64 protein-coding genes and 1 pseudogene (1 of these 65 cut by a window edge) are annotated in these 53,908 nt (G+C 69.0%); 31 read left to right on the top strand and 34 right to left on the bottom strand.

The window, feature by feature from the left end; all coding sequences use genetic code 11:
- On the top strand, positions 1–262 hold the final stretch of the coding sequence (locus AB0B64_RS56110; protein WP_357956847.1) for a TetR/AcrR family transcriptional regulator C-terminal domain-containing protein. The gene continues 464 nt to the left of window position 1, outside the view; 262 of the gene's 726 nt are visible here — the last part of the coding sequence; the start codon falls outside the window, past its left edge; the stop codon is at positions 260–262.
- A gap of 8 nt (positions 263–270) precedes the next feature.
- Here the strand turns inward: AB0B64_RS56110 and AB0B64_RS56105 are convergent, their stop codons facing one another.
- Together AB0B64_RS56105 and AB0B64_RS56100 are read right to left on the bottom strand one after the other, a co-directional pair.
- A complete protein-coding gene (locus AB0B64_RS56105) occupies positions 271–714 on the bottom strand; it encodes a cupin domain-containing protein (RefSeq protein WP_357956845.1) in 444 nt (147 codons plus the stop codon).
- 10 nt (positions 715–724) lie between these two features.
- Positions 725–1,273, bottom strand: a complete 549-nt coding sequence (locus AB0B64_RS56100) for an EF-hand domain-containing protein (protein ID WP_358203546.1) — start codon at positions 1,271–1,273, stop codon at positions 725–727.
- Positions 1,274–1,485: 212 nt separating this feature from the next.
- Between AB0B64_RS56100 and AB0B64_RS56095 the strand changes: the two genes are divergently transcribed.
- Positions 1,486–2,409: a TauD/TfdA family dioxygenase gene (locus AB0B64_RS56095; RefSeq protein WP_358203540.1), complete on the top strand. Its 924-nt coding sequence runs from the start codon at positions 1,486–1,488 to the stop codon at positions 2,407–2,409.
- A gap of 21 nt (positions 2,410–2,430) precedes the next feature.
- Here AB0B64_RS56095 and AB0B64_RS56090 read toward each other — a convergent pair whose 3' ends face one another.
- Together AB0B64_RS56090 and AB0B64_RS56085 are read right to left on the bottom strand one after the other, a co-directional pair.
- Entirely contained in the window at positions 2,431–3,642 is a 1,212-nt protein-coding gene (locus AB0B64_RS56090; RefSeq protein WP_358203535.1) for a cytochrome P450, read from the bottom strand.
- Between the two features lie 70 nt (positions 3,643–3,712).
- Positions 3,713–4,618, bottom strand: a complete 906-nt coding sequence (locus tag AB0B64_RS56085; protein ID WP_357956837.1) for a radical SAM protein — start codon at positions 4,616–4,618, stop codon at positions 3,713–3,715.
- Positions 4,619–4,863: 245 nt separating this feature from the next.
- Here AB0B64_RS56085 and AB0B64_RS56080 point away from each other — a divergent pair, with 245 nt between their 5' ends.
- The 3 genes from AB0B64_RS56080 to AB0B64_RS56070 all read left to right on the top strand — a co-directional run bounded on the left by AB0B64_RS56080 (position 4,864) and on the right by AB0B64_RS56070 (position 6,155).
- Positions 4,864–5,187 carry an SMR family transporter gene (locus tag AB0B64_RS56080; RefSeq protein WP_357956835.1) on the top strand — a complete coding sequence of 108 codons (324 nt, stop codon included), beginning with the start codon at positions 4,864–4,866 and terminating at the stop codon, positions 5,185–5,187.
- 123 nt (positions 5,188–5,310) lie between these two features.
- Entirely contained in the window at positions 5,311–5,865 is a 555-nt protein-coding gene (locus AB0B64_RS56075) for a GNAT family N-acetyltransferase (RefSeq protein WP_358203525.1), read from the top strand.
- Positions 5,853–6,155 (top strand): DUF952 domain-containing protein, encoded by a 303-nt coding sequence (locus tag AB0B64_RS56070; protein ID WP_357956831.1) that lies wholly within the window; start codon positions 5,853–5,855, stop codon positions 6,153–6,155. The genes AB0B64_RS56075 and AB0B64_RS56070 overlap by 13 nt, the downstream gene beginning before the upstream one ends.
- On the opposite strand, the gene AB0B64_RS56065 is transcribed toward AB0B64_RS56070, so the two are convergent.
- The 4 genes from AB0B64_RS56065 to AB0B64_RS56050 form a co-directional block, all read right to left on the bottom strand.
- Positions 6,146–6,301, bottom strand: a complete 156-nt coding sequence (locus AB0B64_RS56065) for a hypothetical protein (RefSeq protein ID WP_357956829.1) — start codon at positions 6,299–6,301, stop codon at positions 6,146–6,148. The genes AB0B64_RS56070 and AB0B64_RS56065 overlap by 10 nt on opposite strands.
- Positions 6,302–6,938: 637 nt before the next feature.
- The gene (locus tag AB0B64_RS56060; protein ID WP_358203511.1) at positions 6,939–7,775 is read right to left on the bottom strand and encodes an ABC transporter permease; all 837 of its coding nucleotides are present in this window, start codon (positions 7,773–7,775) and stop codon (positions 6,939–6,941) included.
- Positions 7,775–8,533: an ABC transporter permease gene (locus AB0B64_RS56055; RefSeq protein WP_358203508.1), complete on the bottom strand. Its 759-nt coding sequence runs from the start codon at positions 8,531–8,533 to the stop codon at positions 7,775–7,777. The genes AB0B64_RS56060 and AB0B64_RS56055 overlap by 1 nt, the downstream gene beginning before the upstream one ends.
- A complete protein-coding gene (locus AB0B64_RS56050; protein ID WP_357956823.1) occupies positions 8,533–9,426 on the bottom strand; it encodes an ATP-binding cassette domain-containing protein in 894 nt (297 codons plus the stop codon). The genes AB0B64_RS56055 and AB0B64_RS56050 overlap by 1 nt, the downstream gene beginning before the upstream one ends.
- A gap of 104 nt (positions 9,427–9,530) precedes the next feature.
- On the opposite strand from AB0B64_RS56050, the gene AB0B64_RS56045 reads away from it, so the two are divergent.
- The 6 genes from AB0B64_RS56045 (at position 9,531) to AB0B64_RS56020 (ending at position 16,897) form a co-directional block, all read left to right on the top strand.
- A complete protein-coding gene (locus tag AB0B64_RS56045) occupies positions 9,531–9,905 on the top strand; it encodes a nuclear transport factor 2 family protein (RefSeq protein ID WP_357956821.1) in 375 nt (124 codons plus the stop codon).
- 861 nt (positions 9,906–10,766) lie between these two features.
- Positions 10,767–11,021: a hypothetical protein gene (locus AB0B64_RS56040; RefSeq protein WP_357956819.1), complete on the top strand. Its 255-nt coding sequence runs from the start codon at positions 10,767–10,769 to the stop codon at positions 11,019–11,021.
- A gap of 475 nt (positions 11,022–11,496) precedes the next feature.
- Positions 11,497–12,057: a hypothetical protein gene (locus AB0B64_RS56035; protein WP_357956817.1), complete on the top strand. Its 561-nt coding sequence runs from the start codon at positions 11,497–11,499 to the stop codon at positions 12,055–12,057.
- A gap of 510 nt (positions 12,058–12,567) precedes the next feature.
- On the top strand, positions 12,568–14,271 hold the full coding sequence (locus AB0B64_RS56030; protein ID WP_358203499.1) for an enoyl-CoA hydratase-related protein: 1,704 nt from the start codon (positions 12,568–12,570) through the stop codon (positions 14,269–14,271).
- Between the two features lie 16 nt (positions 14,272–14,287).
- Positions 14,288–15,817: a UDP-N-acetylglucosamine 1-carboxyvinyltransferase gene (locus AB0B64_RS56025; protein ID WP_357956813.1), complete on the top strand. Its 1,530-nt coding sequence runs from the start codon at positions 14,288–14,290 to the stop codon at positions 15,815–15,817.
- Between the two features lie 69 nt (positions 15,818–15,886).
- The gene (locus AB0B64_RS56020) at positions 15,887–16,897 is read left to right on the top strand and encodes a tyrosine-type recombinase/integrase (RefSeq protein ID WP_357956811.1); all 1,011 of its coding nucleotides are present in this window, start codon (positions 15,887–15,889) and stop codon (positions 16,895–16,897) included.
- Between the two features lie 120 nt (positions 16,898–17,017).
- Here AB0B64_RS56020 and AB0B64_RS56015 read toward each other — a convergent pair whose 3' ends face one another.
- Positions 17,018–17,272 carry a helix-turn-helix transcriptional regulator gene (locus tag AB0B64_RS56015; protein WP_357645069.1) on the bottom strand — a complete coding sequence of 85 codons (255 nt, stop codon included), beginning with the start codon at positions 17,270–17,272 and terminating at the stop codon, positions 17,018–17,020.
- A 64-nt stretch (positions 17,273–17,336) separates the two neighbouring features.
- On the opposite strand from AB0B64_RS56015, the gene map reads away from it, so the two are divergent.
- On the top strand, positions 17,337–18,104 hold the full coding sequence (map, locus tag AB0B64_RS56010) for a type I methionyl aminopeptidase (protein ID WP_358203489.1): 768 nt from the start codon (positions 17,337–17,339) through the stop codon (positions 18,102–18,104).
- Positions 18,105–18,271: 167 nt separating this feature from the next.
- Here map and AB0B64_RS56005 read toward each other — a convergent pair whose 3' ends face one another.
- The 3 genes from AB0B64_RS56005 to AB0B64_RS55995 all read right to left on the bottom strand — a co-directional run bounded on the left by AB0B64_RS56005 (position 18,272) and on the right by AB0B64_RS55995 (position 20,700).
- Positions 18,272–19,144 (bottom strand): 5'/3'-nucleotidase SurE, encoded by an 873-nt coding sequence (locus AB0B64_RS56005; protein WP_358203485.1) that lies wholly within the window; start codon positions 19,142–19,144, stop codon positions 18,272–18,274.
- A gap of 192 nt (positions 19,145–19,336) precedes the next feature.
- Positions 19,337–19,849 (bottom strand): GyrI-like domain-containing protein, encoded by a 513-nt coding sequence (locus AB0B64_RS56000; RefSeq protein ID WP_357956804.1) that lies wholly within the window; start codon positions 19,847–19,849, stop codon positions 19,337–19,339.
- Positions 19,846–20,700 carry a MerR family transcriptional regulator gene (locus tag AB0B64_RS55995; protein ID WP_357956802.1) on the bottom strand — a complete coding sequence of 285 codons (855 nt, stop codon included), beginning with the start codon at positions 20,698–20,700 and terminating at the stop codon, positions 19,846–19,848. The genes AB0B64_RS56000 and AB0B64_RS55995 overlap by 4 nt, the downstream gene beginning before the upstream one ends.
- A gap of 84 nt (positions 20,701–20,784) precedes the next feature.
- On the opposite strand from AB0B64_RS55995, the gene AB0B64_RS55990 reads away from it, so the two are divergent.
- On the top strand, positions 20,785–21,351 hold the full coding sequence (locus AB0B64_RS55990; RefSeq protein WP_358203475.1) for a MerR family transcriptional regulator: 567 nt from the start codon (positions 20,785–20,787) through the stop codon (positions 21,349–21,351).
- A 16-nt stretch (positions 21,352–21,367) separates the two neighbouring features.
- Here AB0B64_RS55990 and AB0B64_RS55985 read toward each other — a convergent pair whose 3' ends face one another.
- Positions 21,368–21,676, bottom strand: a complete 309-nt coding sequence (locus AB0B64_RS55985) for a DUF6204 family protein (protein WP_357956798.1) — start codon at positions 21,674–21,676, stop codon at positions 21,368–21,370.
- Between the two features lie 3 nt (positions 21,677–21,679).
- Positions 21,680–22,318 (bottom strand): TetR/AcrR family transcriptional regulator, encoded by a 639-nt coding sequence (locus tag AB0B64_RS55980; protein WP_357956796.1) that lies wholly within the window; start codon positions 22,316–22,318, stop codon positions 21,680–21,682.
- A 74-nt stretch (positions 22,319–22,392) separates the two neighbouring features.
- On the opposite strand from AB0B64_RS55980, the gene AB0B64_RS55975 reads away from it, so the two are divergent.
- The gene (locus AB0B64_RS55975; protein WP_357956794.1) at positions 22,393–23,172 is read left to right on the top strand and encodes an ATP-binding cassette domain-containing protein; all 780 of its coding nucleotides are present in this window, start codon (positions 22,393–22,395) and stop codon (positions 23,170–23,172) included.
- A 26-nt stretch (positions 23,173–23,198) separates the two neighbouring features.
- Complete coding sequence (locus tag AB0B64_RS55970) at positions 23,199–23,951, top strand: ABC transporter permease (protein ID WP_357956792.1); 753 nt, start codon at positions 23,199–23,201, stop codon at positions 23,949–23,951.
- A 7-nt stretch (positions 23,952–23,958) separates the two neighbouring features.
- Here the strand turns inward: AB0B64_RS55970 and AB0B64_RS55965 are convergent, their stop codons facing one another.
- The gene (locus tag AB0B64_RS55965) at positions 23,959–24,993 is read right to left on the bottom strand and encodes a DUF4037 domain-containing protein (RefSeq protein WP_358203468.1); all 1,035 of its coding nucleotides are present in this window, start codon (positions 24,991–24,993) and stop codon (positions 23,959–23,961) included.
- Positions 24,994–25,167: 174 nt separating this feature from the next.
- On the opposite strand from AB0B64_RS55965, the gene AB0B64_RS55960 reads away from it, so the two are divergent.
- Entirely contained in the window at positions 25,168–26,241 is a 1,074-nt protein-coding gene (locus AB0B64_RS55960) for a M4 family metallopeptidase (protein ID WP_358203465.1), read from the top strand.
- A gap of 115 nt (positions 26,242–26,356) precedes the next feature.
- On the top strand, positions 26,357–26,623 hold the full coding sequence (locus AB0B64_RS55955) for a protealysin inhibitor emfourin (RefSeq protein WP_358203457.1): 267 nt from the start codon (positions 26,357–26,359) through the stop codon (positions 26,621–26,623).
- Positions 26,624–26,883: 260 nt separating this feature from the next.
- Here the strand turns inward: AB0B64_RS55955 and purB are convergent, their stop codons facing one another.
- Both purB and AB0B64_RS55945 read right to left on the bottom strand, forming a co-directional pair.
- On the bottom strand, positions 26,884–28,314 hold the full coding sequence (gene purB, locus AB0B64_RS55950; RefSeq protein WP_357956784.1) for an adenylosuccinate lyase: 1,431 nt from the start codon (positions 28,312–28,314) through the stop codon (positions 26,884–26,886).
- Positions 28,315–28,384: 70 nt separating this feature from the next.
- On the bottom strand, positions 28,385–31,621 hold the full coding sequence (locus AB0B64_RS55945; protein WP_358203448.1) for an efflux RND transporter permease subunit: 3,237 nt from the start codon (positions 31,619–31,621) through the stop codon (positions 28,385–28,387).
- Positions 31,622–31,718: 97 nt separating this feature from the next.
- Here AB0B64_RS55945 and AB0B64_RS55940 point away from each other — a divergent pair, with 97 nt between their 5' ends.
- Positions 31,719–32,168 carry a MarR family transcriptional regulator gene (locus AB0B64_RS55940; RefSeq protein WP_357956780.1) on the top strand — a complete coding sequence of 150 codons (450 nt, stop codon included), beginning with the start codon at positions 31,719–31,721 and terminating at the stop codon, positions 32,166–32,168.
- A 78-nt stretch (positions 32,169–32,246) separates the two neighbouring features.
- Here the strand turns inward: AB0B64_RS55940 and AB0B64_RS55935 are convergent, their stop codons facing one another.
- On the bottom strand, positions 32,247–34,538 hold the full coding sequence (locus AB0B64_RS55935) for an ATP-binding domain-containing protein (protein WP_358203441.1): 2,292 nt from the start codon (positions 34,536–34,538) through the stop codon (positions 32,247–32,249).
- Positions 34,539–34,646: 108 nt separating this feature from the next.
- Here AB0B64_RS55935 and AB0B64_RS55930 point away from each other — a divergent pair, with 108 nt between their 5' ends.
- Positions 34,647–35,066, top strand: a complete 420-nt coding sequence (locus AB0B64_RS55930) for an NUDIX hydrolase (protein WP_357957081.1) — start codon at positions 34,647–34,649, stop codon at positions 35,064–35,066.
- A 20-nt stretch (positions 35,067–35,086) separates the two neighbouring features.
- On the opposite strand, the gene AB0B64_RS55925 is transcribed toward AB0B64_RS55930, so the two are convergent.
- Positions 35,087–35,473 (bottom strand): NUDIX hydrolase, encoded by a 387-nt coding sequence (locus AB0B64_RS55925; protein WP_358203433.1) that lies wholly within the window; start codon positions 35,471–35,473, stop codon positions 35,087–35,089.
- Positions 35,470–35,610, bottom strand: a complete 141-nt coding sequence (locus AB0B64_RS55920) for a hypothetical protein (protein ID WP_358203426.1) — start codon at positions 35,608–35,610, stop codon at positions 35,470–35,472. The genes AB0B64_RS55925 and AB0B64_RS55920 overlap by 4 nt, the downstream gene beginning before the upstream one ends.
- Positions 35,611–36,395: 785 nt before the next feature.
- Here AB0B64_RS55920 and AB0B64_RS55915 point away from each other — a divergent pair.
- From AB0B64_RS55915 to AB0B64_RS55905, 3 genes are all read left to right on the top strand, one after another.
- Positions 36,396–36,947, top strand: a complete 552-nt coding sequence (locus tag AB0B64_RS55915) for a hypothetical protein (RefSeq protein ID WP_358203420.1) — start codon at positions 36,396–36,398, stop codon at positions 36,945–36,947.
- 152 nt (positions 36,948–37,099) lie between these two features.
- On the top strand, positions 37,100–37,975 hold the full coding sequence (locus AB0B64_RS55910; protein ID WP_358203413.1) for a hypothetical protein: 876 nt from the start codon (positions 37,100–37,102) through the stop codon (positions 37,973–37,975).
- 90 nt (positions 37,976–38,065) lie between these two features.
- On the top strand, positions 38,066–39,082 hold the full coding sequence (locus tag AB0B64_RS55905; RefSeq protein ID WP_358203410.1) for a hypothetical protein: 1,017 nt from the start codon (positions 38,066–38,068) through the stop codon (positions 39,080–39,082).
- Positions 39,083–39,238: 156 nt separating this feature from the next.
- On the opposite strand, the gene AB0B64_RS55900 is transcribed toward AB0B64_RS55905, so the two are convergent.
- Positions 39,239–39,598: a hypothetical protein gene (locus AB0B64_RS55900; protein ID WP_357956768.1), complete on the bottom strand. Its 360-nt coding sequence runs from the start codon at positions 39,596–39,598 to the stop codon at positions 39,239–39,241.
- A gap of 125 nt (positions 39,599–39,723) precedes the next feature.
- A complete protein-coding gene (locus AB0B64_RS55895; protein WP_357956766.1) occupies positions 39,724–40,035 on the bottom strand; it encodes a UBP-type zinc finger domain-containing protein in 312 nt (103 codons plus the stop codon).
- Positions 40,036–40,406: 371 nt separating this feature from the next.
- On the opposite strand from AB0B64_RS55895, the gene AB0B64_RS55890 reads away from it, so the two are divergent.
- A complete protein-coding gene (locus AB0B64_RS55890) occupies positions 40,407–40,598 on the top strand; it encodes a hypothetical protein (protein ID WP_357956764.1) in 192 nt (63 codons plus the stop codon).
- A 273-nt stretch (positions 40,599–40,871) separates the two neighbouring features.
- Here AB0B64_RS55890 and AB0B64_RS55885 read toward each other — a convergent pair whose 3' ends face one another.
- The 9 genes from AB0B64_RS55885 to AB0B64_RS55845 form a co-directional block, all read right to left on the bottom strand.
- The gene (locus AB0B64_RS55885) at positions 40,872–41,723 is read right to left on the bottom strand and encodes a VC0807 family protein (RefSeq protein WP_358203396.1); all 852 of its coding nucleotides are present in this window, start codon (positions 41,721–41,723) and stop codon (positions 40,872–40,874) included.
- Positions 41,724–41,986: 263 nt separating this feature from the next.
- On the bottom strand, positions 41,987–42,820 hold the full coding sequence (locus tag AB0B64_RS55880; protein WP_358203388.1) for a DUF1206 domain-containing protein: 834 nt from the start codon (positions 42,818–42,820) through the stop codon (positions 41,987–41,989).
- A 19-nt stretch (positions 42,821–42,839) separates the two neighbouring features.
- On the bottom strand, positions 42,840–43,610 hold the full coding sequence (locus AB0B64_RS55875) for a SigB/SigF/SigG family RNA polymerase sigma factor (protein ID WP_358203381.1): 771 nt from the start codon (positions 43,608–43,610) through the stop codon (positions 42,840–42,842).
- Between the two features lie 124 nt (positions 43,611–43,734).
- Positions 43,735–44,217, bottom strand: coding sequence for a hypothetical protein (locus AB0B64_RS55870; protein ID WP_357956756.1), 483 nt, complete (start codon positions 44,215–44,217; stop codon positions 43,735–43,737).
- 217 nt (positions 44,218–44,434) lie between these two features.
- Positions 44,435–44,737 (bottom strand): hypothetical protein, encoded by a 303-nt coding sequence (locus AB0B64_RS55865; RefSeq protein ID WP_357956754.1) that lies wholly within the window; start codon positions 44,735–44,737, stop codon positions 44,435–44,437.
- Between the two features lie 55 nt (positions 44,738–44,792).
- Complete coding sequence (locus AB0B64_RS55860; protein ID WP_357956751.1) at positions 44,793–45,077, bottom strand: GlsB/YeaQ/YmgE family stress response membrane protein; 285 nt, start codon at positions 45,075–45,077, stop codon at positions 44,793–44,795.
- 234 nt (positions 45,078–45,311) lie between these two features.
- Complete coding sequence (locus tag AB0B64_RS55855) at positions 45,312–46,283, bottom strand: LysR substrate-binding domain-containing protein (protein WP_357956749.1); 972 nt, start codon at positions 46,281–46,283, stop codon at positions 45,312–45,314.
- An 87-nt stretch (positions 46,284–46,370) separates the two neighbouring features.
- Positions 46,371–46,583, bottom strand: a complete 213-nt coding sequence (locus AB0B64_RS55850; protein ID WP_357956746.1) for a hypothetical protein — start codon at positions 46,581–46,583, stop codon at positions 46,371–46,373.
- A 131-nt stretch (positions 46,584–46,714) separates the two neighbouring features.
- Positions 46,715–46,888: a CsbD family protein gene (locus tag AB0B64_RS55845; protein WP_357956744.1), complete on the bottom strand. Its 174-nt coding sequence runs from the start codon at positions 46,886–46,888 to the stop codon at positions 46,715–46,717.
- A gap of 462 nt (positions 46,889–47,350) precedes the next feature.
- On the opposite strand from AB0B64_RS55845, the gene AB0B64_RS55840 reads away from it, so the two are divergent.
- From AB0B64_RS55840 to AB0B64_RS55830, 3 genes are all read left to right on the top strand, one after another.
- Complete coding sequence (locus tag AB0B64_RS55840) at positions 47,351–47,587, top strand: hypothetical protein (protein WP_358203362.1); 237 nt, start codon at positions 47,351–47,353, stop codon at positions 47,585–47,587.
- A gap of 160 nt (positions 47,588–47,747) precedes the next feature.
- Positions 47,748–48,131: an STAS domain-containing protein gene (locus tag AB0B64_RS55835; protein WP_357956740.1), complete on the top strand. Its 384-nt coding sequence runs from the start codon at positions 47,748–47,750 to the stop codon at positions 48,129–48,131.
- A gap of 74 nt (positions 48,132–48,205) precedes the next feature.
- Positions 48,206–49,324: a serine/threonine-protein kinase gene (locus AB0B64_RS55830; RefSeq protein WP_358203352.1), complete on the top strand. Its 1,119-nt coding sequence runs from the start codon at positions 48,206–48,208 to the stop codon at positions 49,322–49,324.
- Between the two features lie 79 nt (positions 49,325–49,403).
- Here the strand turns inward: AB0B64_RS55830 and AB0B64_RS55825 are convergent, their stop codons facing one another.
- Genes AB0B64_RS55825 through AB0B64_RS55815 form a run of 3 tightly spaced genes read right to left on the bottom strand, consistent with a single transcriptional unit; the run spans position 49,404 to position 50,795 of the window.
- Positions 49,404–49,508 (bottom strand): three-helix bundle dimerization domain-containing protein, encoded by a 105-nt coding sequence (locus tag AB0B64_RS55825; protein WP_357956736.1) that lies wholly within the window; start codon positions 49,506–49,508, stop codon positions 49,404–49,406.
- A 10-nt stretch (positions 49,509–49,518) separates the two neighbouring features.
- Complete coding sequence (locus AB0B64_RS55820; RefSeq protein WP_358203344.1) at positions 49,519–50,142, bottom strand: DUF6328 family protein; 624 nt, start codon at positions 50,140–50,142, stop codon at positions 49,519–49,521.
- Between the two features lie 41 nt (positions 50,143–50,183).
- Positions 50,184–50,795, bottom strand: a complete 612-nt coding sequence (locus AB0B64_RS55815; RefSeq protein WP_358203335.1) for a hypothetical protein — start codon at positions 50,793–50,795, stop codon at positions 50,184–50,186.
- A gap of 149 nt (positions 50,796–50,944) precedes the next feature.
- Between AB0B64_RS55815 and AB0B64_RS55810 the strand changes: the two genes are divergently transcribed.
- The 5 genes and pseudogenes from AB0B64_RS55810 (at position 50,945) to AB0B64_RS55790 (ending at position 53,674) form a co-directional block, all read left to right on the top strand.
- Positions 50,945–51,328: a MarR family transcriptional regulator gene (locus AB0B64_RS55810; protein WP_358203636.1), complete on the top strand. Its 384-nt coding sequence runs from the start codon at positions 50,945–50,947 to the stop codon at positions 51,326–51,328.
- A gap of 318 nt (positions 51,329–51,646) precedes the next feature.
- Positions 51,647–51,887, top strand: a pseudogene (locus AB0B64_RS55805) (permease); the annotation flags it as partial.
- Positions 51,888–52,684: 797 nt separating this feature from the next.
- Positions 52,685–53,278, top strand: a complete 594-nt coding sequence (locus AB0B64_RS55800; RefSeq protein WP_357956729.1) for a CAP domain-containing protein — start codon at positions 52,685–52,687, stop codon at positions 53,276–53,278.
- On the top strand, positions 53,266–53,469 hold the full coding sequence (locus tag AB0B64_RS55795; RefSeq protein WP_357956727.1) for a hypothetical protein: 204 nt from the start codon (positions 53,266–53,268) through the stop codon (positions 53,467–53,469). Before AB0B64_RS55800 ends, AB0B64_RS55795 begins: the two co-directional genes overlap by 13 nt.
- Before the next feature lie 10 nt (positions 53,470–53,479).
- Complete coding sequence (locus tag AB0B64_RS55790; protein ID WP_357956725.1) at positions 53,480–53,674, top strand: hypothetical protein; 195 nt, start codon at positions 53,480–53,482, stop codon at positions 53,672–53,674.
- Positions 53,675–53,908: the final 234 nt, after the last annotated feature.

Here is a 53,908-nt window from a genome sequence, read left to right as displayed (position 1 = left end):
CCGCGCCGTGGACGCCTACGTCCAGGGCGCCTTGAACGACGAGAGCGCCGTACGCAACCTCATGCACGAACAAGGCTGGTCCGACGGCGACGAACTGCGTTCCGAACTGGCACCGCAGATGATCTGGCACATGCGGACCGGCCGCTATCCCACTTTCCAGCGCTACCTTCAAACCGCCACCCGCAAGGACGACGCGCAGTGGCAGTTCGAAACCGGCCTCACCTACGTCCTCGACGGCATCGCGACCACCCTGGCCATCTGAGTCGCAGCTCAGCCGGCCCCGAGACCGTCAACAGGAGGCCGTCGGCTCTCCAGGTCGGGCAGAAGAATCGTGCTCTCCTGCTCGCGCGGATCCGTGCGCGCCAGGACGACCTCGGCGGGCTCGCTGTCACTGAGATTCACCGGCATGTGCGGCGTACTGGCGGGGATGTAGATGAACTCCCCTTGACGCGCTTGCAGGTAGTGCTCCAGATTCTCGCCGTACCAGGCACCTACGGCGCCCCTGATGACGTAGATGGCCGTCTCGTGATGGTCGTGCTTATGAGCCCGGCCGCTGCCCGAGGGAGGAATGGTCTGCAGGTGCATGCAGATATTGCGCGCACCCACGGTCTCGGCGGCGATACCGGCGAAGAACTGCAGATGCTGCTTGCCCTCATACATCAAAGCGGACCGGATGACACGGCAGTGACCGTCCGGCTGCGGGGGATGCTCCACCTCTGGCTCCTCAGAATCGGCCGAAGATCAGGTTGCCGGGCGCGCCCGGGTCGGTACTGGCGTAGAAGTCCCGCTGCGCGGCGTGGATCTCGCTGATGTCCAGATGCCCGCTGCCGTCGGTGTCGAGCCGGTCGAAGACCTCACGCCGCTCGGCCTCGGTCAGGGAGCAGATGCCGGGGATGGCGGCGAACTCCTCAAAGGAGATCCGGCCATCGCCGTCGATGTCGCAGACGGTCAGGACGGACTCGGCGATCCGGCCCGCGGTCGCCGCGTAGCCGCTGGTGCGGAACTCCTGGCCGGCCAGGTAGGCGGTGAACTCCGCGCGCGACAGGTGCCCGTCGTTGTCGTCGTCGGCACTGTGGATCAGGGCGTTCCACATGCTCGCGTAGGCGGCCACCACGTCCCGGCCCTTGGCGGAGTCGGCCGGCACGCCGAACGCCGCCAAGAACCTCGTGGCCGCGATCTGAAAGTCGTCCCTGGTGAGCACACCGTCACCATCGGCGTCGTACAAGGTGAATCTCTTGTCGAATTTCCGGGCGAGAACATCGGGCACGGACATGGCGCTCCTTCGGGAGGCGGTGAACCGGCACCCGCACTGTAACACTACTTAAAGTTATGAACAATCACTCTTTGCAATCGACCGGAGGAGGACCTTCAGAGCGCTTGCGCTGTGGGTGAAGCGGTTGCGCCGTGGGCGATGAGGGGGTGCCACGCAAGAGCAAGGACGACAGGGTGAGTCCAAGAACCACGACGAGCGGAGAGGTGGCCACCATGGCGATCGCACAAATGCTGGGGCCCGGCCAATGGCTGGCGGCGGAGATCCGCGACAGCGACCCATGGAGGGTCGCGCTCAGCGAGGAGCATCGGCACGAGGTGCTCGGCGCCGTACGAGCGGCGCAGGCGGCCGGGCCGGCGCCGCAGGAGATCACCCCGGACGGCTTCCCGCTGCCGACGCTCGGGCCGCTCCTGCGGCGAGTGCGCGAGGAGATCGTGAACGGTCACGGGTTCGCCCTGCTCCAAGGGGTGCCCGTCGGCCAGATGAGCGAGCGGCAGCGCGAGATCGCCGGACTCGGCCTCGGCTGCCACATCGGCGCAATCGTCCCACAAGGACCCGGCCCGGTGCCGCTGGTGCACGTACGAGACACCGGCGCCGACCCCTCCCAGCCACGCACCCGCAGCTACCAGCACAACGGGCGGCTCGGCTTCCACAGCGACCCCACCGACGTCGTCGCCCTGCTGTGCGTGCGGCCGGCCAAGTCGGGCGGCCTCAGCGTCATCGTCAGCTCCGTGGCGGTGCACAACGAGGTCGTCCGGACCCGCCCCGACCTGGCCGAGGTGCTCTACCAGCCGTGGTGGCACGACCGGCGCACCGGTGACGGCCCCGACAGCTTCTACACCAAACCGCTGTGCACATTGGGCCAGGACGGCAGGGTGTCGTTCTCCTACGGGCCCGACTACCTGCGCTCGGCCCAGCGCGGCGCCTGCGTGCCGCCGTTCACCCCGGCGCAGCGCGAGGCGATGGACCTGCTCGACCGGCTGACCAACGACCCCCGCTTCGTGCTCACCATGGACCTGCGGGAGGGCGACATGCAGTTCCTCAACAACCACCTCCTCCTGCACGGCCGCACCGCCTACGAAGACCACCCCGAGCCGCAGCGCCGCCACCTCATCCGCCTGTGGTTCACCACCGGCTGAGACGCCCAAGCAGGCCGCTGGTCACCAGGTGACCCACACGTCCTGCAGCCCCCCGGACAACAACCCCGTACGCAGCCGCAGATCACCGGGAGCATCCCGCAGACCCAGCCCCGGCAGCCGCCGGGCCAGCGTGCCGAGCACGACCTGAAGCTCCATCCGGGCCAGCGGCTGACCCAGGCAGAAGTGCGGCCCCGCGCCGAACGCCAGATGCTGGCCCGCGTTGTCGCGGCGCGCGTCGAAGTTGTCGGGATCGGCGAACTTACGCGGATCCCGGTTGGCCGCGGGCCGGCACGGGATCAGCGTCGTGCCCGCGCTGACCCGCACCCCGCCGAAGTCGGCCTCCTCGGTCGCCACCCGCGGCATGCCCACCACGCTGAGCGTGCTGTCCAGCCGCAGAACCTCCTCGACCGTGCCCGGGATCAGCTCCGGGTCCTCGACCACCGCCGCGTAACGCCCCGGCTCCGACAGCAGCATCGCCACCATGATGGCGATCATGTTCGACGTCGTCTCGTGCCCGGCCAGCAGCAGCGCCTGCACGGTCGCGATCAGCTCCTCGTGGCTGAGCCGCCCGTCCTGGCTGTCGGAGATCTGCGTCAGCTCGCTGAGCATGTCATCGCCCGGCGCCGCACGCTTGTCATCCACCAGATCCGACACATACGCGCCGAACTCCTCGTACGCCTTCTCCACCTCTGACTGCTCATAGCGGGTCAGCGTCAGCATCACCTGAGACCAGTACGCGAACTTGTCCTGATCCTCACTCGGCGCCCCCACCAGCGCGCAGATGACCTGCACCGGCAGCGGCAGGCCCAGCTCGCGCGACAGGTTCGCCGGGGAGCCACCGGCCAGCATGCCGTCCACCAGCTCATCGGCCATCCGCTGCACCCGCGGGCGCCACGCCTCGATCTTGCGGATGGTGAACGACGGGGTCAGCAGCCGCCGCCATCGCCGATGCCCGGTCCCGGCGATCATGCTCCCGCTCGCCATACCGCGGGCGAAGATCCCTCCGTCGGCGGTGGTGGACACCCGCGCGGCCTCGGCGCCGCCGCGGCTGAACCGCGGGTCGGTCAGCAGCGTGCGCACATCGTCATAGCGGGTCACCAGCTCGGCGGTGTCGCCGCTGGGCAGCTGTACGTGCGCCACGGGGCACCCGCTCTGCAACTGGGCCCACTCCCGCGGCGGCTGCAGGGCCTCGGTCCGGTCGAAGGGGTAACGGGGGACGGGTTCGGCGGTCATGGCGGCGCCCTTCTGCTCACTGATGGGACACCCAAGATTCTAAGGCGACAGCCTTAAATCTTGACAGTAGTCAGACCAGCGCGAGTTGCGGGAACCGCGGCTCACGCTCCGGCGGCTCCGGCGGCCCCGACCGCATGCCGTAAACCCGGCACAACTGCCCGATCTGCCCCGTGATCCGCTCCTCGTAATCGGCCGCCGGCAACCCCGCCCCGTCGTACAACTCCTCATAACGCGCCACCAGATGCGGATGCGCCTCACCCAGCCACTCCAGATACCACTGCCGCGTCCCCGGCGGCAGCCGCAACACCACCGGCTCCACCACCCCGGCCCCCGTGGCCGCGATCCGGCGCACCGTCGCCGACAACTGATCGGCCCCATCACTCAGCAACGGCAGCACCGGAGCCATCAGCACCCGGCACGACACCCCCGCCTCCACCAGCGCCGACACCAACTCCAGCCGCGCCTGCGCACCCACCGCGCCCGGCTCCACCCCACGCCTGATCCGCTCGTCGACGAACGCGATCGAGACCGCCACCTGCGCCCCCGCCCGCGCCAGCACCGCGGCATCCCGCAACACCAGCGGACTCTTGGTGTAGACGGTGAACGGCACCGCCGCCTCACCCAGCGCCTCCACGATGCCCGGCATCAGCCGGTAGGTCGCCTCCGCCTGCTGGTAACAGTCACCACTGACCCCGACCGCCAGCGCCTCACCACCCCAGCGCGCCAACTCCGCCCGCAACCGCGTCACCGCGTTGGGCTTGACCACGATCCGCGTGTCGAAATCCCGCCCCGCGTCCAAGCCAAGCCGCCGATGACCCCCACGAGCACCACAGCCACGACAAGCATGAGCACACCCACGATAAGGAGAGACGGCCCACCGCTCAGCGATCCCCGCACTCTGCGGCACCCGCTCGATCATCGTACGGGCCTGCGTCTCGTAGAAGCCGTCACGCAGCACCGCCCGCCGCTCGATCAACGGACGATCATCTGCGGCCTCAACAAGCGAAAGCGCGTCCCAACCCACGGCCCCAGTGGAACACGCATTCGACTCCCTTTTCAAGCGCTTCCGCCTCACCGGCCCCCAGCGACCGGAGGTTCGACACAAGCCGCCCCGGTCAGCACACTCATCCTCATGGCCCCGGCGGTGACCGGCAGTGGCTCCAGCGCTACCCACGATCACACCGAGGCCGTCTCACTGCCAATCACGAGGAGGGATCCACCATGGCCTGGTTGCTGCTCGCGATCGCCATCGCCGCCGAGGTCATCGCGACCACCGCGCTCAAACTCAGCAACGGCCTGTCCCACCTCGGCTGGGCCGCCATCGTCGCCATCGGCTACCTCATCTCCTTCGTCCTGCTCGCCCGCGCCCTCAAGATGCAGCTCGAAGTCGGCACCGCCTACGCCGTCTGGTCCGGCGCCGGCACCGCCGCCATCGCCCTCATCGGCGCCGCCTTCCTGGGGGAGACCCTCACCCCGCTCAAGATCGGCGGCATCCTGCTCATCATCGGCGGCGTCATCGTCCTCAACCTCGCCGGCGCCCACTGACCCCTGGTATGTCGAACGCCCGCCACCGCCCGCCAGGTTGTCTGCCTGCCTGCCCGCCTGCCCGCCTGTCTGCTCGGCGAAAACGCCTCGCGCCCCCGAAGACGGGTTATCTACACTGCCCCCGTGCTCAAACCCCACTACCCGATCCTCACCGACCGCCTCCTGCTGCGCCCCTTCACCCCCGACGACCTCCACGCGCTGCACGCCTACGAGTCCCGGCCCGACGTCGCCCGCTACCTCTACTGGGAACCCCGCGACCTCGACACCGTACGCACCTTCCTCGACAGGAAGATCACCCGCGTCGCCCTCCTCGACGAAGGAGACGCCCTCGACATCGCCATCACCCTGCGCGACACCGGCCAGCTCATCGGCAACGGCGTCCTGATCTGGACCAGCAAACAACACCGCCAAGGCGAGATCGGCTACATCCTGCACCCCGACCACCACCGCCGCGGCTACGCCCCCGAAGCCGGCCGCGAACTACTCCGCCTCGGCTTCGACGAACTCGGCCTGCACCGCATCGTCGGCCGCCTCGACGCCCGCAACACCGCCTCCGGCCGCGTCCTGGAAAAACTCGGCATGCGCCGCGAAGCCCACCTCATCGACAACGAGCACGTCAAAGGCGAATGCTCCTCCGAGGTCATCTATGCCATGCTCGACTCCGAATGGACACCATAGACATCCTCCACCTCGCCCTGGCCGCCGACTGGGCCGACGCCCAGCCGGCGGGGGAGTACCGCATCTCCACCCTCGGCCGCACCCTCGACCAAGAAGGCTTCATCCACTGCAGCCGTGACCTCGACCAGCTCCACGGCGTACACACCGCCTTCTACGGCCACGTCACCCAGCCGCTGCTCATCCTCCAAATCGACCCCGCCGGACTCGACATCCGCCTCGAAAACGGCTTCCCCCACCTGTACGGCCCACTCCCGCTCAGCTCGGTAACCGCCGTACACCCCTACGCCTGACCATCCAGCGCGCACAGCTCGACAACGATGGACCCGAACGCTTCACGGGAGGCGAGGCGGGCACAGCCGCGCTCGACGTCGTCCAAGCGCAGGGCACGGGCCACGACGGGAACGCAGAAACTCTCCAGTTCGGCGTTGTGCTCCATACCTCCAGCATTTCGCCAGGTCATCGAGCTTCCACCCGCAAGCGTGAACCAGCTGGACACAGGTACAGCGACGCGTGCGCCGACGACCCTGACGACCCGCCAGGCCGTTGGAGGCTCGACGGACCGCCACCCGGCGCCCAAGGCTTCAGCGCCCACGTTCGCACCACGCAAGGCTCCGGAGCGCACCCGCCACGCCAACGCACCCCCGTACACGAATACGGCAAAGGCCAGGTTCGCTCCGCCGACGGCACCACGATCGGCTACCGGCACCGCGGCCACGGACCCGCACTGCTCCTCACGCACGGCGGAATGCGAGCATCCCAAGAACTCCCCGCCTCGCCCTGGCGCCGCTCCTGGCCATCGGGACACGCCTACAGGGGGAGGGGCCCACCGACGAGGTGCCCGTCGAGACGCTCATCCCGACGCTCCACTTCGACATACAGGCACGTCGTCGCCCAGGCGCTGCGAGAACTCTTCGGCGCACACTCACGGGCTCGACATCGGGGCGACGGGTCCCGCATCGGGGCTCACGGGGTGTCGAATCAGCGGCGAGCAGCAGCGACTTGTCGATCAACGCGGTCAGCGCGTCGAAGACCTGCTCCCCGGCGCCCGCACCTCGGCACGGCCGGCCGGCCGGTTACGCGCACAACACCCGCTGAATCCGCCCCGCCGCGAACCACAACCCCGCCACCGCCATCACCACCAGATAACCCGCATGCCCCAGCAACCCCCATTCCGGCACCCCCGAGGCCAGACCCCGCACCAACTCCACCGCGTGATACAGCGGCGTCACCCGCACCACCACCTCCAACACCCCCGGATAATCCGCCACAGGGGAGAAGGTGCCGGAAAACAAGAACAACGAAAACTGCGCCGCCGTCATCAGATCGAAATCCTGCCAGCCACGCAGCACCGTCGACACCGCCATCCCCAGCGCGCCGAACGACACCCCCACCAGCATCGTCGCCGGAAACGCCGCCAACGCCCACACCGGCTCGGCCAGCCCCAGCACCACCATCACCACCAGGAACAACGCCGTGTAAACAGAACTGCGCACCATCGCCCAGGTCAACTCACCCAGCGCCACCTCGATCGGCCGCACCGGCGTCGCCAAAACCGCCTCGAACGTCTTCGTATAACGCATCTTGAAGAAGAAGTTGAACGTCGTCTCCGACAACGCCCCGTTCATCGCCGAGACCGCCAGCATCGCCGGCGCCACGAACACCGCATAGGACACCACCCGGCCATCACCCAGCGGAATCCGCCCCACCAGCGCACCCACACCCACACCGATCGACAGCAGATACAGCAGCGGCTCGAAAAACCCCGACACCAGAACCAGCCAGTACGAAGCACCCGAACGCAACGCGCCCACATTGCGGCCCACCACCGCACCCACCCGGCCCGCCGAAACACGCCCCGCCCCAACCCGGCCGGACACCAGCCGCCGGGCCACCGCCAACGTCACCATCATCAGTCCTGAAGTCGCTTACGGAACGCGTAACCCGCCCACCACAGCCCGCCCGCCGCGAACGCCACCAAACACCCGGCATGCGCCCACAGCGGCCACGGGGGAGCGGCCCCCGACGTCGCCGCCCGCGCCAGCTCCACCCCATGCCACAACGGCGACACGTAAGCCACCGGCCGCACCAGCGCCGGCAACTGCTCCACCGGGAAGAACACCCCCGCGAACAACGTCGAAGGCAACATCACGAACCGAAACAGCAACGCGAAATAACTGTCATGATCGATCGTCGCCGAGAACGCCGTCACCGGCGCCGCCACGGCCACCGCCAGCAACGCCGCCACCAGCGGCGTCAGCACCACCCACGGCGAGGACAACGCCCCGAACGCCCCCACCACCAGCACGAACACCACCACCGCGATCTCGACCCTGAACACGATGTACAGCAGCCAGCCGCCGACCATGTCCCACACCGACACCCGCGTCGCGAACATCGCATGCGCCCCGCGATTCCACCGAAACTCCCCGAACACCGCATACGTGCACTCGCCGACCGCCATCTGGAACGCCGTCGACGCCAGCACCCCCGGCACGATCCACTCCACGTACGGCACGCCGCCCACCTCACCGACGTAACCGCCCACCCCCAGCCCGATACTGGCCAGGAACAGCACCGGCAACACGAACGACGAGAACAACGACGCCCGCCACAACCGCTTGTACAGCGTCAGATGCCGCTCCAGCACCGCCACCGTCGGATGCGCCATCACTCCACCAACGTCCGGCCCGTCAGATGCAGGAACACATCCTCCAGCGACGAACGGCGCACCAGCACACTGGAGGGCACCAGCCCACGCCGATGCACCTCCGACACCGCCGCGTCACCGTCCCCGGCGTACACCAAGATCCGATCCGGCAGCACATCCACCCGATCACCGATCCCGGCCAGCGGCGCCACGAAACCCGCCAGCTCCTGCCCGCCGAAGCGCACCTCCACCACCTCAGGCGAGGAATGGGCCTCGATCAGCGAACGCGGCGACCCCTCCGCCACGATCCGGCCGCCGTCCATCACCACCAGCCGATCGCACAACTGCTCGGCCTCATCCATGTAGTGCGTGGTCAGCACCAGCGTCACACCCCGCTGCTTCAACCGGAACAACCGCTCCCACAGCAGATGACGCGCCTGCGGATCCAGCCCCGTCGTCGGCTCGTCCAGCAGCACCAGATCCGGCTCGTTCACCATCGCCCGCGCGATCGTCAGCCGCCGCTTCATCCCGCCCGACAGCGGCTCCACCCGGCTCGAGGCCCGATCACTCAGCTGCGCGAACTCCAGCAGCTCCTCGGCCCGGGCCCGCGCCTGCGCCCGCGACAACCCGAAATAACGGGCGTACGTCGTCAAATTCTCGCGAACCGTCAGATCAGGATCCAAGTTATCCAGCTGTGGGCAGACACCCAGCCGCCCCCGAATCCGTGGCCCCTCCCGCACCGGATCCAGCCCGAAGATCCGCAACTCACCCGCCGACGGCATCGACACGCAACTGATCATCCGCATCGTCGACGACTTACCCGCCCCATTGGGACCCAGGAAACCGAACGCCTCACCAGGCGCCACATCGATATCGATCCCGTCGACCGCGACGAAATCCCCGAACCGCTTCACCAGCCCACGCGCGCGGACCAGCGACTGCTCACCAGACACGAGCTCAGACCATAACCAACGCCACCGACAGAATCGAGCGGTTAAACGCCGCCACACTGAGACCCATGAACACCCGAGCAGCCGCCCAGCGCTTCGCCGACACCTGGCAACACGGCTGGACCCACCACGACACCGACCGCATCGCCACCCTCTACCACCACGACGCGATCCACACCTCCATGCCCTTCCGGCCACCACACCGGGGGAGAGGCGCCATAGCGGACTACATCCGCTGGTCCTTCAGCACCGAAACCGCGCCGCACGTCACCTTCGCCACCCCCATCGTGGACGGCGACCAAGCGGTCATCGAATTCCGCGTCCATGCCATCGACGAAGGCACACCCATCACCCTCGCGGGCTGCGTCATCGCCCGCTTCGACTCTGACGGCCTCGCCGTACAGACCCGCGACTACTGGCACACCACACAAGGCCACGTATGACCACGCACAGAGCGGCCAGCCCACAAATGCGACAAAACCACTACAACCCAGGCCCGGAGACCCACCCGGCACCCACACAGAACCAGGCACCGGCTACAAAAACGATCAGCCCGCCACCCGCGCCCGCGCCGGACCGGCGACAGGAGCCAAGGAAGGCGCGTGAGCCACCGGGGGAGCGGCCGGCACAACCGGGGCCGAAGGACGCGTCATCTGCTGCGTCCGCTCCATCTCGGCCCGCCGCTCGGCGCAACCACCTCCGCAGTAACCGTTGGTCACAATAAGACGACCACGCAGTGTCGTATAGGACTCCCGGCCCGTAGCGGGCAGAACTCCCTGACACACTGGACATAACACCGACTGGTTCCCCACGTGCTGCTCCTCTCGCGGCGCGATAGCAGATCTCCCACCCTAAGGCGATCCGGCCAGCCAGGACAGTGAATCAACCGAAGGTCAACCCATCGGTCAGAGCATTCCGGCCTCACGCAGCGTAATGATCAAGAACCGCGCCGGCCCACCGGAGGCGGCCGTCACCTCCCGTAACACCCCCTGACCAGGCCCCGACGATCACCGCTCGGCGGGGCGGCGGGCAGGGTGACCAACGTCACTAAGCGCACATGGGGCTCCACCCCGAGTCAGAGCCTCTCCCGAAGCGGTCTACTTGACATAATGTTCATTATCAAGCAAACGGCGACGTTCCGCACACGGCATCTTTTCGCCACCTACGCTGAGAAATATGAACTTAGGCCCCGTGGAGCTACTCATCTTCGCCGTGATCATCGTCGTGATCGCGATCATCGCCTTCATCGTCATCCGGGCGTCTTCCCGCCGCTGATCTCCAGCGGGCGGCGTTACGATCGAGAGATGCACAGCCTGGCGATCTCCACCACGGGTCTCGTCGCGCTCACCGCCGTCGTCACCGCCCTGGCCATCTACCTGATCATCCTGGCCGTCCGGCTGACCAGGAACCCCCGCAACCGCCCCACCCCCAGCCCCGACCTCGTCGACCAGGCGCGCGAGATGAAGGCTCACGGCCAGCTCCAGGAGGCCGTCTTCCTCGTACGCGGCGAGACCGGCATGAGCCAGCGCGCCGCCGCCCGCTTCGTCAACCGCCTCTAAATCACCCGAAAATATGCGATACCGGACAGAAGCGGGATTCTGTCCGGTATCGCGTACAGTTTCCTTTCGATTGCCGTCCAGGCGAGCAGGCCGGATACCCGGCGTTTCGTCGGCCTTCCCCTGATGATCGCGGCCGGGGCCACCCCTGCCGCGGTGCTCTCCGCCCCGCCCAACCGCCACAAGTCCATAAACCGGGCTGCTGGAGGTCACCGGTCCATATGCGGAACGGCTGCCGCTGCCCTTCCGCCTGGCGGCCGGCGACCTGGCCGATCGTCGGGTTAGCGCGGTGCTCGCGATCACGCTGGCGATGATGGCGAGCGCTTTCGGCATCGCCCTGGCGATGATCGCGGTCGGCCAAACGACGCAGAGCAGGGCCGAATACTCCCCCAGGGCCCGGCCGGGCACCTTATTGGTCCAGCCGAGCCCCTTGTTCGCGGGGCCTTTCTCGGCGGCGGATGCGGACACCGTGCGAGCGGTGATCGAGCGCGATTTGCCCGGAGTGCCGATTGCCCAGAGTGAGCGCCTTTCGGCCGAGTCTCGGTTCTTCGACGTGAGGGCGGAGAACGTCGAGATCCCGGAGGAAATTGTCTATGGGGATCAGGCCATCGGTGACGAGAAGCTGCTGCGGTATCTGACGGGTGATCAGTCGACGCCGTACGACGAGGGCACGCCCGTGGTGATCACGTCAGCCGAGGTGAAGGTCGACTCGGTCGAGCTCTCCTACGAGATCAACGAGAACGACGCGACGACCAGGACCGTCCCGGCGGTCGGCGCCAGGGCCGCCGATCCGCACATGGAGGCGATCTTCGTCCCCTCGAAGATCGTCCGGGACCTCGGTTTCCAGCTCCAACCGGAGGAGTTGATCGTCGACCCCACCCTGCGGCGGTCACGGTGCAGGAGCAGAAGCGTCTCGATGACCGGCTGGACGACGCGGTCGCCAAGGCTTACGTCGAACGAGGCTTCGAGGCTTCGACCGGGTGTGCTGCTCGCACGCGAGCAATCGCACGTCCCGGCACCGTCGGCGTCTCGGCCCTGAAACTGGGTGATCCTTGCCCGGCCCGATCACCGCGAGGGTGGCGGTCCCGTTGTTCCCGTTGGGATCGGGTGACGGGTCACGGTGGCCGGTGAAGTTGGGCCCCTTTTGCGACAGGACAGAAAGCCAGACCGGAGGGGGCGGAATCACGGTGAGGCGCCGCAAGTGTCAAGCGGTCCGGGTCGGGGTTTCGGTCGCGCGGCGGGTGCGGCTGTCGGGACGCGGAGGGGAGTTTGGGGGCCGTTTCGGTGCCTCTCCCCCACATTCGATTCCGACAAATCTGGTCATTTGGGGCCGGTTCGGGCGGATTTTTGCCGAGATGTGTCATCAGCACTTGCAGGTTCGTGTCAGCATCGAGGGCATGTACGGGCCATATGGGACTGCCGTAAACATCTGGGACCGGTGGGGTCACCCGCGCCCAGGTGTGCCCGGCTGAGCCGGCCCCTCTCCCCCGGGCCCGCACACGGCGAGCCCCCGTACCCCTCGAACGACCCGCCTGAAAGAAGTTCTCCGTTGCGTATTCTGCTGCTCTGCTCCTCCTTCAACGGCCTGACCCAGCGTGCCTGGCTGGAACTGCGCCGGGCCGGTCACGACGTCACCGTCGAGCTGGCCGTCTCGGAGCAGGTGATGCTCGAGGCGGCCCAGCTGGCCAAACCCGACCTGATCATCTGCCCGTTCCTGAAGGAGAAGGTCCCGGCGCTGCTGTGGCAGAACCACCGCACGATCATCATTCACCCCGGGCCGCCCGGCGACCGCGGCCCGTCCTCGCTGGACTGGGCGATCGCCGACGCCGAGCCGGAGTGGGGTGTGACGGCGCTGCAGGCGGTGGAGGAGATGGACGCGGGGCCGATCTGGGGGTTCCGGACGTTCGCGATGCCGGCCGAGCCGCCGCGCAAGTCCGCCCTCTACAACGGGCCGGTGGCCGACGCCGCGGTGGAGCTGGTGGTGGAGGTGGCGGCCAAGGCGATGGACGCGGGGTTCGCGCCGGTGCCGCTGGATTATCGTTCGCCGCTGGTGCGGGGGCGGTTGCGGCCGGCGATGCGGCATGGCGACCGGGAGTTCTCCTGGTCGGAGCCGACGGACGCGGTGTTGCGCCGGGTGCGTTCGGCCGATGGGGCGCCGGGTGGGCGGGTGCTGCTGGAGGGGCGGATGATGCGGGTGTTCGATGTGTATCGGGGCCCGGTCGTCGTGGGGACGCCGGGGTCGGTGGTGGCGCGGCGTGAGGGCGCGGTGCTGGTGCACACCGGTGATGGCACGGTGTGGGTGGGGCATCTGCGGGCCGAGGAGCCGGGGGCGATCAAGCTGCCGGCGGCGATGGTGCTGGCTGAGCGGGTGGCGGGGCTGGAGGAGCGGCCGGGTTACAGCGAGGTGACCTATGACCGTAGTGACGCGGTGGGGGTGGTGAGTTTCGACTTCTACAACGGCGCTATGTCGACCGAGCAGTGCCGGCGGCTGGCCTCGGCGTTGCGGTACGCGGCGGCGCAGGACACGCGGGTGGTGGTGCTGCGGGGTGGTGAGGTGTTCTCCAACGGCATCCATCTGAATGTGATCGAGGCGGCGCGTCATCCGGAGCTGGAGGCGTGGATGAACATCAACGCGATCAACCAGGTGTGTCGTGAGGTGATCGCGTGTACGGGGCAGCTGGTGGTGACGTCGGTGGGCGGTAACGCGGGTGCGGGTGGCGTGATGATGGGGCTGGGCGCGGATCGGGTGCTGATTCGTGAGGGTGTGGTGTTGAATCCGCACTATCGGACGATGGGGTTGTTCGGGTCGGAGTTCTGGACGTACGTGCTGCCTCGGCGGGTGGGTGCGTCGGTGGCGGGGCGGCTGACGGGTGAGGCGTTGCCGGTGGGTGCGGCGCAGGCGGTGGAGCTGGGGCTGGCCGATCGGATGATGGCGGGGTCGCGGCTGGAGTTCGAGCGGTCGGTGCTGGAGTACGCCGAGCGGTTGGCGGCCGGGGATGATTATGAGCGGTTGCTGGGGATCAAGCGGGAGGTGCGGGAGGCCGATGAGCGGCGTAAGCCGTTGGAGGCCTATCGGGTGGAGGAGCTGGCGGAGATGAGCCGGGATATGTTCGATGACCGTAATGGGTTCCGGCAGGCGCGTCAGGCGTTCGTGCACAAGCGTAAGGTGGGGAGGACGCCGGAGCATCTGGCGGTGCATCGGGAGTTGTCCGGCGCGTCGGCGGGGTCGGGTGCGGCCGCATCTCATATGTGAGATATGTTGTCGTGTTATGACTGATGATTATCTCGTGCGGATCGGCCGGCTGATTCGTGACGCGCGCCAGCACCGTGGGTGGACGCAGCTGCAGCTGGCGGATGCTCTGGCGACGAGTCAGAGCGCGGTGAACCGGATCGAGCGCGGTAACCAGAACATCAGTCTTGAGATGATCGCGCGGATCGGTGAGGCGCTCGACAGTGAGATCGTGTCGCTGGGCTATGCCGGGCCGATGCATCTGCGGGTCGTGGGCGGGCGGCGGCTGTCGGGCAGCATCGATGTCAAGACCTCCAAGAACGCGTGTGTGGCGCTGCTGTGCGCGTCGCTGCTGACCTCGGGGCGGACGATTCTGCGTAAGGTGGCGCGGATCGAGGAGGTCTACCGGATCCTGGAGGTGCTCGCCTCGATCGGGGTGCGGGCGCGGTGGATCAACGAGGGCAGTGACCTGGAGATCGTGCCTCCGGCCCGGCTGGAGCTGGAGGCGATGGACACCGAGGCGGCGCGGCGTACCAGGAGTGTGATCATGTTCCTGGGGCCGTTGATGCATCGTACGGACCAGTTCCAGATTCCGTACGCGGGCGGCTGCGACCTGGGGACGCGCACGGTGCAGCCGCACATGTCGGCGTTGCGGCACTTCGGACTGGACATCACGGCGACGGGCGGTTTCTACCACGCGCGGGTGGACCGGGGGGTGTCGCCGTCGCGGGCGATCGTGCTGACCGAGCGGGGTGACACCGTGACGGAGAACGCGCTGCTGGCGGCGGCGCGCCACGACGGTGTGACGGTGATCCGCAACGCCTCCTCCAATTACATGGTGCAGGACCTGTGCTTCTTCCTGGAGGAGCTGGGCGTGCGGGTGGAGGGCGTGGGCACGACGACGCTGACGGTCCACGGGGTGGCCTCGATCGAGCGGGATGTCGACTACTCCCCCTCTGAGGACCCGGTGGAGGCGATGAGCCTGCTGGCGGCGGCGGTGGTGACGCAGTCGGAGCTGACGATCTGCCGGGTGCCGGTGGAGTTCCTGGAGATCGAGCTGGCGGTTCTGGAGGAGATGGGCCTCGATCACGATCGGGGTGCCGAGTACGCGGCGGCCAACGGGCGGACGCGGCTGGTGGATCTGACGGTACGGCCGTCCAAGCTGGTCTCCCCCATCGACAAGATCCACCCGATGCCGTTCCCGGGGCTGAACATCGACAATGTGCCGTTCTTCGCGGCGATCGCGGCGACGGCGCAGGGTTCGACGCTGATCCATGACTGGGTCTACGACAACCGGGCGATCTATCTGACGGAGCTGACGCGGCTGGGGGCGTCGGTGAAGTTGCTGGATCCGCATCGGGTGCTGGTGGAGGGGCCGACGCGCTGGCGCAGCGCGGAGATGATGTGCCCGCCGGCACTGCGGCCCGCGGTGGTGGTGCTGCTGGCGATGATGGCGGGTGAGGGCACGTCGGTGCTGCGCAATGTGTACGTCATCAACCGGGGGTATGAGGATCTGGCCGAGCGGCTGAACGCGCTGGGGGCGCGGATCGAGACCTTCCGCGACATCTGATTCTGTCGGTGGGGCCCGCTACCGTCTGCCTGTGTGGATCTTCGGTGGATCTTGGGGTGAGGGGGGACGGTGCGGCCTGCTGAGCTGGATCGGCTGACGGTGGTGGAGGCGGCCGACCGCTATGTGGAGCTGGTGCGGGCCAAGACGTTGACGGGGGCATTGTCGCAGGCGACGGCGGAGCTGTATGCGCGTGATGTGGCGACGCTGGTGGCGCTGGCCGGGGAGTCGACGGTGCTGGACGACCTGTCGGGTGAGGACGTCGATGCGATTTTGCTGGCGTTCGCGCGTAAGCCGGATGGCCGGCGTTCGGCAGGTGGCGGGGGGCAGAGTCCGTCGTCGCAGGCGCGGTTTCGGCGTTCGATCTCGGCGTTGTTCAAGTACGCGTCGCTGGCGGGCTGGATCCAGATCAATCCGATGGCGTTGTCGACGGTGACGGCCAGGGAGCGGGGCGGGCTGCGGCCCGAGCGGCGGGCGTTGACGCGGGAGCAGGCGCAGGGGCTGATCGGGGCGGCGCGGTCGGCGGGCGAGGCGCCGGCGGCGGGGCGGCGTGATCAGCGGACGGAGTTGCGTGATGCGTTGATCGTGTTGCTGTTGTCGACGCTGGGGCCGCGGGTGTCGGAGCTGGTGCGGGCCAATGTCGAGGATTTCTACACCAATGACGGGGTGCGTTATTGGCGGATCTTCGGCAAGGGGGGCCGCACCCGGGATGTGCCGCTCCCCCGCGATGTGGCGCTGGCGTTGGAGGCCTATCTGGCGCGGGAGCGGGCGGAAGTGCCGGACAAGGCGTTGTTGTTGTCGTGGCGGGGGCGGCGGCTGGCGCGTGGCGATGTGCAGGCGGTGATCGATCGGGTGCAGCGGCGGGTGGCGGCCGAGCAGCGGCGGTCGGTGACGCCGCATGGGTTGCGGCATACGACGGCGACGCATCTGCTGGCGGACGCGGTGGACATGGACGCGGTGCGGCGGGTGCTGGGGCACAGTGATCTGTCGACGCTGGGGCGTTACCGCGATGAGTTGCCGGGTGAGCTGGAGGGGGCGATGCGGGCGCATCCGTTGTTGAAGCGGGCCGACCCGGATCGGTGAGCGGGCCCGCCTGCGCTTCGCCCGCTTCCGCCCAGCCCGCTTTGGCCTAGCTCGTCTCGCGTGGCCGGGGTGGGCTCTGGGGCGGCGGTGAGCGGTTGAGCGGGCGCGGTTTTGTCTCGCTCAGGCGGGTGTGGCGGGGGTGAGCCGCAGGGCGAGGTGGTCGAGAGAGACGCCGAGGACGTCGGCCAGGGCGGCGATGGTGAAGAAGGCCGGGGTGGGGATGCGGCCGGTCTCGATCTTGCGGAGGGTTTCGGCGGACATGCCGGCCGCGGCGGCGACTTCGACGATGCTGCGGTCGCCGCGCACGTCGCGGAGTAGCAGGCCGAGCTGCTCGCCGCGCCGTCGCTCTTCGGGGGTCAGCGAGGGTCGGACCATGAACCCAAGTCTACAGCTGGGATACAGATGCCGCCGGGATAAAAATACCGGTATAGTTATCGACATGGTGGAGATCAAGACATTGGCGGAGATCGAGGCGATGCGCGAAGCGGGCCGCGTGGTGGCGCGGGCGCTGCAGGCGATCGTCAAGCATGCCGCGGTGGGGGTGCGGGTCGACGAGCTGGACGAGCTGGCGGCCACCATCATCGCCGAGGCGGGTGCCACGCCCGCGTTCCTGGGCTATCAGCCGCACTTCGCGCCGACGCCCTACCCGGCGGTCATCTGCGCGTCGATCAACGACGTGATCGTGCACGGCATCCCGGACCGTTACCGGCTCAAGGACGGTGACCTGGTCAGCATCGACTGCGGCGCCTACCTCGACGGGTGGGCGGGCGACTCGGCGGTCAGCTTCGTGGTGGGGCTGCCGCGCGCCCGTGACGTGGCGCTCATCGAGGCGACGCAGGAGGCGCTGCGGGCGGGCATCGCCGCGATGCTGCCGGGTAACCGGATGGGCGACATCGGGCACGCCATCTCCTCGGTCGCGGTGGCGAGCGGCTATGGCGTGCCGATCGACTTCGGCGGGCACGGGATCGGGCGGAAGATGCACGAGGACCCGCACGTGGCCAACCAGGGGCGGCCGGGCCGCGGGCTGGTGCTGCGGACGGGTTTGGTGCTGGCGATCGAGCCGATGTTCACCGCGGGCGGCGACGGCCGCTACCTCACGGCCGCCGACGGGTGGGCGTTGCGGACCGTTGACGGCTCGCGCGCCTCCCACAGCGAGCACACGGTGGCCATCACCGACGACGGGCCTGTGATCCTCACCGCGGTTTAGCAGTCGCGGTTCAGGAGCCGCGCAGCCATATCGCGCCGCTCTGTCGTGCTCGCCCCTCGTGCGGCTCCGCTCGTGCTCACCGCTCCGCTCGTGCTCGCCGCAGGGTTGGCGCCGCAGGGTGGGGTCGGGTTGTGGGCCCACGGTGTTCCCGGCGGGGTGCTCCGGGCTCAGGGGGTCAGGGCGTTGAGGCGGAGGCGGATGATGGTGGCGGTGGCCGGTCCCGCTTCCCAGTTACCGTCCAGCGGGGTGATGGTGACGTTGCCCGCGGCCAGCAGGGTGCGGTCGGCGTCGGTCACCGGGTCGGGGGCGGTGGCCGGCAGGGGCAGGATGCGGTAGCAGGTGGCGCACGCGGTGGAGTCGAGGGTGTAGTCGGTGGAGAACGGCAGCGAGGTTCCCAGCTTGGCGACGGTGACCTTGCCGTTGGGGGTGACGGGGTAGTTGACGTTCAGCGCGGTGCGGGCGGGCAGGACGGCGCCGCGTGAGGTCGCCGCCAGCCGGTCGACGAGTTTGACGGCGAAGGCGATCGACTGGTCGGCGCTGGGGAAGGAGCCGCCGCTCCTGGCGACGCTGACCGCTACGGCGGGGATGCCGCCGGTGATGGCGGTGATCGTCGCGGCGACGGTGCCGGAGTAGTTGGCGGTCGCGGCGACGTTCTCGCCCGGGTTGGGGCCCGAGACCACCAGGTCCGGCGGGTTGCCGGCGAACACGACGCGCGTCCCGAACGCGACCGCGTCGCTGGGGCTGCCCCCGACGGCCCAGACGCCGGGCTCCTTCTGGGTGGCCTGCAGCGTGGTGCCGAACTTGGCGTTGATCGCCGTGCCGGTGATGCTGACGTCGCTGTCGGGGGCGACAACCGTCACCTCGTGGCCCGCCTCGATCAGCTTCTGGCGCAGTCCTTGCAGGTAGGTGGAGGTGTAGCCGTCGTCGTTGGTGAGCAGGATGCGCAGGTGGCGCGGCTCGTGCGCCTGGGCCGGGGCGGGGTTCGCCACTCCCAGAAAGGCGAGTAATAGCACAGGGATGAGGGCGATGCGCTTGAACACGGTCTGTCTCCTTGCCGGCTCTTACCTTCGCGCCCGACGCGGCCGCGGTGGCTGAGCGGCCTGATCTCGCTGGGCCGGTGTGTCCGCGGTGACGCTCGGGATGGGGTGACGCTTCGGAATGTAAGAGCCGGCGCGGCGGCGGGGGAAGATCGTGCGACCCCAGATGAACCCCTGATTAACGGGTGAGGCGGTTCATGCCGGGCGGACGGGCTGGCGCAGCAGTGTGCGCGGGTCGGGGTCGTCGAACGCCGTCAGGTACACCTCGTGGTGCGGCCCGTTGGCCACCAGGCCGTGCTCGTCCATGTACTCCTCCATCACCTTCAGGGTCGCGGGTTCCTCGCTGTAGGGGCCGTGGTGCAGCATCTGTACGCACTGTCCCTCGGTGAAGACGGCCACCCGTACGCGGTCGACGGCCGCGCCGCTCGCGCGTACGGACTCGCGGGCCTGTTCCAGGCGTCCGGGCTCGGGGGTGGCGGGCAGGGGCAGCAGCAGGTGCCAGCGCCACTGCTCGCGCGGCACCTGCAGCCCCGGGCGTTCGTCCTCCACCCACCACAGGCCTTCCAGCGGTCCGGCGGGGCCGCCCATCGCGCCGGCGACGGCGTGCAGGGCGCCGATCGCGGACAGGTGCTCGGCTCCGCCTGGCTCGCCCAGGCCGGTGACGTTCAGGCAGGTGACGGGGCCTTGGGTGATCAGTTCGGCGCTCATGGTTCGTCCTCCAAAGGGATCATCAGGTGGGTGATCAGCTGGTCGGGCGGGGTGTGGGCCGGGTCGGACACGTACACCTCGCGGATCGGGCCGCGCATGGGGTGGCGGCGTTCGGCGCACCAGGCCAGGACGGCATGGGCGGTCAGGGAGATCTGGTCGTAGGGGCCGAGGTGGGTGGCGGCGGCGAAGGTACCGCCGGGCAGCACGTCCACCTGTGCTCCCCCGCCGGTGTGCCAGCCGTCTGCCAGAACGAGCGCGGCGGTCACGTCGAAGTCATCGGTCAGGTCGACGGGGAACAGGCCGATCAAGTGCGGGCCGCCGCCCGCCGCTCCCCCACCGGGCAGTGCTGGGGGCGTGTCGGTGTCGGTGTCGGATCGGGTCGCCGGCCCGTACAGCAGGCCGGCTGTCAGGCGTGTCATCGCGGCGGTGGTGGCGCGGGCGATGTCGGCCGGGCCGGTGGCGCGTTCGCGCACGAGCGCGACGCGGTGGGCCGGTTCGGTGACGATGCGGACCTGGGTGGCGGGCAGGCCGTCGGCTATGACGCGTTCCAGGGAGGCCAGTGTGCGCCGCCGCCGGGCCAGTTCGGCCTCCAGTGTGTCGTGTACGGACTCCAGGGCGCCTTCGGTGCCGGCCAGGACCTGGCCGACGACGGGCAGCGGCACGTCGAGGGAGCGCAGCAGCCCGATCGACATCGCCGTGCGGGCCTGGGCGGCGCGGTAGTAGCGGTAGCCGGTGGCGGTGTCCACGCAGGCGGGCCGGAGCAGCCCGATCTCGTCGTAGTGCCGCAGCTGCTTGACGCTCAGGCGGGTGAGCCGGGCGAACTGTCCGATCGGCAGGAGGTCGTCGTCCACGTCCCCCAGCATGGGGCCTCCGGCTGTGGGAGAGTCCAGCCCGGGCTTGTGCCTGACGTAACGTGAGGGTTCATGGTGGGGGTCATGAGCTTTTCCGTGGGGCAGGTGTCCAGGCTGGCCGGTGTCACCGTGCGGACGCTGCATCACTATGACGACATCGGCCTGCTCAGTCCGGGTGAGCGGACGGCGGCCGGTTACCGGCGTTACACCGAGGCGGATCTGGTCAGGCTGCAGCAAGTGCTGCTGTATCGGGAGCTGGGTTTCGCGCTGGAGGAGGTGGCCGTCATTCTGGACGAGCCGCGTGCCGATGAGCTGACGCATCTGCGCCGCCAGCATGAGTTGCTGGTGCGTAGGTCCGAGCGGCTGAGTGAGGTGATCGCCGCGGTGGAGCGGGCGATGCAGGCTCATACGATGAGCGTCGCGCTGAGTCCGGCCGAACGGCTGGAGGTGTCCGGCGGTTTCCGGCCGGAGGATCACGAGGCGGAGGTGGAGCGGCGCTGGGGCGGCGGTGAGCGGTATGAGCAGAGCCGGCGCCGCGTCGCCGCCTGCACCAAAGCCGACTGGGTGCGGCTCAAGGCCGAGGCGGCGGCGGTCGTGGAGGATCTGGCGGCCTGTTTCCGCTTGGCCATCGCCGCCAACGCCCGCCGCTGAAGGCCGGTGTCGGAGCTCAGCCCGAGCTCGCTCTCGGGCGGCCCTTGCGGCGGATCTTGATGTCGCGCATGTCCGTGACCGCGACGCGCAGCACGTGGTAGGGGTGTCCGTGGGCGTCCAGGGCGGCCATCGCGGCCGCGGTGGCCTCGTGCTCGCCGTCGTCGGGGCCCGCGGGGATCTGGCAGCGGAAGGTGAAGGCCGACACGCTCTGGTCGTGGGTGAAGGTCCCGGCCTCGGTGAAGGCGGCGCCTGCCGCGGCCCGTACGGCCTCACGCGTGGCCTCGTCCAGGCCCTGGAAGGTGCCGCGGATCGTCACTCTGAACATGGGTCAGTCCTTACGTGTGGCGTAGGTACGAAGACGGTCTCCGAGCAGGTCCTCGTAGACGTCGATGAGTTCCAGCACGGCCGCGGCGATGGCGTCGGGGCTCTGTCCTGCCGCGGTCCGTTTGCCGATCTCGGCGTAGACCAGCGCGTGGAAGCCGCCGATGTGCCAGGCCACCATGGCGGGCAGGGGGTCGCCGGGCGCGGCGCCGCTCTCCTCGGCCAGGACGGCGGCCAGTTCGTCGGTCATCTGCCGGCCGAGGTCGCCCAGGCGGGCGGTGAGGGTGGGGGCGGCGCTCATCATGTCGAAGACGCGGCCGAAGCCGTCGGTCAGGCCGAGCTTGCGTTCGCGCCGCCGTACCTCCTGGCGCAGGTGTTCCAGGACGGCGGGGACGGCGGCCTGGCCGGCGGGGCGGTGGCGCACGATGTCGGCCAGGCGCTGGGGTGAGGCCTCCTCGGGCGGCAGGACGAGGTCTTCCTTGGTCTGGAAGTAGTTGTAGACGGTGTTGACGGACACCTCGGCCGCCGCGGCGACTTCGGCGATGGTGACGTGGTCGAAGCCGCGTTCGACGAACAGGGCGGTGGCCACGTCGCGGATGCGGTGGCGGGTCTGCTGCTTCTTGCGTTCCCGCAAGCCCTCGGTCATGCCGAATAGCTTAACTCAACTCCAAACTTTAAGTCGATTGCAATTTTGGAGTGGAGTGTGGTTCTATCGGCGGCATGCCTGAACCAGCCATCCACGTCCGGGGCCTGGCCCGTACCTTCACCCTGGCCAAAGGCCCCGTCCACGCCGTACGCGGCATCGACCTGACCGTGCGGCGCGGCGAGATCCTCGGCTTCCTCGGCCCGAACGGCGCCGGCAAGACCACCACCGTCCGCATGCTCACCACCCTCCTGCCGCCCAGCGGCGGCCACGCCGAGGTGGCCGGGCACGACCTGCTCGCCGACCCCGCCGGAGTACGCCGCCGCATCGGCTACGTCGCCCAGTCCGGCGGCCTCGACCCCGGCTGCGGCGTACGCGAGGAGCTCATCACCCAGGGCCGGCTGCACCGCCTGACCAAAAGCCAGGCCGGCGAGCGGGCCGAGGAGCTGGCCCGCGACCTGGCTCTGGTGGAGCTGATGGACCGGCCGAGCGCCGCCCTGTCCGGTGGCCAGCGCCGCCGGCTGGAGATCGCGCTCGGCCTGGTCAACCGGCCGCAGGTGCTCTTCCTCGACGAGCCGAGCACCGGCCTGGACCCCGGTAGCCGCGCCGAGCTGTGGGAGCTGGTGCGCCGCATCCGCGCCGAGCACGGCACGACGGTCTTCCTGACCACCCACTACCTAGACGAGGCCGACGCGCTCGCCGACCGCATCGTCGTCGTGGACGCCGGAGCGGTCGTCGCCGAAGGCACCCCCGCCGAGCTCAAGTCCCGCCACACCGGCGATCCGGCCGCCAGCCTGCAGGAGGCCTTCCTGGCCATCACCGGCCGCACCACCGCCGGCGAACCCCTGTCCATCTAGTAGACCCACAGGAATACGGACCCCTCATGACCCTCCTCGCCGACACCGGCATCATCTTCGGCCGCTACCTGCGCGCCACGCTGCGCTCCACGACCAGCCTTTGGTTCGGCATGCTGCAGCCGCTGCTGTTCCTGGCGCTGTTCGGCCCGCTGCTGACCAGGCTCGACCTCGGCGTGGGCGGATCGTCCTGGCAGGCGCTGGTGCCCGGCGTACTGGTGCAGCTCGCCCTGCTCGGCGGCTCGTTCGTCGGGCTCGGCCTGCTGATGGACCGCAACCTCGGCGTCATCGACCGCATGCGCGTCACCCCCGTCCACCCGCTGGCCCTGCTGCTGGGCCGCACGCTGCGCGACGTCGTGCAACTGCTGGCCCAGTCGATCCTGCTCGTCGGGCTCGGCCTGGCCTTCGGGCTGCGCGCCCCGCTGGCCGGGATCGTGCTGGGCCTGGCCTTCGTCGCCGTCCTGGCCGCCGCCCTGTCAGCCCTGTCCTACGGGCTGGCCATGAACGTCGCCACGCCGCCGGAGTTCGCGGCCATCGCCAACACCGCCGGCATGCCGCTCATGCTGCTGTCGGGCCTGCTGCTGCCGATGAGCCTGGCGCCGGGCTGGCTCGACGCCGCCTCCCGCGTGGTGCCCCTGCGCTACACCGTCGACGCGGTACGGCAGGTCTTCCAGGGCCACTACGCCAACGCCACCGTCCTGACCGGCGCCGCCGTCACCGTGGCCCTGGCGGCCGTGTGCGTGTTCGGCGGCGCCCGCCTGTTCGGCCGTAGGCGGGCCTGAGCGGCGCTCAGGCGCCCAGGCCGAGAGCCGCCGCCGTCACCGCCCGGGCGCGGCGCGGCTCCAGCAGCAGGTCCACCGAGTCCGACAGCTGGTCCACGCACCCCACCACCGGCAACCCCCTGATCACCGGGTCCGACACCGATCCCAGCAGCGCCTGGACGAACCGGTCGCCGCCGATGACGCGGAAGGGCCGGTCGTGGAAGTCCCGTACCCGCTCATCCAGCGGCTCGGCCAGCGCCACCCGGTTCTGCAGCGCCGCCAGCCGCCCGTAGGCGGCGGCCAGCCCGTCCTCCCGCTCCCGCCATGACCGGGCGGCCACCGCCAGCCCCAGCGACTCCCCCAGCTCCGTCGAGCCGGGCATCCGCGCCAGGGCGCTGCCCAGCCATTTGGCGTAGGGCGGGTAGCGGCGGCGCAGCAGCAGCGCCAGCCGCATCACCTCCCGGCTCAGCCGTGCCCCCACGACGGCCGAGCCGAGCTCATCCCCCACCTCTCCCGACCGGCCGGGGAACGGCTCCTCCTGGGCGATGCGCCGCCACTGGCACGCCAATACGTACCGCCACACATCGCCCGGATACCAGCGCAGCGCCGCCCGGGCCTCCTCCAGCCCGCCCAGCCCGTCATGGAACACCTCCCCCAGCGTCACCTCCGCCAGGCTCTGCCACGGCACCGACAGCCAGTCCAGCAGCGACACCCCGCGCCGCGGGTCGAACCCCAGCCGCTCCACCAGCCACGCCTCCAGATCGGCGACCACCACGCCCGGCCGCCGGGCACCGTGGTAGTCGAACACCGTCTCCAGCCCCCGAAACCGCTCGGGCAGCCCGGCCAGCACCTGCGCCTCCACCTGCGCCACCCGCTCCGGCTCCACGAACACCAGCACCCGCGGGCCCCAGTCGTGATCGGCGGAGCGGCCCGTGTCGAAGGCCAGCACCTCCGAGCCCGGCCCGATCAGCGCGGCACTGTGCGGCACCCGCTCCACCAGCGGCGCCACCACCTCGGCATAAAAGTCTCGGGACAACTCGATACCAGGAACAAAATCGGACATCACACTGTCAACTGTGCCTGACGGCCTGCCGAACCTCATCCGATTTTCCGGCCACCCCGAATCCCGGCCCGGACGCCGCCTAGGGATAGCCCTGAGACCGCCACCGATGCGCCCCGCACCCGGCCCCGCTTACGTGGAAACGTCAGAATCCGTTCCCGCCAAAAGGGCTCAGCCATGGCATATCGCTGCTCCTTCGTCCCGCCCCACGTCCTCGACCACATCGCCAAGGTCCAGGCACAGCAGAGCGCCGAACCCTCACCGGCCCAGCGCTCAGCCGTCGTCTCCGCCCAGTTCCGCCGCGGCCGGCGCAGCACCGACGCCCTCCCCCTGGCCCAGCAGCGCATGACCGCCGAACCCGAAAGCGTCCCGCCGGGGCTCACCGTCCCCAAACCCGGCACCGGCGGACGCCTGGTCTACGACGACCTCAACCAGTGGACCTTCGACGTCACCTTCATCCGCGGCGAAGGAGACCCCGCCGTCGCCGCCCAGAACGCCAACGACGCCTACGACCGCCTCGGCACGGTACGCACCTACTACAAGGACCGGCTCGGCCGCGAGTCCATCGACAACGCCGGGCTCAACCTCGTCGCCAACGTCAACTTCGGCCTCGCCTTCGACAACGCCTTCTGGGACGACTCGGGCCTGCGCATGGTGTTCGGCAACGGCAGCGGTCAGGTCTTCAAGGACCTGACCGCCAGCATGGACGTGTGCGCCCACGAGCTCACCCACGGCGTCACCCAGTTCAGCGCCAACCTCAACTACACCAACGACCAGAGCGGCGCCCTGAACGAATCCTTCAGCGACATGCTCGGCACCGCCATCGACGCCTACGCGGGCGGCCAGGACGCCCACACCCACAACTGGCTCATCGGCGACGAGATCATGGCCGACGACCTGTACGGCGAGGCGCTGCGCAACATGGCCGAACCCGGCACCGCCTTCGACAACCCTCTGATGGGCCGCGACCCGCAACCTCGCGACATGTCCGGCTACTTCGAACCCGCCGACCCGCACATCATGTCCGGCATCACCAACCGCTGGTTCTACCTCATCAGCCAGGACCTCGGCCTCGACGCCGCCACCGTGATCATGTACCAGACGCTGCAGAACCTGTGGCCCAACGCCAAGTTCGCCGACGCCGCCACCGTCGCCGTCGCCCAGGCCCGCATCCTGGCCCGCGCCGGCCTCGTCCCCCGCCAGTCCCCTCAGACCGTCCGCAGCGCCGCCAGGCAGCAGGGATTCTGGTAACCCCCTGTGCACGGGTCCGGCGACAAGACTTGCCGCGAGGGTCGCGCGGCCAAGCCCGCCCGGACCCGTGCGGAGCCCCGTACCGTGGGGTGAACAGCCCGCCGGAAGGACGCAGATGCGTGTCACGCTCGAAACCAGCGGCGGCTTCACCGGCCTGCGCCGCACCGCCACCCTCGACACCGACCTGGACGAGGCCGTCGACGACCTGCTGCGGCACCTCCGCTCCGGCGCGGCCACCGAGCCGCCCGGATCGTCCCAGCCCCGCTACCGGCTGACCGTCCACCGCCCCACCGGCGACCAGGTCACCGAGCTAGCCGAGTCCGAGGTACCCGCCGCCCTGCGCCCCCTGCTCACCGAACTGCTCCGCCACGCCCGCCCATAAGGGCGCAAAACCCGCCGTTCCCGTACGGCAGCGGCCCCCTCGACAGGCCCGCTCTACACCACCTGCGAAGCCATGAGCGCGCGGCGCCGGTAGCCGATCCGCTCGTACACCCCGATCGCCGCCCGGTTGCCCTCATCCACCATCAGTGCCGCCCGGCCCCTCCCACCAGGTCGGCCTCACCCACCGGCCGATACGAGGGCCCCATCTCGCTCAGCGCGTGCCGTACCAGCCGCGTCGCGCATGCCGCGACAGCTCGGCGATCACAGAATCGAGCCCGGCTGGTAGGCCGCCGCCTCCGGATGGGCCGCCACGATCTCGCCCACCGACCGCGACACCGCCGCCACCTGCTCGGCCGCCGCGCCGGTGAACGAGACCCGGTCGGTCAGCAGCGCCGCCAGAGCGTCACGGTCCAGCGGGAAACGCTCATCGGCCGCCAGCCGGTCGAGAAGTTCGTTGGCCGCGCCGCGCGAGCGCATCGCCAGCGCCGAAGCCACGGCGTGCTCCTTGATCAGCTCGTGTGCCCGCTCCCGGCCCACCCCGGCGCGGACCGCCGCCATGAGCATCTTCGTCGTGGCCAGGAACGGCAGGTAGCGGTCCAGCTCCGCCGAGATCACCGCCGGGAACGCGCCGAACTCGTCCAGGACCGTCAGCATCGTCTCCACCAGCCCGTCGAAGGCGAAGAAGGCGTCCGGCAGCGCCACCCGGCGTACCACCGAGCACGACACATCGCCCTCGTTCCACTGATCGCCGGCCAGCTCGGCCACCATCGAGGCGTAACCGCGCAGCACCACCGTCAGGCCGTTCACCCGTTCGCAGGAGCGGGTGTTCATCTTGTGCGGCATCGCCGACGAGCCGACCTGTCCCTCCTTGAACCCCTCCGTCACCAGCTCGTGCCCGGCCATCAGCCGGATCGTCTTGGCCAGCGACGACGGCGAGGCCGCCAGCTGTACCAGCGCCGAGACGACCTCGAAGTCCAGCGAGCGCGGGTACACCTGGCCCACGCTGGTGAAACGCCGCTCGAACCCCAGGTGCGCGGCCACCCGGCCCTCCAGCTCCGCCAGCTTCGCGCGGTCGCCGTCCAGCAGGTCCAGCATGTCCTGGGCGGTGCCCACCGGTCCCTTGATGCCGCGCAGCGGGTAGCGGGCGATCAGCTCCTCCAGCCGGCCGAAGGCCACCAGCAGCTCATCGGCCGCCGAGGCGAACCGCTTGCCCAGCGTGGTGGCCTGCGCCGCCACGTTGTGCGAACGGCCCGCCACCACGGTCGCCTCATGCTCCTCGGCCAGCCGCGCCAGCCGGGCCAGCAACGCCACCACCCGGTCGCGTACCAGCAGGAGGCTGTCGCGTATCTGCAGCTGCTCGACGTTCTCGGTCAGGTCACGCGAGGTCATGCCCTTGTGGACCTGCTCGTGCCCGGCCAGCGCGTTGAACTCTTCGATGCGCGCCTTCACATCGTGGCGCGTCACCCGCTCCCGCGCGGCGATGGAGGCCAGATCGACCTGCTCGACCACTTTCTCGTAGTCGGCGACCGCCTCCTGCGGGACCGTGACCCCGAGCTCCGCCTGCGCCCGCAGCACCGCCAGCCACAGCCGCCGCTCGGCGACGACTTTGTACTCGGGGGACCACAACCGGGCCAGCTCCGCGGAGGCATAACGGGCGGCCAGGACATCAGGGATACGCGGCTTGGAAGTCACGTCGGACAAGTCTATTCACACAGCTCCGCCCGTACGGCACCAGGCCGTACGGGCGGAGCACCCCTCTGCGTTACGGGGTCGGAGCCAGAACCTTCGCCGCTTCTTTCTTCGGCTCGGCCGGCTTGCGGCGCAGCCGCTCCTTGGCCCGCTCCACCATCGTGTAGAGGGTCGGAACCAGGACGAGCGTCAGCAGGGTCGAGGTGATCAGCCCGCCGATGACCACGACCGCCAGCGGCTGGGAGATGAACCCGCCCTGCCCCGTCACGCCCAGCGCCATCGGCGTCAGCGCGCAGATCGTGGCCACCGCCGTCATCAGGATCGGCCGCAGCCTGCGCCGGCCGCCCTCGATCACGGCCTCGACGATCCCCAACCCCTGGGCGCGGTACTGGTTGATCAGGTCGATCAGCACGATCGCGTTGGTCACCACGATCCCGATCAGCATGAGCATGCCGATCAGGGCCGGCACGCCCATTGCCGTGTTGGTGGCCACCAGCAGCCCGACCGCGCCCGTCGCGGCGAACGGAATCGACACGAGCAAGATCAGCGGCTGCACGAAGCTGCGGAACGTCGCCACCATGATCATGAACACGATCGCGATGGCCGCCAGCATCGCCAGACCCAGATCCGCGAAGGCGTCCTGCTGATCGGCTGAGGCGCCGCCGATCTCGTAGGAGGCGCCCGAGGCGAGCGTGACGCCGTTCAGCTTCGTCGTCAGCGCCTGCGTCACGCTGCCCAGGTCCGAACCCGTCGCCTTGGCCGACACCGTCGCCGAGCGCTCACCGTCGATCCGGGTCACCTGCGTCGGCCCGGCCACCCGCTTGACATCCGCCACCGACGACAGCTTCACCAGGCCCGTCGCCGTGGCCAGCTTCAGCTTCTCGATCTCCTTGACGTCCTCGGGAGCCTCACCCACGCGCAGCACCAGGTCGCTGGCCCGCCCGTCCAGCGTCAGCTGACCCAGCGGCGCGCCGCGGAAGGCCTGCGCCACCGACTGGCCGATCTGCGCCTCCGACAGGCCCTTGGCGGCCGCCTTCTCCTTGTCGACCCGTACCTCGATCCGCGGGGCGCTGGCCTCCAGGTTCGACGACACATCACGCAGGCCCGAGACCTGGCCCATGGCCGTCTTGACCGCGTCGGCCGCGGTCTGCAGCGTCTCGGCGTCGGCCGCCTGCACGACCACGTCGATGGAGTCGGAGGAGAAGCCGCCGCCGCCCGAACCGCCGACCGTCACCTCACCGACGTCCGAAAGGCCGGTCAGCTTGTCGCGCAGCGTCTGCTCCACCGCCGGGGTGTCGGCGCCCTCCTTCAGCGTCAGCGAGTACGACGCGCGATCCGCGCCGCCACCGGCGCCGCCGCGCATCGCGTTGCCGCCGCCGACGTTCACCTGGTAGGTCTCCACGCCGTCCAGGCCGGCCAGGACGCCCTCCACCTTCTTGGCGGCCGCGTCCGTGGTGGCCAGGTCCGTGCCCACCGGCATCTTCTGCGACACCGAGATCGTGTTCTGGCCGGCGGAGTCCAGGAAGTTGGTCTGCAGCCTGCCCGCCAGTCCCAGCGTGCCGACCATCACCGCCAGGCCGATCAGGATCGTCACCAGCTTGAAGCGCGTCGCGAAGCGCAGCACCGGCAGATAGGCGCGCTGCAGCGGGCTGCGCAGCTCCTTGGCCTCGGCCGCCTCCCGCTGCGCCCGCGCCTCCTCCGGCGTCAGCGCCGGCGCCTTGAGGAACCAGTACGCCATCACCGGCACCACCGTCAGCGACACCACCAGCGAGGCCAGCAACGCCACCGCCACCGTGACCGCGAACGGGCCGAACAACTCACCCACCATGCCGCCGACCACCGCGATCGGCGCGAACACCGCCACCGTCGTCAGCGTCGAGGCCGTCACCGCGCCCGACACCTCGCGTACCGCCGACAAGATCGCCAACAGCTTCGCCTCGCCGTAGCCGAGATGGCGCTTGATGTTCTCCAGCACCACGATCGAGTCGTCCACCACCCGGCCGACCGCGATCGTCAGCGCGCCGAGGGTCAGCATGTTCAGCGAATAGTCGCCCGCCCACAACGCGATCAGCGCGATCACCACCGACAGCGGGATCGACACCGCCGTCACCAGCGTCGAGCGCACCGACAGCAGGAACACCAAGATGACCAGCACCGCGAACACCAGGCCCAGCAGGCCCTCGGTGGTCAGGCTCTCGATCGACTGCTGCACGTAGGGGGCCTGGTCGAAGACCACCTCCACGGCCGTCTCCGACGAGTCGCCCAGCGAGCGGCCCAGGTCGGGCAGCTTCTCGCGGATCGCGTTGGAGATCGACACCGCGTTGCCGTCGGGCATCATCGTCACCGACACGCCCAGGCTGGTCCGGCCGTCGGTACGGGTGATCGTCGTCGCCTCGGCCAGGCCGCGGGTGATATCGGCCACCGAACCCAGCTTCACCGGCTTGAGCGGCTTGGGCTGCGCGAGCGCGGTCGTCTGCGCCGGACGGCCGCCCGGCTGCTGCTGCCCGCCCGGCCGGCCCTGCTGCGGCTGCGCCTGCGGCTGTGCTTGGGCCGGGGTGGCCTGCGGCTGGGCCGGAGTCAGGTACAGGTCCTTCAGCTTGTCGATCGAATCGACCCGCTCGCCCACCTGCACCGTGAGCGAGGAGGAGCCGGAGTTCAGCGTGCCCGCCGGGATCGGCGTCCCGTTGGCCTTGAGCACGTCCGGGATCTGCGCCGCCGACACCCCGGCCAGCGCCATCTTCTTCAGGTCCGGCTTGATCGTGACGACCTCGTCACGGGTGCCGGTGACCGTCGCCTCCCGTACGCCCTTCACGGCCTGCAGTTCCGGCACCATGATCTGGCGCAGCTTGTCGGCCATCGCCCGCTCATCGCCGCCGTCGCCCACCGCCAGCACCAGCACCGGAATGTCATCGGTGTTACCCGCGACCACCTGGGGTTCCACACCGGAGGGCAACTGCGGCTGCACCCGGCTGACCGCCTGCTGCATCTTGCTGATCGACGCCTCGATGTCGGTGCCGAAGGCGAAGGCCACCTGAACCTGGGTCATGCCCTCCTTGGAGGTGGAGGTCATCTGCTCCATGCCGTCAATCCCCTGGAAGGAGTCCTCCAGCGGCTTGGTCACCTGGTCTTCCACGATCTCGGGCGAAGCCCCGGGATAGGAGGCGATCACGAACGCGCCGGGGAACGACAGCGACGGCAGCAACTGCTGCTTGAGCTGCGGGATCGTGAACGCGCCGAACGCGGTGATCACGATCGAAAGTAAGATCACGAGGCTGCGGTTGGCAAGACTCAACCGGGCGAATGCGGTCATGAGCGTCCCTTCAGAATTCGCCCCAGACTAACACTTCGCCTTGTACGAATATTTAAGCCGCCTTGGCTTTCCTGATAACCTTCTCAGGAAGCGAGAGGTGAGTGTGGACGACGAACGCGAAGACCTGATCCGCCGGATCACCGAGACCCAGCGCGGCCTCGGGCGGGCCCTCAGCCAGACCCAGTCCGCCTTATTCACCTCCAACCTCACCATGCGGCAACTCAAGGTTGTCATGCTGCTGTCGCACACCGGTTCGGCCTCCGGGCAGGAGCTGGCCCACGACCTCGGCGTCGGCCTGGGCACCGTGACCGGCATCGTCGACCGGCTGGTCAGCCATGGGCTGGTCAGCCGGCGCGAAGACCCCCACGATCGGCGCGTGCGCCGGGTCGAGCTGACGGACGCGGGCGCCAAGCTCCTGGCCGAGATCAACGATGTCGGTCTCGACCACTACCGGCGCATCATGGACCACCTCGACACCGAGACCCTGCGCTGCCTGCTACAGGTGACCACCCGCGTCCGCGAGGTCGCCGACCAGCTCTACCCGTGACCCTCCGTAAGCCCCTAGCCTCTAAATGAGAGTATTTATTCGATTATGTGTTTGGGTTTTTGCCCCGCCCGGACGCCTTTACAAAGTAGATTTTTTGGACATGCGGGACAAGACCGGCGGCAGGTCGTTCTCGTGGGTGATCGTCAGGCGGCGGGTGGCCCTGGTCACCGCCACATACAGGTCCTGGCCGCCCATCGGTGACTGCGCCATGATGGCCGCCGGCTCCACCACGACGACGGCGTCGAACTCCAGCCCCTTGCACTGGGTCACCGTCAGCACCACCACGGGCGCCTCCAGATCGCCGCCATCCGGCAGCAGCGCCGCCACCCGCGCATGAGCGGCGTCCGGGGTGATGACGGCCAGGCGGCCCTCACCGATCAGCGCCAGTTCCTCGGCCACCAGCGCGGGCAGCCCGGCCAGGCCCGTACGGACCGCGCGGGGCTCGGCCTCCCCGTCCCTGACCGACTCCGGCACGCTCTGGGACGGATCGACCACACGCAGGACGTCGGCCGCGACCCGCATGATCTCCGCCGGCGTCCGGTAGTTGACCAGCAGCCGCTCCTCCCGCCAGCGGCCACGCAGATAAGGGTCCAGCGCCTCGCCCCAGGAGCGTGCGCCCGCCGCCGAACCCGTCTGGGCGATGTCGCCCACCACCGTCAGCGAGCGGGCCGGAACCCGGCGCATGACCATCCGCCACGCCATCGCCGACAACTCCTGCGCCTCGTCCACGATCACGTGACCGTAGGCCCACTGGCGGTCGGCCGCGGCCCGCTCGGCGGTGCTCAGGTCCAGGCCGGTGTCGGCGTGGCGATCGGCCAGGACGTCGGCCCGGTCGAAGATGCCCTCCTCCAGCAGGCCGGTGCTCTCCAGCACCTCCCGGGCGTAGCGCTCCTGCTCCTCCCACTCGCCCTCGGCCTGCCGCGACGCCGACCGGTCGGCCGAGTCGTCCTCGCCCAGCAGTTCGGCCGCCTCATCCAGCAGCGGGACGTCGCCGATCGTCCACGGCGAGCCCGCCGGCCGTACCAGCGCCTGCCACTCCAGTCCCGGAGGCGAGACCTGCCACAGCGTTTCCGGGGAGGCCAGCAACTCCCCGATCAGGCGCTGCGGCGTCAGCTCCGGCCACAGCCCCTCCACCGCCTCGTATATCGCAGGCTCCTGCCACAGCCGCGCGGAGGCCAGCGTGAGATCGACCTCGTCCAGATCGCGCTCCAGATCCAGTGGCTCGGCCAGCTCCGGATCCTCGAACTCCATCTCCGCCAGCCGCAGCGCCTCCTCCACCGCCCGCGCCTCGGCCCGCGCCAGCTCCTTCAGCACTTCGGTGACGAACAGCTTGCGCGCCATGTTGTGCGGCAACCGCACCGCCCGCGCCCGCTCCCGCAACGCCACGCACACCGCGCGCGGCACCCGCAGCACCCGGCCGTCCAGCAGCACCTCCAGATCGCCCTCGGGCAGGCGCTGCCGCTCACGCACCGCCGCCGCCACCACCTCGGCCATCCGCGTGTCGCCCTTGACCACCGCCGCCCGCGGCCCGTCGACGTCGACCGCGCGCACCCCGGGGAACAACTCCCCCACCGTCGACATCACCACCTGCGTCTCACCCAGCGCCGGCAGCACCTGGCCGATGTAGCGCAGGAACATCGGATTGGGCCCCACCACCAGCACCCCCCGCCGCTCCAGCGTGTCGCGGTGGGTGTAGAGAAGGTAGGCGGCGCGGTGCAGCGCCGCGACCGTCTTGCCGGTGCCGGGGCCGCCCTGCACCACCAGCGCCCCCTGCAGAGAGGCGCGGATCACCCGGTCCTGCTCGGTCTGGATGGTGGCCACCACGTCACCCATCCGCCCCGTGCGGCCCCGGCGCAGCGCCGCCAGCAGCGCCGCCTCGCCGACCAGCGTGCGGCGCTCGCCCTCGCTCATGCGCTCCAGGTCGAACACCTCGTCATCCAGGCCCACCACCGTGCGCTCGCGGGTGTGCAGGTGACGGCGGCGCAGCAGGGCGCCCGGATCGCTGGCCGTGGCCACGTAGAACGGGCGGGCCGCCGGGGCGCGCCAGTCGATCAGCACCGATTCGTGCCCCTCATCGCGCAGCCCGATCCGGCCGATGTAGGTGGTCTCGCCGCCGCTGTCGTCGATCCGGCCGAAGCACAGCCCGCGCTCGACCCCGTCCAGCTGCGCCAGCCGCCGCGCCTGCTCCGAGGCGCTCACCTCACGCTCGACCCTGGCCTGGCGGGTGCCCAGCGCGCCACCCCGGCCGTACACCTCACGCAGCACCGCCCGCGCCCGCTCACGCGCCGCGTCGAGTCTGCCGTAGAGCATGGACACCGTCCCCTGCTCGACGTCAAGGGCTTCCGCGAGAGCATCTTGACGATTAGCCATTCGCTGGTATACTCCTAACGGGAGGCTTGTATATAGCTTTGGCTTGAAATGCCAAGTAAGTGAGCGTACCGCCCCTCCCGCCTTCCCGCAACCGCCTCGCCGGCCGGCATCGCGCCCGTCGCCGGGCACATCGACGCCCATGGCGGCCCCGAGCAGGCCGCCACCGCAGAGGTCACCGAGGAGGTCGGCCTGACCGTAACCCGCCTCCACCTGCTGCACCAGGGCTGGCGGTCCAACCGGTGCCGCAGACCCACCGGCGGCACCGTCGGCCACCAGTGGACGATCTTCGAGACCCAGACCTCCGGGCAACTCCACCCCTCGGCCCGCGAGGTGCGCGCCCCCCGATGGGTGCACCCCGACGAGCTCCAGCAGTACGCCCAGCGCACCGCCGCCTTCGCCGGACAGATCACCGCAGCTGAGTCCGCGGCCCGGCCGGGACTGGAACCGGTCTGGGTCCGCTTCCTCCACGACCTGCAACTCGTCGCCATGCCCGGCGAGGCGCTCGACCGGATCGACGATGTGATCTGACCATGTCCCTCAGCCGATGGTCAGTGCGCCCCGACAGCGCGAGCGGCCACCAGCCGGGCTACGTGCGCCCGGATCCGGTCGCGATCCTCGGGAAACACCGACCCCCACTCCTCATCGAGGGCGAACCAGCGCGGCGGCTGCCCGCTCTCCCCGCTCAGCGGCGCATCGAGACCGACGATCGCGGCGTACGACAGGCCCAGCGTCGGCGACCAGTCCGAGCGGTAGGAACGCACGCAGACCGCGGCCGGCACCTCCAGCAGTTCCACGTGCAGCCCGGTCTCCTCCACCAGTTCGCGTGCTGCCGCGGCGCGGGGGGTCTCTCCCGGCTCGACCTTGCCACCGGGCGGCACAGAGCCGCGCACCCTGTGCTTAACCAGCAGAATGTGCCCGAAGCCTGGATCACTCACCCAGACATCCGCCGCCAGCGGCTCCATCGGGTGCCGACGCGCCTGCTCCAGCCAAGCCCGCGCGCCGTCGAATTCGCCAGGCCGACATCGACGGCCGCGGCATCCAAGATCGTCTCTTCGTCCTCGCGGTGGATCACCCGCACACCGTATGCCGCCACCTCCGTACGGGATGCCAGCCACCGAACGAACACGGAACCGGAAAGGCAGGTCCACCATGCATCGTGAAGCGACCACACGCGGGCCTGGGTCGTCTTGGGCGGAATCCACCTGCTCAACCAGACCACGCCGCGCCGACCGGACGACCCCATCGTCCTGGTCCAGGTCCCACCCCAGGAAGCGAGCGCTTCCCCAACTACCACCGTTGTCGTCCGCTGGGACGCGCTCGGCCTCTGCCCTGTCCGCCCGCTGACCGCCTCCGGCGACACGCTCGCACCGGACCGCGATATTGACGGCAGTGTCCTCTTCCCCGACGCCATCGCCGGTCCCGATCTGATGGCGATGGCCGGCCCCACCGTGGCTCCCGGCCTCGTAGCGCTGTGCTACCTGGCGCAGCACACCGGCGGCTACCACGTCTTCGCCCAGATCCGCTTCCACCCTGAGGATGCCTGCTTCATCCGCATCACCCCCAGGCCGGTTGGCGATGGGCCGGTGGAGGCTCTGCGCTGGCTGCCCCCCGCACTCAAGGCCCACGCCTGCGCGGCGCTCCGCCTGAACAACCGTAAGCGGTACTTCCAGACTCACTTCGCCGGGACCGAGTTGGAGTACAAGTTCAACCTGACGCCGGGAACGGGCATCTGGGTGGCCGCCATGGAGTTGCTGAAGGCTCTGCGTCACGGCGTCCTGGACGGCTGCCAGCCGGAGTACCGGAATGAGTTCCAGATCTACTTCACCGAAAACCACCTCTTCGACCTTCATCCAGACGGTGAACGGCGGCCACGTGCTGAAGCGGAAGTGGTATACGGAGGACACCTTCGCGCGCCGCGAGCAGATCTCCCCCGACCTGGACATTTCCCTGGGCGGCTTCGAGGAGTATCTACGCGAGGAGATGGGCCTTCAGGTACGGGCCATGCCGCCCTTCCGCCGCGTCCGCTACGACATCCAGTGCGAATCCATGATCACCGGGCACATCTGCGGCATCTTCCTCGACCACTGTTCGCTCCTTGCCGCACCGGACGTGAGGCTCTCGCAATGCGAGCTGGAGTACCGACGCTCGCGCAGCCTCCTGGACCACGACCAGAACGAGGTGCTGGCGGAGATGGAACGCATCAGGAATTGGCTCCAGGACTACCTCACCGCGCGCGGCCTGACGCAGGAGCGCACCTTCCTCCGCGACGTACTCGCCGTCCGGCTTGACCTCGCCCCGGCCACTGAACACAGGCTGGGGCCGCTGCCGCTTGGAGGCGCCCGCGATAGAACTCGCCATCACGTAGGAAGTGAATCGATCACGGCAAGCCACGGATTGTCGGGCGTCTGAAACTGTTACGCACAGCGCTCGCCAAGGAGCCCTACGTGACGGCCCGGGGGTGAGGCAGTCCGTCGAGTGATGTTCAGGCCGTACGCGCAGTACCGCAGAGCACGCAGTGGCCTCGCCCCGTTCGCCCCCGCACCGGAAAGGAGCCCGCTGACGTGTCCGACAAGGCAACCGTCGCCGATCCCACCCCCGAACAGCACCAGCACGGCGAAGAACAGCAGCACAACGAAGAGCTGACGTTCAACTTCAACGGCCGAGACACCGAATGGACCGATCACCTCACCTGGAGGCAACTCACCAGGCGCCTGCCGCAACTGGTCCGCCGTTCCTTCGCCCTGGCCTGGGCCGTGGACCGACGCGCAGTGATCGTTCTGTTGGTCTGCCAGATCATCTCCGGCCTGGCGGAGGCGCTCGGCCTGCTTGCCACGACCGCGGCGCTCGGCGCGCTGATCCAATCCGCCCACGACCCCACGCGCCTGCGCGAGGCCCTGCCCTCGATCGTGGTCCTGGCCGGGGCCGCCGGTCTGCGCGCGCTCCTGGGCATCGCGGTAGGGGGCCTGTCGAACCGGCTGGGCCCGCGCATCGGTCGCGAAGCCGAGTACCGCCTCCTGGAGGCGGCCACCAACGCCGAGATGGCCGCCTACGACCACCCGGGGTTCGATGACCGGTGCGACAAGGCCGACCGAGGAGTCAGCGTCAGCCAGGACATGATCGGCGAGTCGCAGAACCTGGTCGCCTCCCTGACCACCCTGATCGCCGCCACAGTGGTGATCGCCACACTGGCGCCGGTCCTGCTGCCCCTGCTGGTGCTGACCACCGTCCCGCAGGCACTAGCGTCCCTCGCCGGTGAACGGGTCGCCTACCTGGCGATATTGAAGACCTTCCAGGAGCGCCGGATGCTGAGCATGCTGCGCTGGCACCTGACCCACAAAGAGCAAGCCGATCAGATCCGCACCGACACCCTGGCCCTTATCGCACGCTGGCCGAGCGCGCCGGCCCGGAGCTGCAGGCGCGGCTGGCTGATCTGCTGAAGGGGCCTGCCGATCGGCGGGTCTCAGAGTTGGAGCGGCTGCGTACCGCGCCGACACGGGCCTCGGGCCGGGGTCGATGACGCCCTGGACGTGCTGGACCTGCTCATCACCTCCAACCTGCTGGCCCGGGCCGAGCGGGCGGGCAAGGCAGAGCAGCTGCGCACGTTCCCGAAGTTGCGCAAGGCAGCGCGCACGATGGCCTCGGCGGTGGAGGTGCTGATGTCGGCGCCGGAGGCGACCGAGGATCGGCTGGTGTCGCTGGTGGAGGTGTGGAAAGCGATCGAGGAGGTGGTGCCGCGCGAGAAGCTGGCCTCGGCGGTGCAGACGATCGCGGCGTTCGTGCCTGCCACCGACGATGACGCGGCCGCCGAATGGCGGGCGGAGCTGGTCAAGCGCTACCGCACCGTGCAGGGCTTCAGCGAACTGCTGCTGGAGGTGATCCGGTTCCGCGCGGTCGAGGCCGGCACTCCGGTGCTGGCCATGGTGCGCACCGCTGCGGCGATGGCCAAGAACCGGCGCCGCTACACCCCCGGCGACATCGCCGCGCACGAGGCGCTGATCGCCGGGTCATGGCGGCCACTGGTCTACCGCAACCCGGACCTGCCGGAGGGACAGATCGGCAAGGCGGCGTTCGTGCTGTGCGCCGTGATGCACCTGCACCACGCGCTGCGCCGGCGCGATGTGTTCGCCGAAGGGGCCGAGCGCTGGAGCGACCCGCGAGCCCGGCTGCTGGACGGGTCGGCGTGGCAGGAGGCGCGGGCCGCGCCTCCTCACCTCGCTGGAGCTGGAGGTCGAACCGGCCGGGCATCTGGCCGAGCTCGCCAGCGCGCTGGAGGGCGCTTATGCCCGAGTGCTGGACGGGCTCGGCGCCAACACCGCGGTGCAGTTCGTCGGCGGCCGGCTGCAGTTGGAGAAGCTCGGCGCGGCCGAAGAGCCGCCGCTGATGAAGGAGCTGCGGAGCCTGGTCGACGGCATGCTGCCCCGGCTGGACTTTCCCGAGCTGCTGCTGGAAGTTTTTCGACCGCACCGGCCTGCCGGCCGACTTCACCCACATCTCCGGCGCCGACTCGCCCATGGAGGACTTCGGGGTCAGCCTGGCCGCGCTGATCGTGGCCGAGGCTACGAACGCCACGGCGCTGTCGTCGGTTACGTCCACGGGCTGACCGGCCTATCATCGACAGCACCGCCCACAGCCAACGGCGGTTCGCTCCCGTTCCTCACCCCGCTCTCAGCATCCATGTGCGGGCGGCGAGCCGGTCGGTTCTAGCGCCAAAATCCGGTCCGATCCTCCCCGGAGCCCAGTTGGTCGGCTTCTGTCACCGCGAAACCTGGAGCATCGACGAAACGTTCCTGCACCTCTGTCCAGCGCGCGGCATAGGTCTGCCGGCTCTCGGGCGCCAGCGGTCGGATGTCGAGCTCGGCGACGCGCTCCTCACGGGCGAGCAACTCCTGTTCGGCCGCGCCCCTGTTCTCTTGCCCGGCCAGTGTGCGTTCGTATTCCGGGCTGAACCGTTCACGGAGGCGGCTACGGCGCTGATGGCGTAGTGCGAGATACGCGACTGCGGCGATGGCCACCACGACTACCACGATGACGGCCACCCAGATCAGAGTCCCGGCGGTCACGTGACGCCTCCTCATCTGCTGTTGAGATCACGGCTGCCCTGGAGACGTCGCTCGAAACGCCCAGGTCAGCCCACTTGGATTGCCGGTAGCCGAAGGCCTCTGCCCGGGGGCTTTTCTCGTCCCGCTCACACGGTTCGCCCGTGCACATAGCACCATCGCCAGCTCGAGCCCGCCTCGATCGCGGCGACCACCGGATGGTCGGTCTCCTGGTAGTGCGCCTGGGCGTGGTTGCCGGGAGAATCGTCGGAGCAGGCCACCCATCCGCAGGTGAGGCAGGCCAGGAGGCGTGTCCAGGCCCAGCCGAGGACCAGGCATTCCTTGCATTCGGGTGATGCGCGTTCGACAACCATCAGCGTGTCGAGGTGATCGCAGCGCGGCGCGCTACCGTTCAGAGCGGCCCGCCTGGTTACCTGCATACCTTCTGCGTCCAGGGTCATCACGACCCCCTCACGGCGACAGCGACGCAAGGTGCGCCGACTGATCTCATACCTCAGTCAACGTGATCGGCGAATCAGCGGAAAGAGGCAGTCGCAGCAAGCCCCATCACCAGCAGCGATAGCGGGGACGACGGTATCCGATCTGTCGGTCACTCGCGGCCCCACCCTGGACCGCTATAGGCAGGCGTACGCGATCAGTGGACGCGCCGCCCGGAATGAGGCACCCACCGAGGATCGACGGCAGGCCATGCAGCACTAGCGCCCTGTTCGACGACCTCCTCATCGGGGCCGACGAGGGTCAACGACAAACGACACCAGCCCACGGTGAGCCGTCGCTCCAGGGCGACGGCTCTGGAGAAAGGTGACTCAACATGGATATTCGAGACGGCGAACGCATCGAGGGGCAGGTTTCGGAGCCCCCGCTCGCCGATACCCCGCCCTCCGATGAGGTCGCCGTACCCGCGTCGCTGCTGGGTGCCCTGCAGGAACGGCTCTGCAGGCGACGTTCGTGGACGACCCACGCGAGGCCGTGCAGCAAGCCGGCGCACTACTTGATGGGGTGATGACCTCGGTGCGGCCATCATCTTCGGACTCGGCCTGCTCTTCGACCTGCTCAACGTCTCCCTCGCCGGGCTCGACGGAGTTTTCTTCGTGCTCCTTGGGCTATGCCTGCTCGCCCTGCACCAGGCGGGAATCGGTACCGTCGGCCTCCGCACCGGCTGGCGGAGGAGGGGAGGGGAAGGAGGTTCGAACCCCTTGGCAGGGGCGGACTGGGGACAGTCGGGCGCGGACGCATCGAGCTGCTGCCGCGTGACGTCGCGATCAAGGAGGTGGCGCTACCCCGAACGGAGGATCCTGGCCGAGCGCACCCGGCGAGAGGCTCGCGCAGCAGCGCGGATCAGCCACCCCATGTCACCGCCGTGTACGACGTGGTCGAACGGGCAGGACGGCCGTGGATCGTGCTGGAGTTCGTGCAGTCCCGCACCCTTCGGCAGGTGACGGGTTTGGTCGGCTCTGGCAGAGAGGCCGAGTCGGCGCAGCACCCGCAGGAAGAGCGTCACCGAGCAGGTGAAGGCGAGCACGCTGATGACCGCGACGGCGATGGGGCGGACGAGCAGGTAGGTGCCGAGCGTCGCGTGCAGCAGCAGCCAGATGCTCAAGGTCGAATTCAGCAACAGGACCAGCGCCCACAGCAGGGTGAGCTGGACGAAGCAGCGGCGGACCCGCTCGTGCGTGATGACCGCCCGGGGCAGCCGGACGTATTCGCCGATCAGCTTGCCCACCAACGGACGGCGCAGCCGGACGGAGACCAGGAACACCATGCTGAAGCAGAGTGTGCCCAGCTCGGGCTGCAGGAAGTAGATGATCGCGTTTCCGCTCCAGGCCGCCAGCGCGACGCGGACGGTGATCGCGATCGTGGCCAGGATCATGCTCGCGGAGACCGTGCGGCCCCTGAGCAGCCGCCAGGCGACGCTGCCATAGGCCCAGGCGAGCACCGCGGCCAGCGCACCGTACAGGCCGAAGACGGCCAATGCAGTGTAGAACAGCGTGAGAGGGACGATCACCGCCTCCAGCAGGCGGGGTGCGGCCTGCCTGGCCAATGACGTCAGGCCGGGAAAGACCACCAGCGCTGGGCCCGCTACCACGGGAGCGGCATTGCTTGCGGTACTGGCCTGAACGGTGGCCACGATGTCCTCCAAGGACCCGAAGACGCCTTGGCGAGCGTGCCGCGAGCAGCCAGGCGCTCTCCCGAGCACCCATCACGGCACACCTCCTCAGGCCGGCGGCCGGACCCCCTCAGTTAACGCCCATCGCCGCCGCCCGGATACGGGCGAAGCCAGCAAGGCTCATCGCCGCCGCCGATCGCCAAATTCGCTCAGCGGCGCCACTGGATCCAGCGTCCCGGCTCGACGGCGGGGCGCAGGTCTGATGGTTAGGTCGGTGAGGTCGTCTAGCCGGGCTCTGTCTTGCGCCAGCGCGCCTCGAACCAGGAGTAACACCCGAAGGTGACCAAGCCGAGCGCGACGACGACCAGCAGCCAGGGGCCAAGGGGCGTCAACGTGAACTTGCGCAGCGCCCCGTCCAGCCCCTGGGCCTCTTTCGCATCGAACGTGGCGGCGGTGACGACGAGGAACACGCCGAGGACGGCGAACACGCTCCCACGCGCGAAGATGCCCACGACCCCCAGCGCCTGGACGGTCTTGCGGGTGCGCGCGCTCATCTGTGTCATGTGCAGGTTGTCGACGAACTTTCTGCGGACGGCTTCCGCCATCATGCTGAGGCCCACCCCGACGACGCCTAGACCGACCAGCAGGACCAGCCATCGACCGCCCGTAAAGCTCATGAGGATCGCGGTGAAATCCTTGGATTGCTTGTTACCCGACCGCTGGCTTCCGACGCCGAGCAGGAAGGTGACGATGCCGATGCACAGGGCTATGTACATGACGGCACGGCCCAGAGACGCCAGCCGTTTGGTGACCGTCTGGCCGTTCGGGCTGGCCTGCCCGTACACCACCTCGGCCAGTCGCCACAACGCCAGCCCCGCGAAACCGACCGCTACCAGCCACAAGAGCACCAACCCGCCGGGGTAGGCGATGACGGCATGCATCGCTCCTGAGGTGTCGGCCGCCTCACCGCCGGCGCCTACGCCGATCTGTACGGCCAGCACGCCGATGAGCAGGTAGTTGACACCGCATGCCACGAACCCTCCCCGGGCCAGCCCTTCAAGCCAGCGGCTTGAGGCCGCCTGGCGGCCCGCGGACTTGACCCCGCTCTTCGCCGTCATCACAGTCCTCCAGGTGCGGTTAGTCGGTCAGTGCCTTGCGTAGCTGGCCCAGGACGTTGCGCAGGATGCGGGAGATGTGCATTTGGGAGAGTCCGAACTCGGCGGCGATCTCTGCTTGGGTCTGGTTGCCGTGGAAGCGCAGCAGCAGGATGTGCTTCTCGCGCGTGGGCAGGGCGTCGATGAGCGCCTTGACGGACTGCCTGCCGATGACGGTGTCCAGTGCTTCGTCGTCCTGGGACAGGAAGTCGCCCAGACTGGAGGAGTCGCCGTCGTTGTTGACGGGGGCATCCAGCGACAGAGTGCTGTAAGCGCCCGAGGCGTCCATCGTCAGCAGGACGTCTTCCTCCGACAGGCCCATCTCGAGCGCCAGCTCGGCGACGGTAGGCGAGCGGCCCAGGCTCTGGCTGAGGTCGGCAGACAGCTTGTTCAGCCTCGAGCGGCCTTCCTGGTAGACGCGGGGAACCCGGACTGCCCACGCATGGTCCCGGAAATGGCGTTTGACCTCGCCCGCCATGGTGACGGCCGCGTAGCGGCGAAAGTCGTGCCCGAGGCCGGCGTCGAACCCGTTGATGGCCTTGACCATGCCGACGTAGGCGGCCTGCAGAAGGTCTTCCATGGGTTCGCCCCGGTTGCGGTAGCGGCGCGCGAGGGACTTGGCCATCCAGGCGTGCGTCTCAACCAGCCGCTCGCGCAGCCGTGCCTTGTGCGCTTCCGAGATCTGCGGCCGGACCATTTCGATCAGGAGCTCTTCGGCGGTCATCTGTTCCAGGCCAGTGTCCAGGACGGCCATCCCTTTTCCTTTCTTCCGGTTGCCTGGCAAACGCCCGGCGATCCGTCGGTGGACAAGGACGGCCAAGGTCGGGGGACGTGGAGGACGGCCGGAGTCAGTGTTCAACCGCACCAACGGGACGGGGTTACCGTGACGCGTCATCACGGTCGGAGGCGTCGGTGAGTGGCAGCAGCCGGTGCAGGGTGTCGCGGTAGGAGCGCAGGGTTATTCTCAGCTGCTCGGTGTCGTTGTGGCCGGAGTTCTTCCACAGGTCCTGCAGCTCACGGATGCGGCTTTCCAGGGCTTGATGGACTGAGGCCATCACTTCGTCCAGGAGCGAGTCGGCGCGTTGCACCGCATCGCGGGGATCGTCGACGAAGGCCGTCTGAAGGTCTCGCCAGCGGTCATGGACACCAGCCGGGTCACTGTCGAGCAGAGACACCGCTGGTGCCGGCGGTGCGGGTGGTGGCTGGGCCGACAGGTCGAAGACGAGCTTGTCAGACGGTGTCGTCGACGGGGCATCCTCAGCGCTGTCGCGTTCCAGAACGGGGACGGGTACGGGCCGGAGCGGCGGTGTGTCGGCGAATTCGTCTAGGCGCTTGTCAAGGCGTACGTGGTCGTTGCGCATGTCTGCCTCCTAGAGATGTCGATGCCTTCGCGCACGTTGGCGAGGACGGGGCAAAGACAACGGTTGGACATAGGTTGAGCAGCGGCACGCCGATACCGGTGTGCCGCCTGGTCCTGACCGCCCATCGGGCTGCCGCGGCGTACCGGCCGCCGTCGGCACGGGCGTTCCGTACGGCTTCAGATCGGATGCGGTCACCGGTACGGTGGTGCATCTCTTTTCACAGGCGATGATCGTCCGGGGCCGCCCTGCGGGTACCGCCCTGTCTGCCGTCGTAGTCAGGAGGGTCTATCAGGGTGGGTGGCGGCCGGTCGTCGATGACGTCCTGGCGGCTGCGGACGGTGGACTGGCTCCAGCGTGACCGGCTGCGCAGCAGCAGAGGCAGCAAGAGGGCGGCGGCGCCGCCGAGCATCAAGATGACACCTACGATGCGTAGGTTGAAGCCGCCCGCCGAGCCGTCCGCCAGGGCGAAGGTGAGGATCGCGCCGAAGACGATGACCGCGATGGCTGCGGCAATGGGCATCACGCATCACTCCTGCCGCGGCAGGCACCTGAGCCGCGGGGTGAGTGGGGCGGGGTCATCGGCGGCCGGCCCAGCGACCCGAACGCCGGCCGGTGATCAGGTTGTAGCCGAGCAGCAGGACTGCCGCGCCGATGATGGCGCAGATCCAGGTGGACAGGTTGAAGAAGCCCTGGACCCCGGCGACGTGGAACACCTGGGTGGCCACGAAGCCGCCCAGCAGCGCCCCGCCGATGCCGAGCGCAAGGGTGATGATCAAGCCTTGCGAGTCTTTACCGGGGACCAGCATTCTGGCCACCAGCCCGGCGACCAGTCCGAGGATGATCCAAGCGATGATGCCCATGGCCGAACTCCCTTTGGCGGTGCATCGATGTCTGCGCGGATCGGTCTTCCGGACCGGTCGAAGCAGGGGGCCGGCCGCCGCGGGATTGTCGGCGCCGACGGTCGTACTCATTCGCCTTGAGCCAACACCCCCGGCGTACGGGACGGAAACCGGCGATCCGGAAAGAACCCATCTGCAGAACCGATCAGCAGGAGAAGGAACTTCGTGGCGCGACCGGCATTGAAACCCGGCGTATCACACAGGCTCATCGCTGTGGCTGGTGGCTGTCGGAGCATCTTCGCCGGGTGTCGGTTCGGTGGGCCGGGCGGCGGATTGCAGCCAGCCGAGCCGTTGGGCGAGTTGTCGGGCGCTGTCGATGACGGCGGCGATGTGGGGGGAGGAGTTGGCGTCGTGCCACAGCAGTGACCAGGGGTAGTGCGTGACGGGTTCGGTCAGGGGCCGCCAGGTGGTGCCCGGCCGGTTGGAGGTGTGGGAGGAGGAGGGGATGCAGTGCACGCAGCGGTGCTGGAGGACGAGGTCGGCGGCGGCGCGGGTGCTCTCGACGGTTCCCTCGTAGATGGTGGGTGCGAACCCGGCCGAGCGGCACAGCTCGATGACGAGCTGGTTGAGCTCGGGTGTCTGCGCTTCCTCGCCGAGCAGCAGCAACTCGTCGGCCAGGGCAGCGACGGGTACGGCGTCCCAGCCGGCGAAGCGGTGGTCGTCGGGAACCAGCACGCCGAGCGGATCGAGCCTGATCAGCTCGAAGGTCACCTCGTGCGGAACCTGGGAGGCATATCCGATGCCGATGTCCAGGCGCCCGTCGGCCAGTTGCCGGTACTGCTCGGGGGTGCCCGCCTCGACCTGATGGATGGTGATATCCGGATGGGCGCGCTGGAGCTCACGCAGGATCTGCGGCATCGAATCGTAGCCGGCGTCGATGATGCCGACCCGAAGCGTCGGTGTTACCGCGACGGCGTTGCGCGCGACCTGCTTGGCTCGGCCCACATGGTCGAGGATCTGGCGCGCCTCGACGAGGAAGGCCGTGCCCGCCGGGGTCAGGTCGACGTGATGGGTGCTGCGCTCCAGCAGCCGCACCCCCAGCTCGCGCTCCAGCCGCTGCACCTGCTGGCTCAGCGCGGACTGCACGATGTGCTCCCGGGCAGCCGCCCGGCCGAAATGCAGCTCCTCGGCAAGCGTCACGAAATAGCGCAGTTGGCGCAACTCCATGCCCGCCACCCCTTCCCGACCGGGCAGCACCGACAGGGACCATCTTCCTGCACTTTAGATCCTCGCGAGCCTTGGGCAGCCCTGACGCTACTTGCTGGGCTTGGGCGTCTGGCAGGCGATCTTCGGGTTCATACCAAGATAGTTGAGCGGGCCTGCCAGGACCGTTACGGCGACGGTGGCCACCTGGTTGCAGTTCTCGACCGGTCCTGTGTAGTAACCGCGCTGGCCCGCCGCGACGGCGCCGGCGATCAGCCACAGGATGAGCACTATCGACGCGAAGCGCATCGCTTCTGTCTCCATCTTTTCATTGCGCGGAAGTGTCGGAGGCGATGAGGGGGAACGGCGAGTCGCACGGCTCATCGTGGGTGTGGCAGTATTCGGGCGGGACCGGTTCGCGGCCCGGCCCCGCCGGGCAGCCTGCCCAGAGGGAGTCAGTGCTTGAAGGCGTCCTTGGCCTTCCCGCCGGCCTGCTTCAGGTTGCCCATGACCCGATCGGTCTTGCCCTCAGCCTGCAGGCGCTGGTTGTCGGTGGCGCGGCCCAAACGCTGCCTAGCCCAGCCCTTGACGACCTGCGCCTTATCTCGGATCTTCGTACCAAGACTCATAGTGTTTTCCCTTCACCGCCCCGCTCTGCCATCACCCGGGCAGACCATTGATCCGTCTGCCCGTCAGCCATGACCTCGCGCAGACGGACACTCACCGCGCTTAGGCGGCTTGGAGTCCCAGTGTCCTCCCCGGCCTATGGCGGGGAAATGAGCAAAGATCAGGCCGGTTATCACCGGAACCGATGAGCGTGCCCCCCGGGCCGATGTCGGTGCCCGGGGCCGGGAGATCGGCACTTCTCCGGGCGAGGTCCCGCTACTCTCACCCGACCAGCCCCTGGCCGGTGATCGCCGCTGGTGATAAGCCTGGCTGACATCGGTGGTTTCCGCTCCGTCGAGTCTGCTGGATGATCAGGTCACTGCACCGTACGACACTGCTCACGCTGGCATCCTCGCAACGTGTTCACGCCGCCGCTTCGACCCCGCGGCCCTCTTGTCTCCCGTACTCTCCTGTAGGAGCCCGGCATGAGCACCAAGGACGCCGCCAGCGCCCCCGCTTCCGTTATCGCCGCCCTGGTCGAACGATTCGTGACCGCCCTCACCCCCATCACGACCGCACCCATCAGGGCCGTCCCCGCCACGGCCACCGATCAGCTCCTGCGCATCACCCCACTTGCCGATCGTGCGGGCCTGTGGGTCGAGGGCGAACTCGACCACTCCACCCTGCCTGACTTGAGGCAGGTACCGACGCACCCCGGCTGAACGGCTCCGCTCACTCATGAGCCACCGGTCCCCGAGGGATGCCCCCGGCGTTGTGCCGCCGGCCACCTGCGCAGCAGGGTCACCGACCTCGTTCGACCTCTTCGCGAAGCCCTGTCGCCGCAAGGGCCGCATCCTGTGATGCCCCCGATCGGAGAACCTCATGACCAGCCTCCGCCCCCGCCTCGGGGCAGGTCTGTGGCTCATCCCTGCTGTCGCCACCATCGTTCACCTGCGCGGCGAGCTCGACCTCGCCACCCGCGAGGCGGTGCGCGAACGCCTGCTGCGCGCCCTGCAACACAGCACCAGCCTGCTCATCCTCGATCTGTCCGGGGTGTCGTTCTGCGACGCCGCCGGGCTGAGCGTCCTTGTCGGCGTCCAACGCCAGGCCAGATCCCTGGACATCGCCCTCGGCTTGGCCGCACCCCGCACGCATGTGGCCAAGGTGCTGCGCGTCACCGGTCTGGACTGCAGCTTCCCGATGTACGGCACCACCCCCGGCACGGGTACGGGCAGGGTCGGGTCCTGCCCTGCGGCAGCGCGCTGAGACCTCGTGCCCCCATGTCTGTTCTCCCCGTCGGCAGCGGAACGACCAATCGGCCTCGCCCCTATCCTCCCGTCGTGGCAACAGCCGCGCCGGACCGGCCGCGCCATCAGGTGCTCCAAGACGCCCAGGTCGAGGCCGCCGCGATCCTCGCCCAGGCCCGCGCCGACGCCGAGCAGATCATCACCTCAGCGCAGATCATCGCCTCGGCCACGCTGCAGCGTGCGCGGAGCCGGCACCTGCCGCGGCGGCAGGCCATGGCGGGCCAGGCAGGTCAGAGCACGCAGCCAGCGCCCGCTCCCGACGACGACGACCGCCCTGCGCCGATCATGGTGCTCAACGACCGCTGGCACATCTACGCCCCCTTGAACGCCGACGCCAGCGCCATGGCCACCCTGTACAAGGCCTACGAACTCGCCGACCCCGCCGCCACCGTCGTCGCCAAGGTGTTCCACCAAGCCAACAACGACCCCCAACGATTCCGCACCTTCCTGCGGGAAGTACGGAGCATGCGCCTGAACCACCCGCACATCGGGCAGATCATCGACTCCGGCCGAGACCGCAGATCCCAGGCGGTCTACCTCATCTCGCCCCTCTACCAGCCAGGCAGCCTCCACCTCCACCTCCACGGCAGGCCAGGCGCCGGCGTCTCGCTGAAGTGGAGCCTGCAGATCCTGGACCAGGTGCTGGCCGGCCTTGAGGCCGCCGCCGCGAGCGGCATCATCCACCTGGACATCAAGCCGCAGAACATCGTGCTGGACGGCCCTGCCAACGTCAGGATCATCGACTGGGGCATGTCCCAGCTGCACCAGGCGGGCAAGAGCGTCTCCACGGTGTCCCCGGGCGGCACCAAGTGGTTCGCCAGCCCCGAGCAACTCGGCGTCACCGGCGCAACCCCCAGCACGCTGTCCGACCTGTACGGCGTCGGCGCCCTGGCCTACTGGCTGCTGACCGGCCTGGCGCCGCTGCGACGCGAGCTCGAAACCGTCGTCGGCACAGACGCCGACCTGCTGCAGATCCGCCACCTGATGCAAGCCGGCACCCGCCCCGAACGCGCCGATCGCCTCACCCCGGACGTGCCCGAACACTTGGGCCGGCTCATCGACCAGTGGCTCAGCTACACCCCCACCGACCGCATCCCGCTCGGGATGGATCCCTCTGCTGCGCTCGGCTGGGCGCGCAGGGCCTTGGGCTGACAACGCCCGTATCCGTATCCTGTGGGAGGCGTTACTGAAAGTGCCCGGCCGTCTGGCCTTCCTCGGGCGTACAGAGACATCAGCGCGAGGAGGCGGACCGGCGCAGGTCTTCTTTGGCGATCCGCTCGACGAAGATCGGAACGAAGTCACGGATCGGCCGCCCATCGAAACGGTGGTGGGCCACCTCCGCCCGGCTAGTCCTCGTTGTGTGTCGTCTGCGGTGGATCGGCCGTTGCCTGGCGGCGCAGGTCGATGATCGGCTGCAGGAGCCACAGCCAGCAGGTCGCCAGCGCCGCCGCGGCACCGAACACGATGGCGAGCCAATTGCCGAGCACGACCTCGGCCACCAAAGCCGCCCCGGAGGTGATCGCGACCGCCAGGGACACGGCGCCGACGAGGCCCAGCTCGTTGGCGCGATGCACGATCTTCTCCTTCAGTCCGGTACGAAACAGCAACCGGTGCTGAACAGCGGGCGTGATGAAACAGACCGAGGCGGTGGCCGACCCCGTCAACGCGATGAAGAACAGCCAATGGCCCGAGGTGTCCACCTTGGCGAAGCCGCTCTGAAACGGCATCGCCAGGAGAAAGGCGAACACTACCTGCACCCCGGTCACCATGACCCTCAGCCCCTGCAGGAGCTCGGACAGCTCGCGGTCGATGCGTTCCTTGTGGCTCTCGTCGGCGCTGCTCTCCTCGGCCGTCCCGGCAGAGGCGTCGCCATCAGCGAGAAGGCGGCTTTGGCTCTCCTGTGATGGGGCAACGCCATCGGTCTGGCACCTCCGTGAGTTCTCCGTGGCACGACCACGGGGTGGATCCATCGATCGTGTTTCCGGCTCGCGGCCTCCTGAGCGCCGCGACCTTACTGGCGGGGACTCGCAGCTCCGTGTGGGCGTGTCATGGATGATCGAGCGGCAGCCCGAGCCCGGAGAGGCCGCTGATCGCCGCCGATGAGGTCGTCGAACAAGGCGTGAAAATGCGTCAAGGCCTGCCGCAGTTCCTGCATCGACACCCAACCGTCCCCGGCGCGCCCGCTGATCTCATGGGCTTGGCGGTAGTGCTCCAAGGTGCGGCTGTGTCGCAGCGACAAGTCGGACGCCTGCTGCGCGAAGTCCTCGGTGGCATAGCCGCGCTTGGCCATGACGGCCCTCACCAGCAGATCGGCCTCGCTGACCGCCGGACTCGGCTCATTCACGAAACGCTCCTGAACCGCGGCCCACCTCTCGGCATAGCCGCGGCGTGCGTCGGGATCGAGCGACTGTATATCGAGTGGGCCTGATCGCATTCGACGGGCTCGCATCTCACGCTCGGCCGCCCTGCGGTTACCCGCGGCGGCAACAGTGCGTTCGTACTCGGGGCCGAATCGCTCGCGAAGGCGACCTCGACGCCTCCGCAACAAGAAGAAACCGAAGGCCGGCACCATCACTATCACCCCGACGATGGCGGCCACCCAGATCACGGTCTCGGCAGACACGACCGCCTCCCCCGGGTATCGCCGGCGCACCTCGCCCGAAGACAGGTGACCGGACACTGTCAGTCAACGCCGCTTACCCGAAGACGGATATGGGCGTTTCAAGCAAAGCTCATCGCGTGAGCTGATCACAGCTCACGCCCCTCGACGGGCTGAATTGTCGCCTCGGTGTCACCGCCTCCGGTACCCCCACCGCCGCTGACCTGGTCCAGCGGCTTCGTGTCAGCCCCGCGTCGATCTCGCAGACCGTCGCCCTCCTCCAGCAGCACCGACTACTCAAGCGGGAACGACCTCCCCGGCGGGCGCCGCGAACGCTATGTCGCCGACGACGAGCTCTGGGTCCGGTCCACCCTCGCGGCTCTGCAGATGAACGACACCCCGCCCGCCACATCGCAGCGCGCGGCCGAGATCCTCGGGGCCACGACCCCGGCCGGCGCCCGCTTCGGCGCCGCTGCCGAGTTCCTGCTCCTCGTGAACGCGACCCTCGGGCAGGTCAGCAGAGCCAGGCCGACCGGAACACCGGGCACCAGTCATGATCTCTCGCGGCATCCAGCGGGCACCACGGAACTGGGTGTTGTGTCGGCGCTCCCCTGGAGCTCCTTCCGGCGGCCCGGGATGCTTTTGGAGCCGACAGCGCTCCGGGCCGACCCGCTGGCGTCATCCGATCCGGAGGATGCTCTTGCCGCGAGTCGCTCCGCCAGCGAGATCGGCCATGGCGGTCTCGACGTCGGCGACCAGCACTACCTGGCCGAAGTCCTGGCCCGGCAGATCGAATACCCGACCGGCCTCGTACTGCAGGGCGGCGACGAAGGAGACCAGGACCTGCGCCGCCCGGGCAGATTAAGGAGGGCGCCTTCCTGGACTCGACGTTCCACGACCTGCTGCACACGGGGCGGGTTCCTGGTCATCGGCGGGCTGACCGCGGCGACGCTGAACGTGGTGGTTCCCCGCTCATGGCTCACCTCCGTGGCCGGTGTTCCGGTGGAGTCCGTGCTGGTGCTGGCGCTGCTGCTGTCGATCTGCTCGGAGGCCGACGCGCTCGTGACCGCCTCGCTGACCGCCTTCTCGCCCACGGCCAAGCTCGCCTTCCTGGTGGACGTCAAACCGGGCTTCCGGCCCTTGCTCATCGGCGCCGGCGCGGTGCTGGTCGGCCTCGCCCTGGTCGCGCTCGTCCGGCAGTGGCGCGACCACAGCGACCACGCGCAGGACCAAGAACACGAGCACGAGCACAAGCACGGGCCGCGAGTGGCGTGGCTGCTGGCCGTGCCGGTGTTCGTGGTGCCGTCGAAGAGAAGAACCACTGGTACGTCACCAGGATGCAGATCAGCTGCTGCGCCGCCGACGCCCTCGCCTTGAAGGTGGCGGTCCGGGGCGTGCCTGCGCCGAGGGAGAACTCCTGGGTACAGGTCACCGGCTCATGGATCCGTGGAAGGGCAAGATCCCCCACGGCTACGTGATCCCCGACCTGACCGCCACCGACGTCACGAAGATCGACCAGCCGGCGGAGCCGTACGAATAATGCTCACACGACGGCCTTTTCGCGGAACTCGCCGAAGCACGGCACCTGGCGCGACTGATCGGGCACGAGCCCACCATCCACCACCCGCACTCCCACCCGTCACCGCGGGCCCCTGAACACGAAGGACGGACGTGGACGGCATGGCTCCTGGTCGACCCCGTGTCCGCGTCGGCGTCGGCCAGCCCCCGTGTGGGGCGGGAAGGTGACGCTGGTCATGGCGATGACCGGGCGGGGGCTTACCGCGATGAGCTGGACGGCGACGGAGTCTCGATCTGCGCGAGAGCTGCGGCTGAGTAGGGGCTACTCATGCGCGCACCTGGGAGTCGCCCTTCACTAGGAAGGCATGAGCATCCGATCGCCAAAGGAGATCCCTGTGATTCGCACCATAGGTCTGGCTGCCTTAATGGTCGTCCCGTTCGTGAGCGCCGCCCCGGCGTACGCTGCCGCGCCGGGGTGCGCCACCGCGGCAGCGTACTACGACGCGGCTCCAACCAGCGGCAACCTCGCCATGGTCGGCCAGGCGGTGCACTGCCTCATCGACGCCGAACGCGCCAAGGTCGGGCTGGCCGCGCTCACCCGCAACAGCCCGCTCGACTCGGCGGCGACGTCGCACGCCGCTGCGGCGGCGAGCCTGAAGTGGTGGCAGCCCGGCGCCGACTCGCACACCAATCCGCAGACTGGCTCGACGCCGTACAGTCGCATCACCGGCGCGGGTTACTGCCCGAACCCGGTGTCGTGGGCCTACTCCGAGACCACCTACACCGGCTGGGGCACCGGCTACGGCACGGCGCGGGCCGCCGTCAACTGGTGGGTGAACGTCAGCACGTACGGCCACCGCCAGATCGTCCTGAGCCCGACGCTGAGAGACCTCGGCATCGGAGTCGCGGCAGGGTCGGCGGATCCGGCCGGCGCGGGGGCCGCAGGCGGCGGCACGTACGTCGTCGACTTCGGGCGTTGCCAGCGATAGCCAGGCGGGACGTACGCCGGCACCCCGAGGACGTGCTTCGCGAGCTCATGGGCCACAAGAGCACGATCTCCACCCAGGTCTACTACCGCAACTCTCCCTCAAGCGGAAGCGAGAAGCGGTGGAGATCGCCGGTCGTCACGGCTTCGACCGCGCCGGTGTGCTCGGCCGACCCGTTCGGGCACCGCCTATGAGGCGCAGTCGGTGGCAGTGCCCTACGGCCGCTGCCAGGAGCCCGCCAACGTCAGAGCCGGAGGCAACGCCTGCGCCATCCGTTTCCAGTGCGCCGCCTGCACGTTCTTCCGCGCCGACCCGACCTACCTGCCGGAGATGGAGCAGCACGTCATGCAGTTGCGGGCCGATCGGGAGCGGGCGATCGCGATGGACGTCGACGAGTAGGTTGCGCCGCGTCACTGCGATCAGGCGGCGGCTCGTACAGGGGGAGGGAGGCGTGCTCTAGCATGCGCACGCGATTCGTTCCGAATGTACGTCTGCCGCATGTCACGGTTCTTGGCGGCGGCCGCTGTCGGCGCGACCGTGACTTGACCATGACACGGCGCGGACAAGATGGCGACACGGCTGGTCGACAGTGGATTGCGGTTGACCGGCGGGTGAGTTGCCGAGCGTGCTGCG

It is taken from the genome of Nonomuraea sp. NPDC049129, assembly GCF_040648495.1.
Classification (GTDB): Bacteria; Actinomycetota; Actinomycetes; order Streptosporangiales; family Streptosporangiaceae; genus Nonomuraea.
Note: the sequence above shows the minus strand (reverse complement) of the source record. Positions and strands in the feature narration are given on the sequence as shown.

What these genes read in the sequence shown, in the direction of transcription:
- AB0B64_RS56000 (WP_357956804.1), bottom strand. Translation starts at nt 19,849, where the DNA reads ATGAGCGCCGAACTGATCACCCAAGGCCCCGTCACCTGCCTGAACGTC.
- AB0B64_RS55875 (WP_358203381.1), bottom strand. Translation starts at nt 43,610, where the DNA reads ATGGCCGTCCTGGACACTGGCCTGGAACAGATGACCGCCGAAGAGCTC.
- AB0B64_RS55965 (WP_358203468.1), bottom strand. Translation starts at nt 24,993, where the DNA reads ATGTCCGATTTTGTTCCTGGTATCGAGTTGTCCCGAGACTTTTATGCC.
- AB0B64_RS56080 (WP_357956835.1), top strand. Translation starts at nt 4,864, where the DNA reads ATGGCCTGGTTGCTGCTCGCGATCGCCATCGCCGCCGAGGTCATCGCG.
- AB0B64_RS56025 (WP_357956813.1), top strand. Translation starts at nt 14,288, where the DNA reads ATGACTGATGATTATCTCGTGCGGATCGGCCGGCTGATTCGTGACGCG.
- AB0B64_RS55840 (WP_358203362.1), top strand. Translation starts at nt 47,351, where the DNA reads ATGAGCACCAAGGACGCCGCCAGCGCCCCCGCTTCCGTTATCGCCGCC.
- AB0B64_RS55870 (WP_357956756.1), bottom strand. Translation starts at nt 44,217, where the DNA reads ATGCGCAACGACCACGTACGCCTTGACAAGCGCCTAGACGAATTCGCC.
- AB0B64_RS55945 (WP_358203448.1), bottom strand. Translation starts at nt 31,621, where the DNA reads ATGACCGCATTCGCCCGGTTGAGTCTTGCCAACCGCAGCCTCGTGATC.
- AB0B64_RS55970 (WP_357956792.1), top strand. Translation starts at nt 23,199, where the DNA reads ATGACCCTCCTCGCCGACACCGGCATCATCTTCGGCCGCTACCTGCGC.
- AB0B64_RS55835 (WP_357956740.1), top strand. Translation starts at nt 47,748, where the DNA reads ATGACCAGCCTCCGCCCCCGCCTCGGGGCAGGTCTGTGGCTCATCCCT.
- AB0B64_RS56065 (WP_357956829.1), bottom strand. Translation starts at nt 6,301, where the DNA reads ATGGAGCACAACGCCGAACTGGAGAGTTTCTGCGTTCCCGTCGTGGCC.
- AB0B64_RS55850 (WP_357956746.1), bottom strand. Translation starts at nt 46,583, where the DNA reads ATGGAGACAGAAGCGATGCGCTTCGCGTCGATAGTGCTCATCCTGTGG.
- AB0B64_RS55865 (WP_357956754.1), bottom strand. Translation starts at nt 44,737, where the DNA reads ATGCCCATTGCCGCAGCCATCGCGGTCATCGTCTTCGGCGCGATCCTC.
- AB0B64_RS55955 (WP_358203457.1), top strand. Translation starts at nt 26,357, where the DNA reads ATGCGTGTCACGCTCGAAACCAGCGGCGGCTTCACCGGCCTGCGCCGC.
- AB0B64_RS55860 (WP_357956751.1), bottom strand. Translation starts at nt 45,077, where the DNA reads ATGGGCATCATCGCTTGGATCATCCTCGGACTGGTCGCCGGGCTGGTG.
- AB0B64_RS55990 (WP_358203475.1), top strand. Translation starts at nt 20,785, where the DNA reads ATGAGCTTTTCCGTGGGGCAGGTGTCCAGGCTGGCCGGTGTCACCGTG.
- AB0B64_RS55895 (WP_357956766.1), bottom strand. Translation starts at nt 40,035, where the DNA reads ATGACCCTGGACGCAGAAGGTATGCAGGTAACCAGGCGGGCCGCTCTG.
- map (WP_358203489.1), top strand. Translation starts at nt 17,337, where the DNA reads ATGGTGGAGATCAAGACATTGGCGGAGATCGAGGCGATGCGCGAAGCG.
- AB0B64_RS55935 (WP_358203441.1), bottom strand. Translation starts at nt 34,538, where the DNA reads ATGGCTAATCGTCAAGATGCTCTCGCGGAAGCCCTTGACGTCGAGCAG.
- AB0B64_RS55980 (WP_357956796.1), bottom strand. Translation starts at nt 22,318, where the DNA reads ATGACCGAGGGCTTGCGGGAACGCAAGAAGCAGCAGACCCGCCACCGC.
- AB0B64_RS56060 (WP_358203511.1), bottom strand. Translation starts at nt 7,775, where the DNA reads ATGATGGTGACGTTGGCGGTGGCCCGGCGGCTGGTGTCCGGCCGGGTT.
- AB0B64_RS55880 (WP_358203388.1), bottom strand. Translation starts at nt 42,820, where the DNA reads ATGACGGCGAAGAGCGGGGTCAAGTCCGCGGGCCGCCAGGCGGCCTCA.
- AB0B64_RS55890 (WP_357956764.1), top strand. Translation starts at nt 40,407, where the DNA reads ATGGATATTCGAGACGGCGAACGCATCGAGGGGCAGGTTTCGGAGCCC.
- AB0B64_RS56045 (WP_357956821.1), top strand. Translation starts at nt 9,531, where the DNA reads ATGAACACCCGAGCAGCCGCCCAGCGCTTCGCCGACACCTGGCAACAC.
- AB0B64_RS55985 (WP_357956798.1), bottom strand. Translation starts at nt 21,676, where the DNA reads ATGTTCAGAGTGACGATCCGCGGCACCTTCCAGGGCCTGGACGAGGCC.
- AB0B64_RS56055 (WP_358203508.1), bottom strand. Translation starts at nt 8,533, where the DNA reads ATGGCGCATCCGACGGTGGCGGTGCTGGAGCGGCATCTGACGCTGTAC.
- AB0B64_RS56090 (WP_358203535.1), bottom strand. Translation starts at nt 3,642, where the DNA reads ATGACCGCCGAACCCGTCCCCCGTTACCCCTTCGACCGGACCGAGGCC.
- AB0B64_RS55845 (WP_357956744.1), bottom strand. Translation starts at nt 46,888, where the DNA reads ATGAGTCTTGGTACGAAGATCCGAGATAAGGCGCAGGTCGTCAAGGGC.
- AB0B64_RS55820 (WP_358203344.1), bottom strand. Translation starts at nt 50,142, where the DNA reads ATGGATCCACCCCGTGGTCGTGCCACGGAGAACTCACGGAGGTGCCAG.
- AB0B64_RS56015 (WP_357645069.1), bottom strand. Translation starts at nt 17,272, where the DNA reads ATGGTCCGACCCTCGCTGACCCCCGAAGAGCGACGGCGCGGCGAGCAG.
- AB0B64_RS56100 (WP_358203546.1), bottom strand. Translation starts at nt 1,273, where the DNA reads ATGTCCGTGCCCGATGTTCTCGCCCGGAAATTCGACAAGAGATTCACC.
- AB0B64_RS56040 (WP_357956819.1), top strand. Translation starts at nt 10,767, where the DNA reads ATGCACAGCCTGGCGATCTCCACCACGGGTCTCGTCGCGCTCACCGCC.
- AB0B64_RS56070 (WP_357956831.1), top strand. Translation starts at nt 5,853, where the DNA reads ATGGACACCATAGACATCCTCCACCTCGCCCTGGCCGCCGACTGGGCC.
- AB0B64_RS55855 (WP_357956749.1), bottom strand. Translation starts at nt 46,283, where the DNA reads ATGGAGTTGCGCCAACTGCGCTATTTCGTGACGCTTGCCGAGGAGCTG.
- AB0B64_RS55975 (WP_357956794.1), top strand. Translation starts at nt 22,393, where the DNA reads ATGCCTGAACCAGCCATCCACGTCCGGGGCCTGGCCCGTACCTTCACC.
- AB0B64_RS56095 (WP_358203540.1), top strand. Translation starts at nt 1,486, where the DNA reads ATGGCGATCGCACAAATGCTGGGGCCCGGCCAATGGCTGGCGGCGGAG.
- AB0B64_RS55960 (WP_358203465.1), top strand. Translation starts at nt 25,168, where the DNA reads ATGGCATATCGCTGCTCCTTCGTCCCGCCCCACGTCCTCGACCACATC.